We start from the raw sequence: 57,671 nt of genomic DNA on the forward strand, positions 1-57,671 counted from the left end.
AGGTATAAGGCCTTAAGCCTTATACCTTTTTTAGTTTTAAGTCCGATGCAATCGCTGAAGCGAGGGTTGATCTCAAAGAAATATCTTCGAAAGACAAACCTAGCTGAACCGCGGTTTGCGCAATTTCCGGACGGATTCCCGACAAAGTTGATGAAACGCCGATTAAGCGCAGCGCCTCAATCAGACTGAACAGCTGGTGGGCAACCATTGTATCAATAACAGCTACCCCCGATAAATCAATATACAGCTGCGTCACCTTTTTCTCCGCACATTGATGCAGGGTGTTTTCCATAATCAGTTTTGCGCGGACAGTATCAATATCTCCGATTAAAGGCAGGAGCCCGACGCTGTGAAACAGCACGATGACCGGCGCGCTCAATTCAGTAATCATGTCTTTTTGAGCCTGAAGCTGGAGGCTTGTGTTTTTGTACATTTCTTCTATAAAAATATGAATGACAAGATCGAACGCTTTTATTAGGGAGTGATACAGTTCTTCGGCCTCTTCGCCTTTCACAGTGTCCTGATTGATATGGACAAATTCTTTCACATAGGAAACATATAAATCTCTCACTCTGACAAACTCTCGGATAATATAGTGGATAGGAGTCTTTAAATGCTCTTGATCCTGTGTTACTTCAAAAGCCCATTCTTTCAGTATAGGCAGGTACACCTCTTCATCATCTACAAAAATACGGTTTATCTTATAGTTGAAGGCAAGATTCTGGCTCTTTAATTTCTGAATGACATCAGGGTCTGCTGATGCATATATGGAGTTTGGATCAGTCTCCTCAATGGTTTCATACCACATTGAACTGATGGTTTCCGCATGCTGAGAAAGATATTCGTATAATTTCATGTTTTTTGCCATGTATGATCACCTCTTTTAAATGTAATGTTTTTGCGAATAACGTTTTTGCAGGTTAACCAGCCTGAAAAACAGTCCAACTGCTCCGGCGGCGAGTCCTGCAATTAACCCGATCCAATAGCCGAATGCACCAAGGCTTGTAAATGTACCGATAGTATAACCGACAGGTAGGCCAATGACCCAGTAAGAAACAAAAGCGGCCGCAAGCGTATAATTCACATCTTTATACCCTCTGAGCGCCCCCTGGATCGGTGCGGCCACAGCATCGGAAAGCTGAAAAAACAGCGCATAAATTAAAAAGTGCTGTGTCAGCCGGAGTACATCGGGGTCAGACGTGTACAAGCCGGCAATTTGCTCTCTGAATAAAAGGATACAGGCTGCAGTCAATAAAGAAAAGCCGATCGCCATCATGATGCCGATCAAGCTATATGAGCGTGCATCCTTAAAACGGGTTGCGCCGGCTTCAAAGCCGACAACAATCGTTAAAGCCATGGACACGCTGAGCGGCAGCATATATAAAAGCGAAGCAAAGTTCATGGCTGCCTGGTGGGACGCGATGGTCACTGTATGGAAATGGCTCATCAGAAGCGTGACAGCTGCGAAGATGCTTGTTTCAAAAAACACGGCGAATCCAATAGGCAGACCGATTTTGAGCAGATTTTTGCATGCTTTCCAAGAGAATGTATACATAGTAAGGAAAACTCCATATTCGGAAAACGGCGCGGTTTTATGAATAATGAAGAAGCTGATGATGCAGATACACCAATATGTAAGCGCGGACGCTAGTCCGGCGCCGGCGCCCCCAAGTGCCGGCAGCCCGAATTTCCCGAAGATGAATATGTAATTCAATACAAAATTGATCGGAAGAGAACTGAGTGTAATCATCATTGTGACTCTTGTTTTCCCTAATGAGTCAATGAATGATCTCAAAACGGTGTAAACAAATAAAGGGAGAATCCCCAGCGATAAAAAGCCTAAAAAATGTTTGGCAACCTCATGCACTTGAGCCTCAAGGTGTAATCGGCCAAGAATAAGGTCAACTGCAGCATACCCAATCGCTAAAACGGCGATGCTAAGAAGCGCAGCCACATATACAGCCTGTAAAACAGTAAAAGGAATCTTCTGTTTTTTTTCAGCGCCTAATAACTGAGCGACAATCGGAGTGACCGCCATTAAAATACCTGCAAGTCCTGTATAAACAGGGGTCCAAAAACTTGAGCCAATGGCGACGCCGGCTAAATCAGCGGGGCTGACTTTCCCTGACATCACCGTATCTAAAAAAGTCATAAGAGAAAGCCCCGCCTGGGTAATGAATATCGGAATGAAAATGTGCAAAAGCTGTTTGGTCTTTTGCCGGGCGTTTAGAGTTTCTTTCATACATTGATCTCCGTTTCTTTTTCATAACGAGAGAAATTATAACATTTTATGTATAAAAAGCAATGAACGCCGGACCTATTCTTTTTTTGTCGGCTTCGTTTTTCTAAACATTTGGGCATAAATAAAAGAAAGCGAAATCACGCCTAAAAAGGTGCAAATATACTGAATGATTCTTTCGATTTCCATTCTTTACATCCCTCCTTTACCAATAGAATGTGCATCAATAAGATAAGCATGCGTGAAATGGTGGAAATTTGAAAAGGAGATGAAGGTCTATGCGTTATGAACACATGCCGGAAAATGCATTTAAGGGAAAAATACAAGTATACTTAGAGGAAATATTAGTTGAAGCGTCGCTCATTTTGAAAACACTTCACGAAAAAGATCAGTGCCTTCTTTGTGAATTGGATGAATTGGGACACATTTTTCAGGATATGCAGGGCATCGCATCATCCTTTTATTTGCAATCATACATTGAGCAATTTACGCCGGCATTTATCGAGCTGGCCAAGGCGATTAAAGCCTTATCGGAACATAAGCATGGTGCTTTAATTGTCATTGAAAGAGCGGACCCGGTTGAACATTTTATTCAAAAAGGAACTTCCCTTTATGCAGAGATCAGCGCTTCCTTAATTGAGAGTATCTTTTATCCCGGAAATCCTCTTCATGACGGCGCTTTATTAGTGAGGGAAAACAAACTTGTGTCAGCAGCTAATGTGCTCCCGCTGACAACAAAGGAAGTGGATGTCCATCTGGGAACCAGGCACCGCGCGGCTCTTGGAATGTCGGGGTATACGGATGCGCTTGTGCTCGTTGTTTCAGAAGAGACAGGGAAGATGTCGTTTGCCAAAGACGGTGTATTATATCCGTTAATTTCGCCAAGAACGTAAAATAAATAAAAGGGCCTGATGATGCATCGTATCGTGAGTCAATAGGACTGAATTCGGACCTTTTTTAAAGCATTCACTTCAAGCTGAATGCTTTTTTCTTGAAGGTAGAAAATATAAACTGGTAGAAAAGTTATATATGATTAATATTAATCAGGTTAAACACTTTACCTGATTTTGTATTTGTAGTAACGTATAAAAAATATGATACACATTTTAAAGGAAGGGTGTTGCCGCATGGCTAATGTATTAATGATCGGTTTTCCCGGTGAAGGGCATATAAATCCGTCTATCGGTGTAATGAAGGAGCTGAAATCCCGGGGAGAACATATCACTTACTATGCAGTGAATGAATACAAAGAAAAAATTGCGGCGCTTGATGTTGAGTTTCGTGAGTACCATGATTTTCGGGAAGATTACTTCGGAAAAAACGCAACCGGAGATGAAGGAAGAGATTTCACAGAAATGAGCTGCGCCTTTTTGAAAGGCAGTATTGATATCGTCACTCATATTTATAATGAAGTCAAACATGAATCGTATGACTATGTCATATATGATCACCATCTTCTCGCCGGTAAAATCATTGCCAACCTGCTGAAGCTGCCAAAATTTTCATTGTGTACAACCTTTGCAATGAATGAGGAATTTGCTAAGCAAATGATGGGAGCGTACATGAAAGAGCCACTTGAAGATTCTCCTCATTATGAATCTTATCAGCAGCTTGCAGAAACATTAAATGCTGATTTTCAAGCAGAGATCAAGAAGCCATTTGACGTTTTTTTAGCAGATGGGGACTTGACAATTGTCTTCACATCAACGGAATTTCAGCCACTGGCTGAGCAATTTGGCGATCGTTATGAATTTGTCGGTCCTTCAATTACGGAAAGAGCCGGAAACAATGATTTCCCATTTTATCAGATTGACAATGAAAACGTGCTGTTAATTTCAATGGGAACCATTTTTAACAACCAAAAGCAGTTTTTTAATCAATGCCTTGAGGTATGTAAAGACTTTGACGGTAAAGTCGTGCTTTCCATCGGCAAGCATATTAAAACAAGTGAGTTAAACGACATTCCGAAGAATTTCATTGTACGCCCGTATGTCCCTCAGCTTGAGGTCCTGAAAAGAGCCAGTTTATTTGTGACTCACGGCGGAATGAACAGCACAAGTGAAGGTTTGTATTTTGAAACCCCGCTCGTTGTTATTCCGATGGGAGGAGACCAGCCTGTCGTCGCAAATCAAGTGGAAAAAGTCGGCGCAGGAAAAGTGCTGAAAAAAGAACAATTATCTGAAAACCTTCTGAAAGAAACGATTCAAGAAGTGATGAATAATCCTGTGTTTGCTGAAAAGGCAAAAGAAATTGGACAATCACTCAAAGCGGCAGGCGGTTCTAAAAAAGCGGCCGACAGTATTCTGGAATTTGTGAAACACAAAACGCAATCAGCTAACGCATAGTATAAAAAATCTGTTCTTATTAAAAGAACAGGCTTTTTATTTTTTCCTGAGAATGCAGAGGAAGGGATTTGACAAGCCGATAGAGAATTGATAGGAAAAACAGACAAGAAAGGAGGAAAATCTGCTCCATTCACCAATAGAAAACCATCATTTATACCCCTCGCTTAAATAGTTCCTTAGACTTTCGAAAAGCAGATGCAACTAAAGTAAAATATTAGGTGTTTGTTTGAAAGTGTAAAGGTCGAACGATGCTGAAATTGCTACCAATTGTTTGAAAAGGGTTTAACTTGTTTAACTTGCTGAAAAAGTGACGATAAAACTGATGTATGCCATTTTTGGAAAGAAAATACTAGCTGTTTTTTGCGCATAAACAGTTTAGGAGGTTGAATGAATGAAAAAGAAGATTGTAGCCGGCTTGGCTGTTTCCGCAGTTGTTGGGTCATCGATGGCCGCAGCACCCGCGGAAGCAAAAACGATTAAAGTGAAAAACGGTGACTCTCTTTGGAAACTTTCCCGCCAGTACGATACGACAATATCAGCTCTGAAATCCGAAAACAAATTGAAATCAACGGTGATTTATGCCGGACAAAGCCTTAAGATTCCTAAGAGCAGCAAGAAAAGCGCGACATCCCCATCAAACTCAAGCAAAACGTCAACATACACAGTTGCATATGGTGATTCGTTATGGATGATTGCTAAAAATCATAAAATGAGTGTTTCTGAGCTTAAAAGTGTAAACAGCCTGACAAGTGACCTGATTCGTCCCGGAGAAAAGCTTAAGATCAGAGGGACAAGCAGTTCAAGCGGCTCAAATGGATCGAAAAAAAACAGCGGTTCCAATTCTTCAGGCTCGTCAAAAAGTACATATACAGTTAAGCTTGGTGACTCACTGTGGAAAATCGCTAACAGCTTACATATGACAGTAGCTGAATTGAAAACATTAAATGGCTTAACATCAGATACGCTGTACCCTAAACAGGTACTCAAAATAAAAGGGAGCAGCTCGCCCAAGAGCGGAAACAGCGGTTCCAAGAAACCGTCAAATTCCAATTCTTCAAAAACAGCTACATACAAGGTGAAAGCAGGCGATTCGCTGTGGAAAATCGCGAATCAGCTCGGAGTTACGGTGCAAAGCATCCGTGAAAAAAACCATTTATCATCTGATGTCTTGCAAATCGGACAGGTTCTGACGATTTCGGGAACATCAAAATCTAACAATTCAAATCATACAGCGCCAAAAGACAACTCGGGATCAAACATTCAAATAGGGTCGAAGATTGACAGAATGATAACAGAAGCGAAAAAATATGTCGGGGTGCCATACCGATGGGGCGGAAACACGCCTGCCGGTTTTGATTGCAGCGGTTATATTTATTACCTCATTAATAAAGTATCATCGGTATCAAGATTAAGTACGGCAGGGTATTGGAATGTGATGCAACAAGTCAGCCAGCCGTCAGTAGGGGATTTTGTCTTCTTTACCACATATAAATCCGGTCCTTCTCATATGGGGATTTATCTGGGCGGCGGAGACTTTATTCATGCAAGCTCATCGGGCGTCGACATTTCCAATCTCAGCAATTCATATTGGAAACAGCGCTACTTGGGCGCAAGAAGCTATTTTTAAAAATGAGTATGACAAAAAGCCTTTTTATAGGCTTTTTTGTTTAGATCAGACAATGATTGACCACACTGTTAGAAAAAACAAGGGGGAGACAGTATGCACCGTCTCTTGCTGTTTATGATGCTGACGGCACTGGGAGTTGCGGGATGCGGACAAAAAAATCCTCAGGACCCTCCTAAGCGGGTGCCGGAAAAAGAAGTGATTGAAACGTCAGCGTTTGGTCATCATGTCCAGCTGGTTAATCGAGAAGGCAAAGCAGTCGGTTTTATAGAAATCAAAGAATCAGATGACGAAGGACTCGATATTCACATTTCCGCAAACAGCCTGCGCCCCGGCGCTTCACTCGGTTTTCATATTCATGAGAAAGGTTCATGTGTCAGGCCAGATTTTGAATCAGCGGGAGGCCACTTTAATCCGCTGAACAAAGAACACGGCTTCAACAATCCGATGGGGTATCATGCCGGAGATCTGCCGAACCTTGAAGTCGGTGCCGATGGAAAAGTAGATGTCATTATGAATGCGCCGGACACCTCACTGAAAAATGGAAGTAAGCTAAATATTCTCGATCATGATGGGAGTGCATTTATTATTCATGAACATGCCGACGATTATTTGACGAATCCAAGCGGAAATTCAGGTGCGCGTATCGTCTGCGGAGCCCTTTCCGGCCATAACGAGAAACAGTAAAATCATCCAAGCCCTTTTGTATTGAGCATACAGGGGCTTTTTTAGTATACTCGTTAATGGAATATGAATAGGAAAGGGAACCTGACTATGACAACTCAATTACAGCACTTAACATTGCCGGAAGAGATACAAAAAAAGCTTTTACTATATAAAGACCAGCCGATTTCTCCAGAGTTTCAGTCGCTCATCGGGACGTCAGGCTATGAGGCGGAGGATGAAGCCATTTTATTCGACGCCATCATTGCATTAGCCATGGGGAAAAATGTCTTGCTGAAAGGGCCTACAGGCTCAGGGAAAACAAAGCTGGCAGAAACATTGTCCAGCTATTTTCAAAAACCGATGCACAGTGTCAACTGTTCAGTGGACTTGGACGCTGAAGCCTTAGTCGGGTATAAAACGATTGAAAATCAATCTGGCCAGGCAACGATCGAGTTTGTTTCTGGGCCTGTCACAAAAGCCATGAAAGAAGGCCATTTTCTGTATATAGATGAAATCAATATGGCAAAGCCCGAAACACTGCCCATATTAAACGGTGTATTAGATTACAGAAAAATGATGACAAATCCGTTTACGGGCGAGGTCATACGGGCTAAAGGCGGCTTCGGAGTCATTGCAGCCATCAATGAAGGCTATGTTGGAACTGTTCCGCTGAATGAAGCTTTGAAAAACCGTTTTGTCATCATTGACGTTCCTTATATTAAAGGCGACCTGCTGAAACAAGTGCTCACGTCTCAGTCAGCCCTGAAAGATGAGAAGTTGATTGACCGGTTTATCACGCTTTCCTCTGACCTGATCGTCCAGGCCAATAACGGACAGGTATCTGAAGAAGCTGCATCCATCAGAGCGTTAATTGATACATGTGATTTAGCCGCTTATATTCCGCCGCGTCGCGCCATTGAACGGGGAATTGTAGAGAAGCTTGATGATGACCGGGAAAAGGCGGCCGTCCGAAATATCGCAGAAACTCTGTTTGAATGAGGGAGCTGCGATGAAATTTATCAAATTTAACGACAGCACAATTGATTCGTTTTTATTTATGATGCTCACTGATTTGGCCAAAACACTCACCAAGAGTGAAGCGGTAGAAGTGGAGTATGGCGTCCAGTCGTATTACAATCCATTTGAAAAGAAAATTTATATGAGTCATTTTTGGAAAGACAGGGCAGCTGAGGACATGGAAGCGGGTCTGAAAAGCGACGTCTACCTGCGTTCGGTCGGAACGAGATATAGCTCGCTGCAAGAGTTTGCGAATTTTTTGGATGATATTCATCGGCATCTGACGTTCAAAAGCTTTGCTAAGCAGCTGTTTATGCTGCTTGAGGACATCAGAATTGAAGAATGCATCAAACACGAGCGTCCGGGTACGAAACATGTATTTGCAAAGCGAAAAGATATGTACAGAAAACACTTCTCCACCCAGCTGACCTTGAATTTGGAACGAAGCATTTTTACGGATGCCCTCTTTTGCGCGATCTATGTCAAGCTAACGGCGGAATCACCGCTCGAAACCCTTCCGTTCATGCGTGAAGATATCGATCTGATGCGCCCGTTTATTGAACAGCAGCTCCTGCGCGTGTATGAAGCAGATTCGACACGGCAGGTTATGAAAATTGTTGAAAACCTCATGGACGGGCTTGAAGAGGTGCTCGATAAAGACATGTTGAACACCTACTTCTTTTTGCCTGAGCTTGATTACGCAATAGCTGCAGAACAACCGTTATTTGCGGAAGAGAAAAAAGCGCCTAAGCTGAGTGATGACATCACGCTTCCGAAAAAGTCAAACGGTGATGAGGATATTCATGAAGAAGAAATGCCGACGTGGCACCGGGAAACAGAAGCCCCATCTAAAAGCTTCCTTCAATTTGATATTGAACATGGCGCTAAATCAGATTTAGGAAAAGATGCTTCAAGAGAAGGCGACGATGGAGATCAAGCCCTTGGATCTGTCCAAGGATCAGCCAGACAAACAAAACGGAAAGACTATTCCCAGCTGGAAGCGCTGGAGTCCCAGCAAGACCAGCCGAACGGAGCGGGCATGGCTGACGGCAAAGAAAATAAATACGCATTTCCGATTTACAAAGAACCGCTGCCGGCAACCAGTGAAGAAGGGATTTCTTATAAACAGCAGGCAAAAACGATTGAATCGTATCAAAAGCGTTTGAAACAAATGATTCAAAAAACGCTGGAGCATAAAAAAACATTGCCGAGAACAGACCTTCATGCCGGAAGGCTAAATAATAAGCTTCTCCGTTACTTTACTGAGCGAAATCCGCGTCTTTTCTACAAAAAGCAAGAACCTTCTTCAGAAATTGACGCAGTTTTCACGTTGTTGGTCGACTGTTCAGCCAGCATGTTCGACAAAATGGACGAGACAAAGCGGGGAATCGTGCTGTTTCACGAAGCGTTAAAATCCGTAGCGGTTCCGCATCAGATTGTCGGTTTTTGGGAGGACACAAATGATGCGTCTGAAACAAGCCAGCCAAACTATTTCAATACGGTTATTCCGTTTCAAACATCATTAAGACAAGAGGCAGGGCCGGCAATTTTGCAGCTTGAGCCTGAGGAAGATAACCGTGACGGCTATGCGATCCGGCAGATGACGAAAAAAATGCTGCAGCGCAGCGAGTCTCAAAAGTTCTTGATTGTTTTCTCAGATGGAGAGCCGGCCGCGTTTGGCTATGAACAAAACGGAATTGTCGATACTAGTGAAGCGGTGATTGAAGCGCGAAAAAGAGGGATAGAAGTCATAAATGTTTTTCTCTCCAACACAGAAATAGAAGAATCACAAATGAAGACCATTCAGGATATGTACGGAAAATTCAGTATATTTGTCCCCGATGTCGACCAGCTCCCGGATGTTCTGTATCCGCTGCTGAAAAAACTGCTCCATAAAAGCATAGGATAGCTCTTGATCCTATGCTTTTTGGTGTTTCTTTTTTTAAATGATTAAATTTTTGGTTTTTTATAAAGGATTTTTACTATTTTGTGAACAATCAAGGTAGAATCAAATTGCAAACAGTGGTAAAATATCGTTGGAAGCGTTTTTATTACATAATTTTGGACACAGCGTTCGAAAGTTATTTTAAGATAGTGAATCAATCACTTGATTATCTAAGTTGGGGGTAATATTCAAATGTTTCAAAATAGTATGAAACAACGAATGAATTGGGAAGATTTTTACGGTCCGAACCTCGGCTATGCGCTGGAGCTTTACGATCAGTATACCCAGGATCCGAACAGCATTGATCCGGATCTAAAGGAAATGTTCGACGAGCTTGGTGCTCCGCCAAACGATATAAAAGAGGCCTCGGGAACAGAAGAAAAGGGACGTGTTACAGCCGATCTGATTCAAAAGATCGCAGCCGCAGTCAGACTTGCAGAAGATATCCGAACCTATGGCCATTTAAACGCTTCCGTCAATCCGCTCAGAAAGGATGGGAAAAAGAGTGAACTCTTTCCATTATCTGATTACGGGCTAACAGAAGAGGAAATAAAAGCAATACCTGCGTTAGTGATTTGCAAAGACGCTCCTAAAAACATTACGAACGGTTTAGAAGCCATTCAATATTTACGAAATACGTATAAAAGAACCATCTCATTTGAATTTGACCATGTGCATGCCTTCAAAGAGCGCGAGTGGCTGACAAAGATGATTGAATCCGGTGAGCTGTTCCAGAAGAACTCAGCTGAAAAGCTGTCGGCTGTGCTGGAAAGACTGACAGAAGTAGAGGGTTTCGAGCAGTTTTTGCACCGCACATTCGTCGGACAGAAGCGCTTTTCCATTGAGGGTTTGGACGCTCTTGTTCCAGTGCTGGATGACATTATTGCACAATCTGTCAAATCAGGAACGACGAGTGTCAACATCGGGATGGCGCACAGGGGGCGCCTGAATGTCTTGGCACATGTGCTCGGTAAACCGTATGAAATCATTTTCTCCGAATTCCAGCATGCGCCGAACAAAGATCTTGTCCCGTCTGAGGGGTCAATCGGAATCAGCTACGGATGGACAGGCGATGTCAAATACCATCTGGGGGCGAATCGGGAGCTTCAAGACGCTGCAACAAAATCAGCGCGCATTACGTTAGCAAACAACCCGAGCCACTTGGAATTTATCAATCCGATTGTTGAAGGCAGCACAAGAGCGGCACAGGAAACGAGAACACAAAGCGGATACCCGGTGCAGGACGAAACAAAATCGCTTGCCATTTTAATTCATGGAGACGCAGCATTCCCTGGGGAAGGAATTGTCGCTGAAACATTGAATTTAAGCTCTTTAAAAGGGTATCAAGTAGGCGGTGCGATTCATATTATCGCCAATAACATGATCGGATTCACGACAGAAAGCGCTGAATCAAGATCAACAAAATATGCCAGTGACCTGGCGAAGGGCTATGAAATCCCAATTGTCCACGTTAATGCGGACGATCCTGAAGCCTGTCTTTCAGCTGTTAAGTTTGCGGTGGAATACCGAAAAACATTCAACAAGGACTTTCTGATTGACTTGATCGGGTACAGACGTTATGGGCACAACGAAATGGATGAGCCATCAACTACTCAGCCGATGCTGTATGATGCTGTCAGAAAACACCCGACTGTCAAACAAATTTTCGCCGAAAAGCTTGTGAATGAAGGCGTGCTTGACAATGATGTTGTACAAAACATCGAAAAATCAGTAACGAAGCGTATTGAGGATGCTTATCAGAAAGTGCCGGCTAAAAAGGAACAAACCGCCTGTGAGATTGAACTTCCAGAGCCTGTTTCAAACGGTTTTCCTGATGTGGACACATCCATTGATTTTGATGTGCTTCGCAAGCTGAATGGCGAATTGGTCAACTGGCCGGAGTCATTTAACGTTTTCGGCAAGCTTAAGCGCATTTTAGAAAGACGCGCCAAGGCGTTCGATGATGACAGAAAAGTGGAATGGTCTTTGGCTGAATCACTCGCGTTTGCTTCAATTTTGAAAGACGGAACACCGATTCGTTTAACAGGGCAGGATTCCGAGCGAGGAACGTTTGCCCAAAGAAACCTAGTGCTTCATGACAGTGAGACGGGTGAAGAGTTTGTGCCGCTTCATAACTTATCAGACTGTGGTACATCTTTTGCAGTTCATAACAGCCCGCTGTCTGAAGGATCGGTTCTCGGCTTTGAATACGGCTATAACGTGCATTCACCGGAGACGCTTGTATTATGGGAAGCGCAGTATGGAGATTTTGCCAACGCTGCTCAAGTGTATTTTGACCAATTCATTTCGGCCGGCCGCGCGAAATGGGGTCAAAAATCCGGATTAGTCATGCTGCTTCCGCACGGTTACGAAGGACAGGGGCCTGAGCACTCAAGCGGAAGAATCGAACGGTTCCTGCAGCTTGCCGCGGAAAACAACTGGACGGTTGCCAACCTGACAAGCGCCGGACAATATTTCCATATACTTAGAAGACAGGCTAAAATGCTGCTTCGTGAAGAAATCAGACCGCTCGTTATTATGACGCCGAAAAGCCTTCTTCGTAATCCGAATACAGTTTCCGAAGTGCAGGAGCTCAGCGAAAGCCGCTTCCAGCCTGTTTACGAACAGTCCGGACTTTCTCATGACTATGAAAAAGTAACCAGACTTGTATTATCCAGCGGTAAAGTGTCCATAGACATCAGCGACCATTTTAATAAGTTAGAAGACGGTAAAGAATGGCTTCACATTGCGAGAATTGAACAGCTGTATCCATTCCCGGCAAAAGGAGTCAAAGAATTACTTGCAAAACTTCCGAACCTGAAAGAAATCGTTTGGGTGCAGGAAGAACCGCAGAACATGGGGGCTTGGAGTTATATCAGCCCGTATTTGACAGAAATTGCACCAAAGGGAGTAAGCGTTCAATATATTGGACGAAGAAGACGATCCAGCCCTGCAGAGGGAGATCCGACAGTTCATAAAAAAGAACAGGAACGTATTGTATCTGATAGCTTGACTCGCAAAAACTAAGGGGGAAATGAAAAAATGGCGGAAATTAAGGTACCTGAATTAGCAGAATCAATCTCAGAAGGAACAATAGCCCAATGGTTAAAGCAGCCTGGTGATTATGTAGAACAGGGTGAATATCTGCTTGAACTAGAAACGGATAAAGTAAATGTTGAATTGACAGCAGAAGAATCGGGTGTACTTCAAGAGGTATTGAAAGATTCGGGTGATACCGTCCAGGTCGGAGAAATTATCGGTACGATTTCAGAAGGTGCGGGTGAAAGTTCTGCCCCTGCTCCTTCAGAGAAAGCTGAAAGCAAGGAAGAAGAGAAGCAGGCTGAACCGGCGGCGCAAGAGGTGAGCGAGGAAGCACAAACCGAAGCAAAGTCAAGAACGATCGCTTCTCCTTCAGCCCGTAAGCTGGCAAGAGAAAAAGGCATTGACCTGTCTCAGGTTCCAACGGGAGATCCGCTTGGAAGAGTGCGCAAGCAGGATGTCGAAGCGTACGAAAAACCGGCATCAAAACCGACTTCTCAGCAAAAACAGCAGCCTCAGGCTCAAAAAGCACAGCAAAGTTTTGACAAACCTGTCGATGTGCAAAAAATGTCACGCCGCAGACAAACGATTGCAAAACGCCTTGTAGAGGTACAGCAAACATCAGCAATGCTGACTACATTTAATGAAGTAGACATGACGGCTGTCATGAATCTCAGAAAACGCCGCAAAGATCAATTCTTTGAGCAAAATGAAGTGAAACTCGGCTTTATGTCTTTCTTCACCAAAGCGGTTGTCGCTGCGCTGAAAAAATATCCGCTGCTGAACGCGGAAATTCAAGGCGATGAGCTGCTCGTTAAGAAGTTCTATGATATCGGGATTGCTGTTGCGGCTAATGAAGGCCTTGTCGTTCCGGTTGTACGGGATGCGGACCGCCTGACATTTGCAGGAATCGAGAAAGAAATCGGCGAGCTTGCGAAAAAAGCAAGAAATAATAAATTGACCCTTAGCGAGCTTCAGGGCGGTTCCTTCACTATTACAAACGGTGGTACTTTCGGTTCACTGATGTCGACTCCGATTTTAAACAGCCCTCAAGTCGGTATACTGGGCATGCATAAGATTCAGCTGCGACCTGTCGCAATTGATGAAGAGCGTTTCGAAAACCGTCCGATGATGTATATCGCTTTATCTTACGATCACCGGATTGTAGACGGTAAAGAAGCGGTTGGTTTCCTAGTGACAATTAAAAATCTACTGGAAGATCCTGAACAGCTTTTATTAGAGGGATAATAAAAGAAGGTACATCACTTCATCGTGATGTACCTTTTTTGATCTGTATTTAAAGAGACAGATTGCTGCTAGATGCTGTTTGTTTCTTTTTCGCTTTTTTTGACCAGTACGTTGCAAGCATGGAACCTGAAAGGTTATGCCACACACTGAACATCGCGCTAGGTACGGCTGATAGCGGTGCGAAATGAGCCGTGGCAAGTGCCGCCCCAAGTCCTGAATTTTGCATGCCGACTTCGATTGCAATCGCTTTTTGAGATGGATAATCCATTTTTAACAGCTTTGCGCAAAGAAATCCAAGCGCATAACCGATACCGTTATGCAGAATGACAACTGAAAAAATGAGCAGCCCTGATTGAAGCAGATTTTCCCGGTTGCCGCTGACGACAGCTGAGACAATCGCAACGATGCCAATGACAGAAACAAGTGGAAGGGCATGTATGGTTTTTGCCACTTGTTTTCTGAAAAACATTTTGACGATCACGCCTGCAATGATCGGAAATAAAACAGCCTGCAAGATTGAAATAAACAAAGACCCCGGTGAGACAGGAAGCCACTCCTTGGCAAACAGCATAATCAAAACCGGTGTTAAAACAGGTGCCAACAAGGTGGAAATTGTTGTAACAGCAACAGAAAGGGCCGTATTTCCTTTTGCTAAAAAAGTCATGACATTAGAGGCTGTGCCGCCAGGACAGCAGCCGACAAGAATAACACCCACTGCGATTTCTGCTGGAAGATGCAGTCCAACTGCCAGGCCGAAAGCAATAAGTGGCATGATGGTATACTGTATAATCACCCCCACCATGACATGCCAAGGTTTTCTGAGCAGCTCTTTGAAATCATCGGCTTGCAGAGTAAGCCCCATTCCAAACATGATAATGCCAAGAAGAATCGTAATATAAGAACTGATCCATGTAAAAAAAGACGGGAAAGAAAATCCCAGCACGGCAAAAACAATGACCCATATGCCGAAGGTTTGTCCCGCGAAATGACTTACTTTTCTAATAATACCCATAAAAACACTCCTTACATATTGATCAAGAACTTCAGCAAAAATTCCGGACGGATTTTTAAGCATCCTCTAATTATAATTACTTTTCTGAATAATTCAATATCAGTAGTTAAAATGTCATTTTATAGATGACTATAAATATATTATGTAAACTAATGAAAATGTTCTTGACTATATAGGAAGATATTCTTACAATGAATCTTTATAATGGTTTGATAAAATTAGGAGTGATAGGGTGAAGGAAGCGAATCAATGGTCTTCGAAGCTCGGCTTTATTTTGGCCGCGGCAGGATCAGCTATCGGGCTTGGCGCGATATGGAAATTTCCATATGTAGCGGGAACCGGCGGAGGAGGCGCATTTTTACTTATTTTTATTTTATTTACGGTTTTAATCGGACTGCCTTTATTGTTTGGTGAATTCATCATAGGCAGAAAAACACAGAAAGATGCCGTTCAATCCTATAAAACACTTGCTCCGGGAACGAAGTGGCATTGGATCGGTTATTTAGGCATGGCGACGTGTTTTATTCTTTTATCTTTCTACAGCGTCGTCGGCGGGTGGATTTTAATTTATATTACAAAAGGCTTCACTGGCGGATTATCGCAAACATCTGGTTTTGATACGATATTTGCAAGTACAATTTCAAATCCTTATTTAGCTGTAGGAGGCCAGCTGCTCTTTATGGTGATCACCATTTTAGTTGTTGCCAAAGGGGTAAGCAGCGGAATTGAAAAAGCCAGCCAAGTGTTAATGCCGGCGCTTTTTATATTATTTGTCATATTAATGGTGCGTTCCGTTACACTTGATGGCGCCATGGAAGGGCTCAAGTTTTTCCTGATGCCCGACATAACAGCAATTGACGCTAATACGATTTTATATGCGATGGGCCAATCCTTTTTCTTATTAAGTGTCGGCGTATCTGTCATGGTAACGTATAGCTCTTATTTAGAGAAACAGGAAAATCTTGTGCAATCTGCTGTATCAGTAACGGTATTGAACATGCTTGTTGCTGTAATGGCCGGAATTGCGATTTTTCCAGCTGTATTTTCATTCGGCCTCAAACCAGACCAAGGGCCGGTTTTGTTATTTAACGTGCTGCCGACTGTGTTTAATCAAATGCCGTTCGGAATTATCTTTTTATTAGCATTTTTAATTCTATTTTTATTCGCGGCACTGACATCCGCTTTTTCAATGCTGGAAATTTTGGTCGCAGTGCTTTCTAAAGGCGATGTCAATAAGAGAAAACGATTCGCTTGGTTAGGCGGAATTGCTATTTTTATTGTCGGTGTGCCGTCTGCACTATCATACGGTGTATTAAGTGACGTTACTATTTTTAACTTGTCCATTTTTGATGCGGCCGACTATCTTGTGAGCAATATTTTAATGCCGTTAGGCGCGTTATTGATTTCTATATTTGTCCCGTTGAAAATACCGAAACAGGATTTGTTTGACGAGCTGAAAAGCGGTTCCAACCTTAAACGAAAGTGGTTTGCGGTTTGGCTGCTGCTCATTCGTTATCTATCTCCTGTTGCCATCATCATCGTATTTTTGCATGTGTTAGGCATTTTTTAAAACACGAAGCCCCCGGGAAAAAGGGGGCTTTTTTTAATAGAGTTTCCAAACGACTTCTTTTGCCTGTTCAAAACGTTTTTCTGCCTCACGCCAATCCACGACATTCCACCAGTGGTCGACATAGCTCGCGCGGTCATTTTTATATTGCAAATAGTAGGCATGTTCCCATACGTCAAGCGCTAAAAGAGGAATCACATCCCATTGGCTGAAGAGCTGGTGCTTTTCTGCCGTTAAAATCTCCAGCCGTCCCGATCGAGGCGCCCAGACCAGGATGGCCCAGCCAACACCCTCCACTTTTTTTGCGGCCTGAGTAAAATGTTCTTTAAAAGCGGAATAGCTTCCAAATGAAAGATCAATCATTTGGAACAATGCTCCTGTAGGACGCCGTTTTCCGTTTGGATGCATCGAAAACCAAAAAATACTGTGTAAATAATGGCCTGCTCCATGGAATGCAAGCTCTCTTTCCCAATGAGTGATCAAGTCATAATTCTTTGACGCTCTTGCTTTTTTAAGTTCTGTTTCTGCTTTATTCAGACCGTCAACATAGCTTTGGTGATGCTTCGTATGATGAAGGAACATAATGTCGCGTGAAATATAAGGTTCTAAGGCGGAATATTTGTACGGAAGCTTTGGAAGCACATGTTTCCCTATAGGGACATATGCGCGTCTTTCACTTGCATCCGCTGATTCTGTAATATCCCGATAAAGAGCAGCAGCCTGCTTATACCAATCTTCTTCTGTTGTTTGGTCATCTTCCAGTGCTGCTATCATCTTGTCGATTTGATCTTCAAACTGATCAAGCTCTCCTCGCTTTTGAATCTGGTCCTTAAGGGCTTCACACCAATTGAACATCTCTGTTTGATAAGATTCACGTTTCATTTATTGTCTCCTTTTCAATAGAATTCAAATATTTCCCGACAGCCAGCAAAGAGAATACATATGGATAACTGTGATAGCGGATATAAAATTGGTTTGGTAATCCGATCCCTGTTGGATACACCAGGTTATCGGCGCCATGAGAACTGCTGTCAGTAAGATATTGCATACCTTTCACCACAGATGGGTGTTCGGGGTTTTCGGATGTGAGCAAAGCGTCTAAAGCCCAGGCTGTCTGTACAATGGTTCCTCTATTATGCGGGACGTACGTTTTGACTTCGGCGCTTTTGCAGGATTCTCCCCAGCTGCCGTCATCTAGCTGTATGGATGTGAGCCAGCGCAGGGCCTTTTGTATAGCAGGGTGCTTCCGGTCAACCCCGCAGGCATGCAGACCTGTAAGAGCAGCCCATGTGCCGTATATGTAGCAAACACCCCATCTCCCGTACCATGACCCATTTTGTTCTTGGTGTTCGAAAAGCCAGTTCACTGCGCGCTGAATATGTTGATGTTTTTCTGTGAAGCCTGCTTTCTCGCCTAAAAAGTGCAACACACGTCCGGTAAGGTCGGCTGTTGAAGGGTCAACTGCCGCGTCCTCGGCGGATTCAAGCGGGAGAAGGCGGATCAGAGGATGGTTCACATTTTTCTCAAAAGCTGAAAATCCGCCGTCATTGTTTTGCATCGATAAAAGCCAAGACACTCCTCGCTCCCAAGCTGAAGGAGAATAACTGCGGGGAATCGCTTTTAATGCGGCTGCAGTGTCGTCACAGTCAGGATTGTTTGTATTGATGTTTGAAAATCCCCATCCGCCGGGATTTGCATCCGGATTTTTGACAGACCAATCCGCTACTTTGGTATGCTGGCGTTCTAGCAAAAAGGCAGCTGCTTTTATAATAGGGCCGTCTGTTTCGGCCACGCCGTTTTTTTGAAGGGCATAGCTGATCAGAGCAGTGTCCCAAACAGTGGAAGTAGAGTTTTCCAGATAAGGAATCCCGCTGCACTCTGTCACTAGCGATTTAAGGCCTTTCAATGCCTTTCTGATGACATAAGAGTGGCGCGACACACCAAGCGACAGAAGGCTGTAAACCATAAATATGGTTGCGCTCGCATAGCTGTATAATGTTCCGTCTTTTTCGATCCGGTCCAGCATGTATGTTTTAGCCGTCTGTAAGCCTAGCTGTTGAAAAGCAAAGGGTGCATGAAAAATACGTTTCCAATGTGACGAAATAGATGTGAGATCTCTTTCTTCAAAAGCATCAGATCGAAGCCAAGTGAAAGGGTTTTTTGTCATGTGCGGATCGAGATGGCGAAGAGATGGGATATTGCGGTTTTTAAGAACAAATCGCTGATTAAGTGTTACAGCCATAGGAGCAAAATGAATTCGGGCATAGGCGCTGAACTGATAGAAATGAACCGGTAATGTTGGGGGAAGTGCCATGAGCGATAATGGTAAATACAATACAGGCCAAGGATAGAGCCCGTTGGCGGCAAGCATCCATTTTGTCATGAAATGAACCTGCCTCAGTCCGCCATGGGCGATGATAAATTGTTCTGCTTTTCTCATGTGCGGGTCAGATCTGTGAAAACATCCTGAAGCCAGCATTCCGACATATCCTTGTACGGTAGCTGTTATATTTCCGTTCGTTTCATCGGGATAATTGATGAATGTGCCGTCGGGTTGCTGTTTTTCACGAATGCCGGCTGCAAGCGCTGATATCAGTTCTTTTTCATGGTCACCATCATCAAGTGAGGTGAGGAGCAAAATAAAAAAGGAATTTGTCATGATTGGTCCTTCAAAGCAAAATGTCCACGAACCGTCAGCATTTTGCCTGTCTTTTAACTCTGAAACGGTTTTCTTTTGAAAACGCCTCACTTTCTTCTGAAGTGTGCTCATCACGCTCAACTCCTTCAGAAGCATATATATTCAGCGTCTTTTGCCGCCATTACAGAAAGAAAAAAAACCGCTGGCTGGCAGCAGTTTTTTTGACATGCATGTTAGTCTTCGAGATTAATCCATACGCTTTTGACTTCTGTGTAGTTATCTAAGGCATATGATCCCATTTCTCGTCCGAGCCCTGACTGTTTATAACCGCCAAACGGAGACGCCGCGTCAAACACATTATAGCAGTTCACCCAGATGGTTCCGGCTTGAAGACGGTCCGCGATATAGTGGGCATGCTTGACGTTCTCTGTCCATAGTCCGGCCGCAAGTCCATATTCTGAATGATTCGCTCGGTCAATGACTTCATCGACTGTTTCATACGGAATCGCAGTCAGCACCGGTCCGAAAATTTCTTCTTTTGCGATCGTCATCTCGTCTTCAACATTCGCAAACACTGTCGGTGCGACAAAATACCCTTCTTCAAAAGGACAGCTTCCGCCAGTCACTGCTTTTGCTCCTTCGTCTTTTCCTTTTTGAATGTAGGAAAGAACCCGTTCGTGCTGTTCCTTGCTCACGAGAGGCCCGATTTGTGTATCCTTATGAAGTCCCGCTCCTTGGCGGAGTGATTCAGCATAGGACACCATCTCATCAATAACTTCATCATATTGGTCTTTATGAATGAAAACACGCGAGCCCGCACAGCAGACTTGGCCTTGGTTAAACATCACACCGTTTAAAGCGCCTGGGATGGCTTTTTTCAAATTGGCATCCGGCAGAAGAATATTAGGAGATTTTCCGCCCAGCTCCAATGTAACCCGCTTAATGCTTTTCGCGGCGGTGGCCATGATTTTCTTTCCGATTTCAGTGGAACCGGTAAAGGCAATTTTATCAACCGCCTCATGGTTCGTCAGCGTTTCTCCCGCATCTTCACCGAATCCCGGAATGATATTAATGACACCGTCCGGGAAGCCGGCTTGGTCAATTAATTCTGCCAAATAAAGAGCTGAAAGCGGTGTCTGTTCAGCCGGTTTGAGCACGATTGTACAGCCTGTCGCAAGAGCCGCACCCATTTTCCACATCGCCATCAGGAGCGGGAAATTCCATGGAATGATCTGGCCGACGACGCCGACAGGCTCATGGCGCGTATAATTAAAATAGGCGCCGGAAACCGGGATCGTCTGTCCTGTTATTTTTGTACACCAGCCTGCGTAATAGCGCATATGCTCAATAGCCAGCGGAATATCTCCATTCGTCGTTTCATTTATCGGTTTCCCGTTATCAAGCGTTTCAAGCTGAGCAAGCTCAGTTTTATGCTCTTCCATTAAGTCTGCCAGCTTATACATCAGTCTGCTTCTTGAAGCTGGAGACATGGTTCTCCATTCGCCTTGGTCAAAGGCTTTGCGGGCAGCTTTAACCGCTTTGTCTACATCCGCAGCCTGGGCTTCATACAGCGTCATCAAGGTTTCGCCGGTCGCCGGGTTGGGAGTGTCAAAGGTTGCCCCTGAGGCACTCGGAACAAACTTTCCGTCAATATAAAGCTTCTTTGTTCCCTGCAAAAATGTCTCCAGCCTTTTCGTCACTTGCATCGTTAAAGAACTCATTCGTAACAAACCTCCAGTCATTTTTTATGGTCTGTTTTGAGATTCTTGGTGATAGCACATGGATTCCTTGATTCAATAGCAGAAAGAAGATATGACATTTGCTGTAAGAGTAAGCGTATACAAACATTCTATAATAGAAAACAAGTCAAAATCAATGTATAACCGATATTGCAATTTACAAAAGAAAAAAGCTACAATAAGCTTATAGATCAGTAAAGGAGATTTCATTTATGATTCATAACAATTGGCTTGAAAAAGAAACAATCAAAAAGGTGAAATGTGTGCAGACAAACGCAAAAAAATATATCGTGAACCGCGTTTTAACTCCGGGAAAAGAATATGAAGTGAAAAATGAAACAGAGGAGTTTCTGTTTGTGATCGACAATACGAATAAAGTCGGCGGCTATTATAAAGAATACTTCGGAGAGGTTTAATGCCTGAATCCTTAAAATATGAGCAGAAAATTTTATGAAATATAAAACCGCAGTTGGGCTGCGGTTTTTTCTATGGTTAAAACAGGAAAAATAAAACAAATCCATGAAAACGTAAAAAACCAATTTTTCAAAAAATACTGCTGAATATTGAAACTTTTTTCTTTGTACGTGCGTATTACTTGATGTCAACAGCATAAAAGACGGAAAACAAATCAAAAATTTGAAAAATGTAATCTGTTCGTAATGGTTTAAACGTCTTCTATGTCGTATTCTTATATAGGGATAAAGGACTTATTTTTATGTAATGAATGTTAAAACAATTAGATAAATGCAGAAAGAGGGGTTCTTCATTGGGTATTTTTTCTGTTAGCAGATCAACAGACGCAAAGAAGCTTGAAGCTTTGCTTGTTGAAGGGGAAAGAATAGAATCGATTTATAAGCTCCGAGTTGATCAAATTTGCTTTACAAATAAACGGATCATTTTCTTTGACAATAAGATGTTTTCTAAAAAGAAGGTTCGTGTATTTCTCCCATATAAAACAATTGAAAGCTTTGCGATCCAAGAAGCGGGCATGTTTGACCCCGACACTGGATTATTGTTGATGACAAGAAGCAAAACCTTTGAATTAGAATTTGCAAAAGACACCGATTTAAGCGAAGTTCAAGCGGTGCTGACAAAGCACTTGTGCAGCTGAATATTTGATGAGCCAGCCGTTCAAAAATGGTTAGGCTTTTTTTATATAAAAACAGAGCAGAGTGCACATACTGTGTACCGCAAAAAGAGAATACCTGAAATATCATTACCGCCGGCGATTACGATTCATTCAAAAAAGCAGCAGCTCAACTTTCTATCAAAGTTCCCATGTTTGACAGGCGGCAAAACGGGAATCAGGATAGAAAGGAGAGGATACACATGGCACTCACAAAAGAACAAACACAGCATCTCTACCATAAATTGCTCGATATGCAAAAAGAATTGTCTGGCGAAAAAAAGGAAACAAAATCAATGACGGAAGAAGTGGGGGAGCTTTCCAATGGAATTGACAACCATATGGGAGATCACGGCACGCTCGTCACAGACCGGATGACAGACCAAACGGTGAGAGAAATTGACCGGGAGCTGTTGGAAGAGGTCAACCATGCGTTACAAAAAATGAAAGACGGAACGTACGGAGTTTGTGAAAAAACTGGCCAAGACATTCCTTATGAAAGGCTTGAAGCTGTTCCCTATGCAAGAATGACAGTTGAAGCTCAAGCTGATGCGGAGGATGATTTGGAGACTGATGCTACGTCATTTGAAAGAGAGTTTCACGAACAGATAAAAGATCTATCCAATGAAGAAACAGTTGATCAAAAAAGTTCTCAGACGTATGAAATTTTGGATCGGGAACAAGATTCGAAGTGAAAATGGCAAGCAAGTACACCGATAGTAGATGTACTTGCTTTTTTTTGGGGAAAAATCTCATATTTAAAATAAAGTGATTGACTTCTAGTGAAAAAGAAAGTAACATACTATTAGTAAGTAAATATAAAAAGTTTACCGGGAGGAATACAAATGTCTACAGTATTATTTGTAAAAACAAGCGACCGTACAGCTGAAGAAGGCGTTTCAACTAAACTTTACGAAGCTTTCTTAGCTGCTTATAAAGAAAACAACCCTGCGGATGAAGTGGTTGAATTAGATCTTCATAAAGAAAACCTTCCTTACCTTGGGAGAGATATGATTAACGGAACATTTAAAGCAGGTCAAGGAATAGAAATGACAGAAGAAGAGAAAAAACAAGCAGCAATTGCTGACAAATATCTGAATCAGTTTGTAAAAGCTGACAAAGTTGTTTTCGCATTCCCGCTTTGGAACTTCACAGTGCCGGCAGTGCTTCATACTTATGTTGATTACCTATCTCGTGCAGGCGTTACATTCAAATACACACAAGAAGGGCCAGTTGGTTTAATGGGCGGCAAAAAAGTTGCGCTTCTTAACGCGCGCGGCGGTGTGTACTCTGAAGGACCAATGGCTGCACTTGAAATGTCATTAAACTTCATGAAAACAGTTCTTGGTTTCTGGGGTGTTCAAGACTTGCACACAGTTGTCATCGAAGGACATAACGCAGCGCCTGATCAAGCACAAGAAATCGTTGAAAAAGGTTTACAAGAAGCAAAAGATCTTGCTGCAAAATTCTAATTATGCCAAAACTCCTATCGTTGCGATAGGAGTTTTTTGTTTATATATATATAGAAGAAAGTAATCATTCCTCTTAGCGAAAAAGGCTGTTTTTTTTATTGTAATATATTTTGTGTTTGTCAAATCGTCATATATAATAGCTAAAAAGCAGTTTTAATCGCTGGAAAAAGTTTTTCTGAACAATTGTTCTGGCCCCTTGATAAAAATCAGCTGATGGTGTACTATATAAAAGAAGCTACTTTGTGCGTATTGTTAATTAAGTTTTAACCTTTAAGCTGTAATAGGGAGTTTTATATCGAAGCCGGAATGTCACGCCTCCATTGTAGAGGACGACAGGAACGCTTCTGCAAACACCCACTTTGAGGAGTGGTGGTTTAAAACTTTCTTACTTGCATACGGCAAGACGTAGCGAAAGCCATTTCCTTTTTGGAAATGGCTTTTTATTTTTATCTAAAAAAGCTTGATATCGTGAAAATTCAGTTTCTGTTTGAAAGAAATGAAGAGCGCTTTTTTATGATATGATGGGAGAAATTCAAGAAAAAGCGAGGTTTACACGTTATGTTACATAGAGCCCAATCCCTTCTGGCCCATTATTTTGGCTATGAAAAGCTTCGCAGCGGCCAAGAGGAAGCGATCCGCTCGGTGACGGAAGCGAGGCAAAACACGGCCTGCATTATGCCGACGGGAGGAGGCAAATCGATTTGCTATCAAATTCCGGCCCTGATGTTTGAAGGGACAACGATCGTCATTTCGCCGTTGATTTCCTTGATGAAGGATCAAGTCGATGCGTTAGAAGAAGCGGGAATTAATGCTGCCTACATTAACAGCACACAATCCAATCAGGAAATATATGAGAGGCTGAACGGGCTCAAAGAAGGGGCTTATAAGCTTTTTTACATTACACCGGAGCGATTAACATCTACAGAGTTTATTCGGATTTTGCAGGGCATTGATGTTCCTTTAGTCGCAATAGATGAGGCTCACTGTATTTCTCAATGGGGACACGATTTCAGGCCAAGCTACAGAAATATTGAAATATTATTCAGAGAATTACATGACAAACCTGTCATCATAGCATTAACAGCAACGGCAACACCCGAAGTTCATGAGGATATCTGCAAACAGCTGCATATTCAAAAAGATCATACGGTATATACTGGATTTTCCCGAGACAATTTAACGTTTAAAGTAGCAAAAGGAGAAAATAAAGATCGTTTTATTGATGAATATGTGCAAAACAACAAACATGAAGCAGGCATTGTCTATACAGCGACCAGAAAAGAAGCTGATCGGATTTATGAGAAACTGAAACGAAATCAGATCAGTGCAGGACGGTATCACGGGGGCTTGGCTGACGATGTGAGAAAAGAGCAGCAGGAAAGTTTTCTTAATGATGAGCTGCAGGTTATGGTGGCAACCTCTGCTTTTGGAATGGGCATTGATAAATCCAATATTAGATTTGTTCTGCACGCCCAAATTCCGAAAGATATGGAAAGCTATTATCAAGAGGCTGGACGAGCTGGGCGGGACGGTCTTGAAAGTGAATGTGTTCTCCTGTTTTCACCGCAGGATATTATGGTACAGCGTTTTTTAATTGAACAATCAGAGCATGAAGAGAAACAAAAGCAGGATTTGAAAAAGCTGAGACAAATGGTCGACTATTGTCACACGGAAGATTGTCTGCAGCGTTTTATCCTTATGTATTTCGGAGAAAAGGAACCTGATGCGTGCGGACAGTGCGGAAACTGTACTGATACTAGGACGGCCCATGACGTGACACGAGAGGCGCAAATGGTCTTATCGTGTATCATTCGCATGAAAGAACGGTTTGGCAAAACGATGGTTGCACAGGTGCTGGCCGGATCTAGAAATAAAAAAGTTCTTGAAAACGGCTTTACCGATCTCTCAACATACGGGATATTAAAACACCAATCAGTAGGGGAAATCAGTGACTTTATCGAGTTTCTTATTTCTGACGATTTCATTAGGATGTCAGACGGAACGTTTCCAACTCTTTTAGTCAGCAGTAAAGGAAGGAATGTACTGAGAGGGGAATTATCAGTCACAAGAAAAGAAGCATTAAAAGCGGCAGCGATTACTGAAAATGATGAGCTGTTTGAGCGTCTGCGCATGGTTCGCAAAGATATTGCGGCAGAGCAGGGTGTTCCGCCTTTTGTTGTTTTCTCTGACCAAACGTTAAAAGAAATGTCGGGCAAACAGCCCGTAAATGACGAGGAACTTTTGTCTATAAAAGGAGTCGGAGAACAAAAAAGAGCAAAATACGGCCGGCTTTTTTTACAAGAAATACAAGCTTATGCAAGGGTGACAGACTAAAAAAACAGAAATTTAATCTTTTTTTCTATAAAAAACTCATTTTATTTTCTCTTTTTTGCCTCAGATTAAAAAGACTTGCGAAGCCTATTATATCAGGGGTTCAGCAAGTCTTTCCAGTCGAGAGAAATCCTTCATGTAAAGGAACTGTAATCTAAATCATATCTTTTTGTTATTGATTTGACATTTACGTGTGTTACGATAGCACCTGTTAGCCGCCAATAAAAAGCTAACAAGGGAGGATTTACTTATGAAGAAGACGATTATGTCCTTTGTAGCAGTTGCTGCACTTTCATCAACTGCATTCGGAGCTCACGCTTCTGCAAAAGAAATCACGGTGCAAAAGGGTGATACGCTCTGGGGAATCTCTCAGAAAAACGGAGTGAACCTAAAGGACTTAAAAGAATGGAACAAGTTAACTTCTGATAAAATCATTGCAGGAGAAAAACTGACCATTTCTTCAGAAGAAACAACCACTACTGGGCAATATACAATTAAAGCGGGAGATACGCTTTCTAAGATTGCTCAACAATTCGGTACGACAGTCAATAACCTGAAAGTTTGGAATAACCTAAGCTCTGACATGATCTATGCTGGATCTACGCTTTCAGTGAAAGGTCAGGCAACAGCAGCAAACACAGTTACTGAGAATACGCAAACAAGCGCACCTCAAACTGAAACAAAACAAGAAGCTGTGCAAAAAGAGCAACCTAAACAAGAAACAGTTCAACAACAACCAAAACAAGAAACAAAGGCTGCAGCAGAAACTTCTGTTCCAACAGAAGAAAAGGCTGTTCAATCAAATACAAATCATCAAGAAGCTTCAAAAGAACTAACAGTTACTGCTACTGCTTACACTGCTAACGACGGCGGCATTTCCGGCGTTACAGCAACAGGCATTGACTTAAATAAGAACCCGAACGCGAAAGTTATCGCGGTTGATCCTAATGTGATTCCTCTAGGTTCTAAAGTCTATGTTGAAGGCTACGGTGAAGCAACAGCAGGAGATACTGGCGGCGCTATTAAAGGTAACAAAATCGATGTATTTGTACCAAATAAAAGTGATGCATCCAATTGGGGCGTCAAAACTGTAAGTGTAAAAATCTTAAACTAATCATATAGATTGTGATAAAAGACGCGAGCTTTTGGCTTGTGTCTTTTTTTCGTTGTGTAAAGATGTTTCTATCTTATGCTGAAAAAAGAAAAGCGGTCCTGATGTTTTTCACGTGTGAAAAATGGGTAGATGGTATATGTCCCTATCATCTAACTATTTTGCAGAAGGAGTTGCTGACTGTTGCTTTGGATTATTGTATCTTTTCTGGTTATCAATATCGGGATATTTCTATTTTCATGGCGGAGAACAAAGGAGGTTAACTTACAATCGTCCGATGGATATTTTCTCGGAGGAAGAAGTCTGACTGCGTTATATATCGGAAGCTCGCTGCTGTTAACCAATTTATCAACAGAGCAGATGGTTGGGTTAAATGGACAAAGTTATGCAGGATCTATGACAGCGATGTCATGGGAAGCGAGTGCGCCGCTTGCGTTAATTTTTCTGGCGCTTGTCTTTTTGCCTCGTTATTTAAAAACAGGAATTACTACCATACCTGATTTTCTAGAGAAGCGGTTTGATCAAAGAACAAGACAGATCGTTTCTGTGCTGCTTATCATCGGCTACGCTGTTTCATTCCTGCCGACAGTATTGTATTCAGGCGCTCTCGTGTTAAATCAGGTCTTCCGCATTACAGATACATTTGGCATCAGCACATTTATGGCTGTTTTGCTGATATCCTTAATCATTGGCGTAACGAGCTGCTGTTATATCTTTTTTGGCGGATTGAAAGCTGCTGCATCAGCAGATGCCATATACGGAATCGGATTAATTTTAGGCGGTTTTTTTATTGTGATATTAGGAGTTCTTGCAGTCGGACAAGGCAGCTTTGGGGACGGAGTTGCACAACTGACGGCTTTACATACAGACAAACTCAATTCAATTGATATCAGCAATTCGGCAGATGTGCCTTGGCCGACGATTTTAACAGGACTATTAGTGAATAATCTCTTTTATTGGGCTGTTAACCAAGCGATTGTTCAGCGGACATTAGGAGCGAAAAATCTAGCTGAAGGACAAAAGGGTGCTCTTTTAGCAGGTTTCTTTAAACTTATTGGCGTGTTTTATTTAGTCGTCCCCGGAGTGATTGCCTTTCATTTATATGGAGGCGGCATTAAAAATGCTGACAGTGTATATCCCCGGCTGATCGTCGATTTATTGCCGGCATCGCTTACCGGTGTATTCGCCGCTATTTTATTCGGAGCGATTTTAAGCTCGTTTAACGGCTCTCTGAACAGTACCATTACGTTGTTTACTCTGGACATATACAAACCGGTCTTTAAGCCTCATGCAAATGAAGCTGATCTCGTCAAAACAGGGCGGATTTTTGTCGCGGTTCTTGGGCTGGTATCGATTGTCATATCACCCTTTATTTTATATGCGCCATCAGGGCTGTACAACTATCTTCAAGAGATGTTCGGATTTTTTAATGTTCCGATATTAGCAGCGATCGTCATTGGCTTCTTCACAAAAAAAGTGCCGGCTTTAGCTGTGAAAATAGCAATACCAGCCCATATTGTTTTATACGGTTTATCAAAAATCTATTTAGGACACATTCATTTTCTATACATCCTTGCCGTACTCTTTCCATTTTCAGTGGCTGTGATGCTTCTGACAGGAAAGCTGTATCCGAGGGAAACGGACTATAAGCTCGATCACAACCCGCAAGTGGATATAACACCTTGGAAGCACGTAAAGCTGGTGTCCTGTATCATTCTGATTTTAGTTGCGGCGACGTACCTTGTGTTTTCTCCATGGGGAATTGCGGGTTAACAAAAAGGATCTTGGCACCTGCCAAGATCCTTTTTATTTAAACCAGCCTTTTTCCTTTGACCGGGTAATGGCTTCTATTCGGTTTTTCACTTCAAGTTTATCAAGAATCATTGAAATATAATTTCGCACTGTCCCGCTTTTGATGCTGAGTTCCTGAGCGATTTCTTTTGTGTTTTTACCGTCAGCCACAAGTTCGAGCACTTCTTTTTCTCTGTCTGTAAGAGGATTAGTCTCGCTGTATATGTCTTCCATCAGCTCAGGTGCATAGATGCGTTTTCCGTTCATGACGCTTCGAATGGCGCTCGCGAGCTCTTCGCTCGGACTGTCTTTTAACAAATAGCCCTTAACGCCAGCTTTAATGGCTCTCTGAAAGTAGCCGGGTCTGGTAAAAGTGGTGAGGATAATAATGTTACAGCCTGTATCCTTTAACTCCTCAGCAGCTTCAAGCCCCGTTTTTCCGGGCATTTCAATGTCCATAATGCATACATCAGGCTGATGTTTTTTGACAAAATCAACAGCATCTTGACCGTTTGTACCTTTGCCGACAACTTCCATATCGTCTTCTAAATTCAGAAGTGATCCTAAAGCGCCCAAGAGCATTTGCTGATCTTCCGCAATAAATATACTAATCATGTAAGCCATCCTTTTTTGTTTATTTTGAGTTATTAGGAATTGACATGGTAAGCTTGGTGCCGTTTTTTGTATCAATGTGTAGGCTCCCGTTTGCAAATTCAAGCCGTTCTCTCATGCCAAGCAGGCCATGTCCTTTTGAAAAGTATTTCTCTTCACCTTGAAACGTTCCATCGTCAGTCACTGTAATGACAACTTCCTTCCAGAGCTGTTGAATGTCGACTCGGCAGGTCTTAGCCTGACTGTGTTTGACGACATTAGTGACCGCTTCCTTTAAGCACATGCTTAATATGTTTTCATTAAGCAATGAGATATTATCCGGCAATTGATCTTCCTCGTAGATAAACGTAATGCCGGCTGCTTCAAGAATTTGTTTGATGTTTATGATTTCATCCTTGAGCCGGATGCCTTTCATGGAAGATACGATTTTTCTGACTTCATTTAAAGAAGTTCTCGCAGTTTGCTGAACGCTTTTTAGTTCACGTGTTGCTTGTTCAGGGTCTTTGTATATCAATTTTCTCGCCAAATCGCTTTTTAAACCGATTAGAGAAAGCTTTTGCCCAAGTGTATCGTGGAGGTCACGGGCAATTCGCTGCCGCTCTTCTAATTTCACCAGATCAGCAATCCGTTCATTTGCATTCTCGAGTTTTTCTTCCAGTCGTTCGCGTTCCTTGCGGCTTCTAATACTGAACGGCAATAAAATCGCGCTGATGAGGGTAATGACGACAAAAGGAATCTGAGTCAAAAAGAATTCTTTTTTTAATACGAGGCTGAAATTGGCTGCGACGGCGGCGCTTATTAAATGAACGTAATATAAAATATGAAAAGGGACACGTTCTTTTATGTTTCCAATAAAATACGCGATAAAAAAAGCAAAATAAATATAACTGAACAGCGTAATGGAAGCGGTTGAAATGCCGATTAATAAAAACGCCCACAAATAAATGGCCCAGCCTTTTGAGACAAAAGCAAATCTATATAACGAAAAAAATAAAAGCGTCAAAATGATGCCGATGATGATAACAAATGTAGATGATGATTGCCATATAAAGTAGAAGGGAAGGATGAAAAATATCGTCCATATATAAGGCGTAATCCCGCTTAGTTTTTGAAATGTAAAATGTTTTTTAATCATGATATTCCCTCATTTTCAGCTTTTCATCTTATATGTAACTTTATCATTGCGAAAGCCAGAATGCACCCTTGAACAATAAAAAGGAAGCCTTCTTGTGTATAAGAGAAGACCTCCTTCATCATCAGGCGTTCCGCAGCTTCTGTTTTTCTGTTGAATCAGTCGGAAGGCTGGAAGGGATATGTTTGATATCCCGAAATGATACAAATTGTTTTTTATCTTCATCCCAAAGGCGGAATGCAAGTGACTGCAGACTTGTTTTTAAGGTAATTGTCGGTACGTTTTTCAATGGTTCGTGATGTTTATGAGCAACTTCAAGCTTATAGTTAGGCACCTTTGGACTCAAATGGTGAACATGGTGGTACCCGATATTGCCTGTGAGCCATTGAAGCAGTTTCGGGAGTTGATAAAATGAACTGCCTTCCACAGCTGCCTGGACATAGCTCCAGTTTTCATCTGCTTCAAAATAAGAATCTTCAAAGGTATGCTGCACATAAAACAGCCAAACCCCGATTGAACCTGAAATCAGAAAAATAGGGCCCTGCACCAGTAAAAACGATTGCCAGCCAAAGATCAGACAGCAAGCAGCAGCCAACGCCACAATTGCCAGATTCGTAAGATATGTGTTTACACGTTCTTTACGTCTTGCGCCTTTTTTGTTAAAACGGTTAGTAATCAGAAAAACATAAATCGGTCCGAGAATAAACATGATAAACGGATTTCTATAAAGTCTGTATGCAAGCTTTGTTCGTCTGGATGCTGCTTTATATTCGTTTACTGTTAACATCCAGATGTCTCCTGTCCCGCGTTTATCCAGATTGCTGCTTGTCGCATGATGAATCGAATGGCTATGCTGCCATTGAAGGTAAGGGAATAAAGTCAGGACACCTGTCACAAAACCGAGAATATGGTTATAGCGCTTTTGTTTGAAAAATGATTGATGGCAGCAGTCATGAAAGATGATAAAAATTCTCGTCAAAAATCCTGCGGCAATTACTGTTAATGCTATCGTAAGGAGATAGGAGACATTGAGGCTAAAATAAGCAAGAAACCACAGTCCGAAGAAAGGGATAAACGTGTTCAAAAGCTGAATCAGGCTGTTTTTTGTTTCGGGTTTAGCAAAAGCAGCGACTTGCTTTGTCAGCTGTTTTTGTTTATGTGCAATGGTTTGTTCAGTCATAGTAAGTATCCTCTCATTGTGTGTCTCGGTTAAGTATACGCTAATCAGAGAAGTCCTTTGTAGTAGCACACATCATACATCATATATGACATTTGTCATGGCGGTCGTGCGTCTTGCATAACTGTTTGCACTAAAAAAGCTTGTAAAAAAATTTACAAGCTGATTAATGTTTGTCGATCCATATTCGTGATGTACCCGCAACAGCTTCAACCCTGCATGTTCCCCCTATAGGAAACGTGGCAATTGGTGAGGTGTGTCCGGCATTTATATTTGCGATGATTGGGAGGCCGGATAATTCTTTTTTTGTTTTAATCATGGCTGTTACCTGCTCTATTGATACATTTGATGCTTTTTGAAATCTGCCGATCAAAACCGCCTTCACATGAGAAAAAGCGGGGAGGTGGATGAGGGATTGCAAATCGCGGTCAAACATGTGGATGTCTGACATATAATCGTCTTCAATCAATAATATAGTATTTTCTGTTTCAGGAAAATACTCCGTTCCCTGCAGCAAATTAAGCGTGCAAAGGTTTCCGCCAATCAAGGTGCCTTCCGCAGATCCCTCATGGATGACAATAGGGCCGTTATGAGGGTAAAAGTGCCTGTGTTCTTGATCCAAATACCACCGGTCATCGCTCCATTCGCTAGAAGGGTGAATCTCAAATGGGTCGTCCGAAACGCAGCATGAAAGAAAATACTCTTTTGTATAATCAAGCCCTCTTTTCATTGCAAATGTTGAAAAGTGGGGGCCTGAATACGTAACAAGGCCCGTTTTTTGATAAATGGCGTTGCAAAGAGCTGTTATATCGGAATATCCGCACAGAATTTTAGGATGCTGTTTGATTTTCTCGTAATCAAGATAACGCAGCAGCTGATTTGAATTGAAACCGCCGAGTGTCGTTAAAATTGCTTTGACTCCGGGGTCAAAAAAAGCAGTGTGCAGGTCATGGACTCTTGACTCGATAGAGGATGAATCAAATTCGTTACATTCATTGGCATGTTCAGCGATGGTTACCCGATAACCTAAGCGTTCTAACGCCGTTTTTGCTTGCATTTTTGCTTCATTCGATAATATAGACATGCTGGTCGCGGGAGACACGATCCGGATTTCGTCTCCCTTTTTCAGTTTTGAGGCGTGCATAGAGCCCTCCATCAATAGTTTTACACCATTACAGCACATCTTGGCTCGTTCTTCCAGGTCTTTTTACAAATCAACCCACTTAATGCTGCCTGATTGTGTATCATGATCGACACATACTTTGAATTGATGTTTTTCATAAAAATGAATCAGCCGGTCTACATGATTCCAGTCCCGCTTGGCAATGTCGCCGGTGACTTTCGGGATATTGTGGTCTCTGGCGATATCTTTTAAATATTTCATGCAAATGGAACCAAAGCCGTGATTCGGAGGGCCTTTTATGTCGCCGATATGAATGGCATCGTCCTTGTAAGACGCTACAAGTGAAAAGCAGCCTTTTCCTCTATAAGCCGTTTTACAATCGGTAAGCATAATTTTGCATGTTTGGCCATCATCAATCGAGGAAACGATCATCCACTCTTCATGTTTCGATTGATCAATACCAAGCACTTTGGCATCTTTAGATAGGTCCTTCATATTCTCTTGCATGCGGTAAATTTGAAATTCTAAATCAAGTAGTTCTTCCTCAAGTTCTTCGCGATTTTTTTCTTTAACAGTAAACAAGATCAAACTCCTTTCAAAGAAACAGTTTTAGAAACACAGTTACCAATTGTATTAGATAAGAGGGGCATCTGTAAATAACAAATCCATTATTACTAGAAATTGCGAAAAGTAAGGTTTGATCGTTTTTAAGAGAGGAAAAAGGAAACTAACCTGTGAAAAAGGAGGAATCGGAATGGCGATTGATTCATTGATTAACAAATTACAGTATGTCCAATTGGAACCGCCGGATAAAATTCTCTCCCTATATCTTAATACAGACATGAGAGATCCAGAGCAGCAGGGGGGAGAATGGAAAATTGCGCTAAAATCAGGCTTCGGCCGATTAAAGGAGTATTTGGCAGCAAGTGATCCAGGGGAAGAGAAGTGTCTTGATGGAATCAGAACGAAAATTGATCAATACCTTAATGAAATGGGAAAAGACATGCCCCGCAGTCTCGTATTTTTTGTTTCCGACAGCGGTATATGGGAACCAATTAAGCTTCAAATCCCTGTAGAAACAAGATTTTACTGGGAAGAAACAGCCGTTCTGGATCAGTTGAAGGATTTGCGCCAAACGTACCCAAGTACGGCGTTTATTTTAACTCAGCAGCATGAAGTGAAAATTATTGAAACCGTTTTAGGAAAGATTGAGGCGGTTGAGCATTATGAGTACAATATCATCAATGAGTCTTGGGAGAATTACCATTCCTCTGCAAAAAAAACGGTGCCATTGGAAGAGAACCGAATGAGGGAACATGTGACGGAGAACCAAACGAGACTGTATAAGCGGCTGGCTGCCAATCTAGATCAAAAAGCGGCGGCGAAAAGATGGGAACGAATGGTCATCGCCGGTGATAAAGAAACGGCGGATATCTTGGATCAGCATATGAATAAACCCATTCATTCGAAAATCCAAAAGAACCTGCTGAATGAAAATGAACATAAGGCCGTTGAGCATTTGATCAAAGAGGCGTAAATCTAACAGGGCCGGGGCTACAAGCCGCCGGCCTTTGAAGTGTGTCTAATTTCTGACGAAGCATACGAAAACGTTGACAACCTCTTCGAATTTGCATACGATTTGGATAGCCAGTACAAATAGGAGAGGTCATCAAATGAATCAAACAGAAAATAAACCGAAAAATTATATGGGGATTGTCCTTACGCTGACAGTTCTGATTAACGGTTTAATCGCAGTGCTGTTTTTTATGCCTAAATTAGATCAGTTCAGCCATGCGAATATTCACATTTTGCCTATGCTGAATGCGATATTCAACAGCTTTACGTTTATCTTCTTATTGGCCGCGCTGATTATGATTAAACAGAAAAATATTAAAGCTCATAAACGCTTTATTTTAGCCGCTTTCACAACAACATTACTATTTTTGATTTGTTATGTTGTTTACCATTCGATTGCAGAGAATACGTTGTATGGCGGAGAAGGTATTATGCGTTCGATTTACTTCTTTATCTTAATTACGCATATCTTCCTTTCTGCAATCATTGTGCCGCTTGCGCTATTTACACTGATCAGAGGCTTCAGCATGCAGGTGGAGCGCCATAAAAAAATTGCCAGATGGACAATGCCTCTGTGGCTGTATGTAAGCCTTACAGGCGTTGTAGTATATCTGATGATATCACCGTATTATTAAAAGCCATACTGAGTATGGCTTTTTTTGCGCTTGTAAATATGGCAAAAGCCCAAATCAGTTGGGCTTTTGCCAATAAATTGATAGACTCCTATTCATGAGCCTTTGATTCCATAGTTTCAAGTGTTGCTACCTGTAAAGATTCTTCAACAGTTTTTGTTTTTTCTTTTACTTTTTCTGCATACGTGTAATCACCGTAGCAATACGGATAGCGGAAATTATTCACATTTCCCCCGCAAGTATACAGATCGGGATTTTTTTTGACTTGCTGCTCGGAGTATTGTTTTGCCAATTCCTCAGTATGCGCGCCTCCATGATCAGCTACAAAATCAATGTAACCTGCCCCCATGTTATAGCTTTGAATAATGGTATCCAAATCCACATCTTTTTCTTTACCGGTCTTGTACATGAGGGTAAATTGCTTGATGCCTTGTTTAACACTGAGTTGAGGGTCTGTTATCTCATTGCGTTTTAACCCCAGAGATTCAGAGGACTGCATGGGATCATTGCCTTTTCCTTTTGACTCCTGATACATCATGCCAAGTATGAGTGATGTATAATGAGAGAGTCCTTGATTTTCAAGCTCGTCTTCCACCAGCGGTTTATAATCGGTTAAACGTTCCAAAACAATCGTTTTTGTATCGATCGGAAGTTTTTTGATTAAATCCCGGTTGAAAAAAAGCAATACCAATAAAAAAGAGGCGGTGACAAAGACAAAAATCATTATAAAACCCGCAGCAGCGAAACAGCCTTTTCTCTTTTTCTTCACTGTGTTTCACCCTTCATGTTTGAAGCAATATGACCTTTTTATTATGACACAGAACGGTATATCAGACCAAGTAAAAACCTGATTTGAAACATAAATTTAAACTATGAGATTGAATTGGAATACAAGTGGACTGGTTTGCACCCAAGCACATTTGTTATAAGATAAAACTACGAATAAAGAAAGGTGATACAGATGACTGAATTTAGAGAAACGGACCGGACAGCTGCTGATCTGGACGAGGAAACGCTGTTTCTAGTCGCACAAACATTCAAAGCGCTTTCTGACCCTACCAGAATCAGGATTCTCCATTTATTATCCCAGGGTGAACATGCTGTAAACGGAATTGCGGAAAAGCTGAATTTACTGCAATCTACTGTCTCCCATCAGCTCAGATTCTTAAAAAATCTCCGGCTTGTCAAATCGCGCAGAGAAGGAACATCCATTTACTACTCTCCGGAGGATGAACACGTTTTAGATGTTCTTCAGCAAATGATTCATCATACACAACATGATTAAAAAAGACATCCTTGCTTAATCGCTGCTAGCGGGCAAGGATGTCTTTTTCTTTATTGCGTCTGTTCTGATCGAGTTCGTTTCTGCTGAGCTTAATGACAAAAGAGGAAAACCCGATATAATAAACAGCTATCAGAAAAAAGACGCCAATTGTCAGAGGATCTGTTCCGATTGACTGACTGTACGATTCAAGGCTGTTTAGATCAGGCGAGGTAAGATAGAGCTCTGTCACTCGATAAAGAAATCTTGATAAAAATAAGGTTAAAAGAATCATTTCTACCCAAATATGAGTGCGAAAATAGATTTTTCCTCTGCGTTTTTCAAAGGAGATGTTTTTCTTGGCGAAAAAGACAAGGAGCCAGCCGCCAAGAATGCCGAAAATGAGATATCCATATAAAAAAGGGTGAATGACGCTGAAGATCGAAAGACCAAAAGCAAACAGCGAGAAAAGAATCATACGGGTAAACAGCCAGCGAGGCTTCAGCGGCTGATATCCAATGGACCTTTTAATTTTTTTATACAGAAAAAAGATAATAATCATGGCAGGATAAATGCTCTGAAGTGTAAGATGCATGATGTGAAATCCCCTCCGTTGAGAAGTGTATGCTTATCCGGTTCAAAATAGTAGCTGAAAACAATACTGAACATAAAAAAGAAGGGGAAACCCCTGTTTTCATAACATATGCGGAGGTTCTTTGGGCCGCATAATAGATATGCCCAAGCGTTATAAAAATGTTATGATTAATTTCTTTGGAAAACAATAGAAGAAAAGGTGCACAAAATGAAACTGGAACGTTTGTTAGCAATTGTTGTGTTATTAATCAGCAAAAAACAAGTGCAGGCCGCTGAACTTGCTGAGATGTTTGAAGTATCCGTCAGAACAATTTACCGTGATATTGATACGATCAATAGAGCTGGTATTCCGATTGTAACCTCACAGGGCTCCGGGGGCGGGATTGGCATTATGGAGACATATCGGCTTGAGAGAGAATGGCTGAAAGAGGAAGAGCTGTTTGCGATCGCTTCCGCTTTGCAGAGTGTCTCATCTATGTATGAACCTGTTTCTCACAGCACAGCTTATCAAAAAATCAAGCACCTCATACCGGAGCAGTCTGCTGAAGCATTTAAGCACCAAACTGAAAAATGGTTTATTGACATGACGGCTTGGGGCCAGACTGAGGATCAAAAGGCGCTTCGTGAGAAAATCAGCGCCGCCATCGATCGATTGTCAACGATATTATTTACATATACAAACGCAAGCGGGAAAACACTTCAACGGGAAACGGAACCTTACACATTGGTTTGCAAGGCGGGGCACTGGTATTTATATGCCTATTGTCTAGTTAGAAACGATTTTCGCTTTTTTAAACTGAACCGAATGAAAGATCTGACCATCTCACATCAGTCCTTTATCAGAAAAGACATTCAGCTTGAGACCTTGCCGTGGGATAAGAACTGGTACCAAAAGGACCGTTTAACTGAGCTGGTCATTCTTGTTCAGCCGTCAGCTCGTCAGCGCATACGTGAATGGTTCGGATATGATGTTCTTCATTGTGATGAAGATGAGAACTGCCGGGCCGTGATTTCTCTTCCTGAAGATCAATGGCTGATCGGTTTTTTGCTGCAGTTTGGAAAGGATATTGAGATTCTGGAACCTCTTCATATACGGGATAAAATAAAAGATACCATTCACCAGATGCAAAAAGTATATGAAACCTGACATACTGCTGTCAGGTTTCTTTTTTTATAATCTAAGTAAAAAGGAGGGATCGTATGAGTTTTTCACATATGACACACTTAAAACAGAAACGGTTTGCCGGACTTTCACGGCGGACAAGCAACGCATTGGAAATGACGGAAGAAAGGCGGATCCCGGCACTGTGGGATCAATTCTGGCAGCAGGATATGAGCATTCTTTTCTCACAGGCTGAAAAAGATCAAAGCATTATCGCCTTATATTCCAATTACGAGCAGGAGACGAATGGGTTTTACACGTTTTCAGTCGGAACGTTTCAGGAGGACAGCCGCACTCTTCCAGAACCATATGAAAACATTGATCTGCCGGCTTCCGCTTATGCTGTATTCACTTCCAGAATCGGCCCTATTGAAGAGGTTGTGCTTGAAACGTGGAAGGAGATTTGGGCTTGGGAAAAGCGTTATCTGCGTACATTTACAGGTGACTTTGAGGTGTATGATCAAAGTGCAGCAGTACCTCACCGGGCGCAAGTTAACATATATATCGCCATAAAACATTCATAATACTCTTGAAAAACTAATGGTGTTAGTTAATAATGAAACTAACACCATTAGTTTTTTGTTAGGGGGGAATAAATAAATGAGAGTTACTCAGCATCAAACCGTTTGGCAGCTGACTTTTTTTCCAACATTATTTCCGGTCAATTGCTATTTAGTAGAGGAAGAAAACGAAGTCACCCTTATTGATGCCGCACTTCCGGGCAGCTATAAAGGAATTATTCAAGCTGTAAATCAGTTGGGAAAACCGCTTCAGCATATTTTACTGACCCATGCACATGGGGATCATGTCGGATCACTGGATGCATTGACACAAGCATTTCCTCATGCAAAGGTGATGATCTCAGAACGGGATTCTTTCCTGCTGCAAGGTGACATGTCCTTGCGTCAGGATGAACCGCACACACCTATAAAAGGAGGGATTCCGAAACACGTACAAACAAAGCCTCACCATCTGCTGACGGGCGGTGAAACAATTGGTTCTCTGTTTGCAATTTCTACACCGGGCCATACACCGGGCAGCATGTCATTTCTTGACACCAGAAACGGCACTATCATAGCTGGAGATGCGTTCCAATTGCGCGGAGGAATCGCTGTATCAGGCCAGATGAAATGGGCGTTTCCTTTTCCCGCTTTCGCCACATGGAATAAGGATGAAGCCATCAAAAGCGCACAATTGCTCGTCGACAAGTCACCTTCCTGTCTCGCTGTCGGACATGGGAATTTCCTTAGGTCACCCGCAGAACGGATGCGCCAGGCGATCCAAAAAGCAAAGAAAGGATGATGAACATGTCACCGAGAATTGGATTGAGCCGAAAAATGATTGTAGACGCCGCAGCGGAGATTGCCGATCAGGAGGGCTTGAATAGTGTCACACTTGCCGCACTGTCTAAAAAAATGAATGTACGCCCTCCGTCGCTGTATAATCATATCAACGGGCTGCAAGCGATCAGAACAGAGCTCGCTGTCAGCGGGCTGACAAAGCTTTTAGATCATATGGCAGACTCCGTAACAGAACAAAAGGGTGATTCCGCTATGCTTTCTTTAGCTCATGCATATGTGGATTTTGCAGTTGAAAATCCCGGATATTATGAAGCAGCTTTGCTCAAAGTTCAGGACAAAAGGATAGAAATTGTCTCAGATCATATTGTCCAGCTTGTCTCGAAGCTGCTCATTGAAAATGGCTATGCAAACGAAAAGACTGCGATTCACGCGACAAGGGGGCTAAGAAGCCTGTTGCATGGCTTTACGGCTTTGATCGCAAAAGAAGCATTTGAACGTGAAGAGGATATTTCAGAAAGCCTGTCATTTTCAATTCGGACGTTTTTGTCAGGATTATTAATGAACAATAAAAATGTTATGTAAACTATTTAATAGATGTCTTATATTTCTGAATATTTTATAATATCATGGGAGTATACATAGGGGAGAGACAATAGGCTATGAAGGACATTCACAAAAATTGAGCAGTTAGCGGCGGCAGCATCATGGCCGTCTTAAATTCAGAAAAGCATAGGACAATGGCTCCTCAGAGCGAACTTTGGCGTACCAAAAGGGCGAACAGCATGTGGACATCAGCGGAAATGCCTGAAGGAGATTTCCGGCAAGCAGCCGAGCATTTTTATCTTGCCCGTTTGTTTTCAAATCAGCCATGCATCTCCGAAAGGGCTTGATGATGCGTTGGCAGACAGCGGGTATGAAAAGGCAGAAGAGTGCTTTCAAATGACAGCATTGTGCCGGGACATCATGAGCCATACAGATGAAAACAGCCGATTTACATACAAGTGGGAACAGGAGTCGTCGCCCGTTTGGATTGATACATTTATTCAATTAGAAGAATTTTCGCCGGAGCGGCACCAAGGCTACACACATATTTTCGAGCGCATGCCGCGGAAGTAAAACCTTTTTCACGATGTATGACCAAGGGAACCTGACAGCGCTTGGAACGGCTTCTGTTATTGATGGCTACGGGGGACTCAGTAACATCGTTGTAGCCAAGGAGCATAGAGGAAAAGGGGCAGGAATTCAAGTGATCAGGGCATTGACTGAATGGGCAATCAATAACGGAGCGAAGCACATCTATTTGCAAGTGCTGAAAGAAAATCTGGCGGTAGTTTCTTTATATGAAAAAATCGGATTTTTTCATATATCGGAACACCATTACCGGATCAAAAGTTGACCAAAGGAGGGGATTGCTGATGGACTTGCTTCAAGACATAATTTGCGAAAAACGGACATATACACGCCTTTATCATTCACATCAGCATAAATACAGCCAATTTCTTTTTCCGCTTGAAGGGTGTATTGATCTTGAGACAGAGGGACGCGAGGTGAAATTAAAGCCGGATCATTTTTTATATATTCCGCCTGAGTGCGAGCATCGTTTCCGGTCAATCGGCAGAAATGAATGTCTTGTACTGGATGTTCCTCTTCATACGATGAAAATTAACGAGTATCGTGCAACATCGGGAATTGAAGCTGCGCTCGATCCATTCTGGTCTTCGATCAGGTACTTGCTGACTGAGGAAGAAAAGGCCGGCACCGCGAACTCACTGCATATGCTTGTTCAATACATAAAAGAAAAGCTGCAATCTCATACATACGCCTCAATTGCCTACATTCACAGCCATTTATCTGAGCGGCTGACGATTAAGAAGCTGGCAGAAATCGAGCATTACCACCCAGCTTACTATTCAAGCTGGTTCAAGAAGCAGACGGGGCAGTCTCCGCAGAACTATATTGCCAATCTTCGCCTCGAGGAAGCGAAACGAATGCTGATGGAGAAAAAGGAAACCCTTACTGTCGTGAGCGAGGCGCTGGGCTTTCTAAATCTCTCTTCATTCACTAGGTGGTTTACAAAAAGTACAGGCATGCCGCCACGGCTGTATCGAAGCACCTTATATATGGATAAAAAATGATGGCTCTATGGTTAAACGAACCTTACATATCTCTTTTATAATAGGAGAAAAAGGAGTTATTAATATGGCAGTCATTGAGGACTTTGACAAATTGGATATCAGAACAGGCACTATTGTAAAAGCGGAAGAATTTCCTGAAGCAAGAGTCCCGGCGATTAAGCTTGTGATTGATTTTGGAGCAGAAATCGGCATGAAACAATCGAGCGCGCAAATTACGAAGCGTTACCACCCGGAAGATCTCATCAACAAGCAAATCATAGCAGTCATCAACTTTCCGCCGCGCCGGATTGCCGGATTTAAATCGGAAGTGCTAGTCCTTGGCGGGATTCCTGGCCAGGGTGACGTCGTCCTGCTGAAGCCGGATCAGCCTGTCCCAAACGGCACAAAAATCGGATAACATAAAAAAGACGTTTGCCTAAGGCAAACGTCTTTGCGTATTGAGGCGATGCACCACACGCCACATTCGTGTGCGCCGCAAAGGGCATGTACATCGACTTACACAATTCAGCTCATCGCTATATGAATATAGCATGGCGGGTGAAGGAATGCAAGGGTTACTTTGTAATTTTTTATTCGTATCTTATTTTGCTATATTTACTGTCATTGTAGATGTACATATTCATATTAGTATTGAGTAATAACCAGTTGGTTTTTTGTGATAGGATGTTCCAAAAACAGCTTGAGCGAATATACCAGCCCAGGAGTATTTAAGACCAGGTAAACCTATAGCTTGCTCATAATTCAGCTGCAGTGTCTATGTTCTTAGGGTTCCCTCTAAAACGATCTACAACCTTTCATTTTGTTGATGGTGGCACAGCTTGAATTGAAATTTCTCCATTCTCTTGAATGACTGGAATTGATGATGTTATAACTAATTCTTGAAGTGGTGTTGAATTAACCTAAGTGATATCACTTGGTGTAGGTTCTGAGGTGGATTCTGCGGAGCCGCTGTGAAGAATAGGAGTCCGAGTGATAGGGTAGATAGAACTGTTTTTTTCTCTTCACGATCAATACAGCTTTTGAGACTTGTTGAATTTCTTTTCTGTGCGTACTTTTTCAGCATCATTTGAGCTACAAGCTGCCAACGATAGACTCAAAGTGAATGCGGTTATTGTGAATTTAATTTTTCCTTAATATCATTGCATTTCTCTTTAAGACTTTCTGGCGTATGTTAAAATTTTACTGAATTCATAGTTAAAAGGGGAATGTTTTATGCTGGGAATCAACGTTGAAAAATCAAATGAAAACTTAATTATCAATTGGCAGCTATCCAAAATTGAAATTCCAATCAAAGAAATTAACGATGTATTCCTTGACCCAAACTATGGGGGAGAGGAGAAAAGCGCAGTCAGGATTGGGTTTCCTTATGGCTCTACTGATAGGGTAGTAATTAAAACAGCAAATAACACTTACATTTTGTTCACCACAAATGCTGCTTCTATTATGAATAAAATCATTAATGCTTAAAGTATTTAAGTTTCATTATCAAATGAGGTGATTTATTTGACTAACTTTATTCATAAGACTGTAAACGGTTTGAAAAGTCTCTTAGATGAAAAAGGAGCCATTAAATTGTTTTGTTCTGAAGGATATATCATGGAGTTCCTTGTTACATTTTCACAGGACAAAGCAACCATGAATCACATTCAAAGCTTTGAGGCTAAACACCAGCTTACTCTACCGGAGGATTATCAGAAGTTTATTACACTACATAATGGTGCGAAAATTTTTCAGATCCTTGCTGATGGGGAGAATATAGGTGGAGGGCTTTATTTATTTAGCCTTGAAGAGATTGAAGAAGAATTAAAATATGAGGATTTGTTTGAAGGCATCAATGGCATCCCAATTGGTCACTTATTAGAAGGTTGTCATTTGATGATTGACAAAGATAAATTGGATAAAGGGGATCCCAACTATCTTTTTATATTAGAAATAGGGGAGTATACACCATTAAATTTAAATTTTGAGCTATTTCTAGATCGGTATATACAATCCAATGGGGCAACTTTTTGGGAATGGCGCTACTATACCGCAGAAAATTATTATAGAACACGATAGCAATATGTATAAGGCAGTCATTTTTCGGCTGTCTTTTTCTGTTATTCAAATAGATGGTTGTTGTAAAATTTACATAGAGCAAGCATGGGAGAAGAATAATATGAAGGTATTTGAAGCTGAATCATTACTCTCTGAAGCAGATAAAAGAACTAAAGAGTACAAGGAACTAAGGTCGCAAATGGTGAAGCTAAGAAAAGCGTTCAAAGACGCAGCTGACCTAGATGAAAGCGAGTTTTTAGGCAAGGGCGCTAACAATATCAAAGCATTTTATCATGATCATGTAGGTGTTACAGACCAATGGATTGATCTTATCGATATGAAGGTTGCTTTCTTAAGCAGCGTTTCTGCAAAACTTGAAGATGCAAAGATGTCAGATGCATACATAGAAGAATCCTTTTTAGAACATGAGCTGCTAACGCCTACACAAAATCAAAATGAATTATGTCTGAACAGAAGAAATCGATGAAAGACATTCTGAATGACATCAATGATATTCTTCCTCTTGAAATATTCTCAACAGAAGACTTCAAAGACAAACTTTCTACTGCAGATGACAAACGTGAAAAAACAATCGATAAGTTAACAAGCTTGATGAGGATTTAAAAACGGAGTACGCTGAGACTGAGCCAAACGAACAATTTATTCAGCAAGACTTTAAAAAGCTGCAGGAATCAACAGGTAAAGGGAAGAACGCTACACCAATTCACTACAACGCCAAAGCGTATAGAGAAAGTGACATACATAAGAAAAAAGGCGATATTGAGAAGCATTCTGAAGCTTACTTGAGCGTGAAAAAAGAAGAAGCAGAAAAACGTGAAATTAAGGAATTGAAAAAGAAACTTAATGATGGTGTGTCTGATCCTGATGAGTATTTAGAGATTGCTAAGAAAGTAGGCTACGAGAATCTGGAGCCGGCTCAAGTACAGCTTGCAATGCAAATTGAACAAGCAAAGCAGCTAGAAGAAGCAGGAGAGATCACTTGGGATATCGTAAAAGGTGTAGGAGTTGGTTTATACGATGTTGGGAAAGACACTGTAACCGGCATATGGGACTTTATCACCGATCCAGGAGAAACACTCTCAGCGCTGGGCAATGCAGTTATTCATCCAGTTAAAACATATGATGCCATTTCAGCAGCAATAGAAGAATCGTATCAAAAAGATATAGTGAATGGAGATGCCTATTCTAGATCAAGATGGGTCACCTATGCTGTTGGTTCAGTGGCTGTAGCTGTTGTTGGAACAAAAGGTGCAGGAGCTATAAACAAAGCAGATGCAGCGGGGAAAGTCGCCTCTAAAGTCAGCAAAGCCAGCCAAAAGCTAAAAGATGTCTCAATTGCTGATTTATTGCCTTATAATCCACGTTACGGTGTTGTTCCAGCTGGAGGAGTTCCTTATAATGTAGTTAACAGCCGAGGATTAAAAGAAAGTATATTAAACTTTGCCAAAAAACAAAGTAGTGTCTATGGCACTTCCTCAACTGGAAGAAGGCTTCCGGCACCTAAAGTACCTCCTGTAACTGTTAAATACGGTGAACATTATGCAAAATGGTCGAGAAGAAAGAGACTAAAGCCTAATGTTATTTATAAAACAAAAGAGGGCTATTCTTATAAAACCGACAACTATGGAAGAATTACAAATGTTGATGCTGATTTACAATTAGGCGAGGGGAAACGAAATCAATATGCTCAGTCTAATGTTGGTAAACCGCAAGATCGTTTACCAGATGATGATGGAGGCCATTTGATCGGTAGCCAATTTAAAGGATCGGGCGAAATTGATAATCTAATAGCCCAAAACAGCCAAGTTAACCGTTCTGGTGGAGAATGGTACAAAATGGAGACTGAATGGGCAAATGCATTAAAAGAAGAACCTCCAAGAAAAGTTAAAGTGAAAATTTCACCTGTTTATAAAGGTGATTCACTAAGACCAGATTCTTTTGAGATAATGTATCACATTGAAGGAAAAGGGTTATATGAAAAGATTATAAAAAATAGACCTGGAGGTTGAGCAACGTTGGAGACAACACTAAACAATCTATATAAAGAGATCGCAGAAACAGTAAATGAAATGATCCCCGAGCAATGGGAAAAGTTTTGGTTTTATGCGCAAGTTTCGGAAACAGGACGAGGAACTTATTTTTATTACAATACTCCTGACGAGCCAAAAAGTTATAAGTATAGCTTAGAAGTACCTTTTATTTTTACAATTGATGAAGACGACTTTACTGAGAAAAAGAGAAAGTTGTTTGACCTGAGCGAGAAGCTGCGAGAGGTGTTCAAGGAGAACGATCAAGAATTATGGTATTCGTTTACGTTAAGCCTTGAAAGAACAGGCAAGTTAAACATTAGTTTTGATTACACTGATTGGTTCAGCACTGATTACAGCTTCAGTGATCAACAAATCATATGGAAACATAAATATCTAGGTGAGGAACCATCTGATACTTCTCTTAAAGGGATAATTGAGAAATATAAAGTTGATTACCCTGAAAATCCGATCTGAGTGAGGTAAGAGAGTGATCTACCGTGAAATTATTGAAAAAATGAACAAATTTGATTTGAAGTATTACACTTCAAGCAATGAACAAGAAAGCAAAAGAAAAATCAAGGCATTTGAAAACGAATTAAACATAAACCTTGAGGTGTACAAAGAATTTGTTATCAGATATGGTGGAAGCACGATACAAGCTGATAATGTTTTATTTCCAAGCTTAGAAGAGAATCCATTGGCTAGTAATAATCATTTAAGATTAGGGCTATTTTATGGATTTGGGATAGATGATAATGATTTTAATGTTAAATCAATGACAGTTACTTATGAAGAACAAATACCAGACTGGATTATTCCGATTGCTAGGTGATGGGGGAGACCAAGTTTGTCTGGGTGTGAAAGGAGAAGCTACAGGGAAAGTTTATTTTTGGGATCATGAATTGACAAATGGAGTAAAAGACACATTTTTGGTCGCAAATTCTTTCTCTGACTTCATTCAAAGTCTGTTTATTGAAGAGGCATCAGATGATGAAGATGATGGTATTCTATCTATTGAATTAGAAGACGACTTACTAAACAGTTAGAGCAAGAGTATTACAATTGACAGTTAAAGACCGGTACTTATTGAATCTGAACTCATATCATATATATTGGTATCAAGGACATTAATGGCAAAATGATACTGAAAAGGAGTGAGATTCATGGGAGGATTTTATTTCTTTGGTGGTTTGATTTTAGCTATTCTACTAGGTGTTGGTTTATTATCTTTTGGTGCTTATACGCTTTGGAAACTCATAAAGATGCGCTAGGAGTGTAGAAGCTCCCATTTGATTTAAATCTCTGTTTGCTTAATCTCACTTTTTGTTTGTGGAAATTTCTTATAACTGAGTATCTGTACTGTGTGCTTTAGCTGAAGATAGGGCTGCTGATCGATTAACACAATATCAAAGTATTGGTGCTATCCGAACCTGCATCCTCAATCTAAATAAAATAATGGTTTTATCTATAAAACAAAAGTTTTGCAAATTACTTCAATGGTTTCACTTAATGTGTTATAATCAGAACTGTAAGACATTTGATTGGTTACAGCGTATTTCTTTCTTAAGAAATGCATAAAATAAAAAGAAGATCAGGGGTGCGCCAACACCCACAGGTCATTATTTGTACTAAAGCTGCCCACTAAAGGGCTTGCTCAGATCTACCGAATAGACCATCCCTTAAACTTTTCCAGGGCTCAAGGGGGTCTATTTTTTTATATAGGTCAACAATGCAATTATAAATGACCCAAATCCAAGCATGAGCACTAATACTTGAAATGTTGACATTGGCCCCACCTCCTCTGTTTGAGACATGGAGGTGAGCAAGACTCCCTTGAGTGAGCAAACTTTATGTACAGGAAATATTATACTATACATAAATGTCCTTGTCGTTAAAAATTCACAATAAATTGACAATAACAAAAGAACTTGCTTTAATGCAGGTTCTTTTTTTTATTTCAAATATTAAACAATTTTCTTCAATTGACGATATTTAACATGTAAACTTGTACCAAGGAGGATTTAGGAAATGAAGAAGAGAATTACATATGTACTGCTTGCTCTTCTAGCAGTTGTTGCTTTCGCTTTCACTGATTCATCAAAAGCAAAAGCGGCAGAAGCATTACCACTATACTATCTACAAATTACAGGGATTACATCAGACGGAAACGATTTTGCTTGGGATAACATCACTTTTAGTCAAACCAAAGCGCCAAACGTTTTGAAGGGAAATAAACTATATGTGAAAGCTCGGTTTATGGGTTATACCAAGTTAACAGTTATCACAGGCAAAGATGGTAAAAATCTGTTGTATGACGGCACAGCTAAAATGTTTAAATCTGATGCTATCCTTGGTCAAAATAAGGTGGTAATAGGCTGGGATAAATATTTTGAGATTCCTATGGACGCACTTCAAGATAACTCAATTCAGATAAGAGCACTAAGCTCAGGTACTACTTTTCTTTATAGCCAAAAAATTGATTTTGAAAGAGAGTGAACCAGGTGATTAGTACTTCTAATTATGATGTAACTAAAGATCCAAAATTCTTAGCTTTTTGTAGCTTAGCTACAGAAGGGTACGGTCAGAACAATACTCAGCAATCTTCAATAGGTTTTAACGAGTTTTGCGAAAAACTTGAGAAAAATGAGATTGTTAAACCCGAGAATAAAAAAAGCACACTTGATTTGAATAAGTCTTTAGAAGACTGGAAATTAAGATTTACTGCAGGTGGAAACCTTTCTATAATGGATTCACAGGTATTAGATGTTATCAAAAAAGCTTATAACTTAGGCATGGTTAATAAAGATAATATGCTGTTACGAAATGAAGCAATTAATGCTTATAGAAATTCTATTTAAATAATGAAAACAACGCCCAGCTTAATAAAAGTGCTGGGCGTTTTACTTATTAGGGTTATTTGCTTTCAAATACTCTCGATGTTCTTTCTCCAACTTATCAATATCATCTTTGAATATATAAATCTTATATTTTTCTTTTGCTTCTCTAGACAGATTATCTTCTAAATATTCACGGAGCTTTGCTTCACTTTTGGTTTGATCCATGCCAATTGTAATTGCCGGATCTGTTATTCCAATTTGAAAACTAAATAAACCAAATTCATCCCAAGCACTTTCTAAAACTTCTTCAGGTGCCTTTTTGTTTGATTCGGTTAAAGCTATACCTGACATAATCAAAACAGGAACTAAAATCAAAAATCCAATTAACCTCTTCTTCATTCACCATCACACTCTCCTTCGTCGAAAAGAATCTCACTCCTTAATTAATACTACGTATATCATAATTGACCTTTATATTTTATTACCAACATTTACATCGAACTTTTGTTCTTATTTATATTGAATAAAGAACATTTGTTCTGTTAATATTAGATCAATAAAGGAGTGAGTCTATATGCTTAGAGATCGAGGAACAATTAAATATACGTCAATTATGCTCCCAGAACATTTAACGCAACTTAAACAGGATTTGATTGATTTATCAAAAATAGAAAAGCCATCCCTAGATGATCAACAAATTGAAGAGATGGATATTATCGTCTCTGAAGCGCTTGAATTTAATAAAGAGCTGGTATTGAAGCTTTTTAACAACGGGTTCGTTGAAAATGTTACCGGCAGAGTCCATTACATTAATTTTGAACAACAAAAGCTACACGTTAAAGATCAGAACGACAATACAGTCTATATCAACATGAATGACATCATAGGAGTCACATACAATGATTGATTACTCACAATTTCCACGTAAAAATATACTTTGTGTCGATATGAAATCCTTTTATGCTTCTGTATCGGCTGTCACAATGGGTTTGAACCCCTTAACATGCTATCTTGCTGTTGTAGGGAATACGGAGAGACAGGGAAGTGTAGTGTTAGCTGCATCTCCTGCACTTAAAAAAGATTTTGGAATTAAAACAGGGTCGAGACTATTTGAGATACCTGAAGATCCAAGAATACACATTGTAAATCCACAAATGAAGCTTTTCATCAGAGTTTCGACTGAAATTACAAAGCTGTTTTACAGATTTGTTCCTGAGAAATGTGTCCATACGTATTCAATTGATGAATCTTTTTTAGATGCAGGAAAAGAAGATCCTGAAGAAATGGCCAAGGTAATCCAAAGCAGCATGTGGAGAGAATTTGGTTTGATGTGCACAGTAGGTATTGGAGACAATATGTTACTCAGTAAGCTTGCGCTTGACCTGGAGAGTAAGAAAACAAAGAGTGGTATTGCACGTTGGAGATATGAAGATGTGCCAAATAAGCTCTGGAAGGTTCGACCTTTGTCTAAAATGTGGGGAATAGGGGGGAGGATGGAAAGAAACCTGAACCGAATGGGGATATCGACCGTAGGTCAGTTAGCCAAATTTCCATTAGAGCTACTTGAGAAGAAATTTGGAATAATGGGGAACCAGTTGTACTATCATGCACATGGAATTGATTTATCGGAAATTGGTGCTCCGTTGATGCAGGGGCAGATTAGTTTTGGTAAGAGTCAGATTTTACTGAGGGATTATACAAGGAGAGAAGAGATTAAGGCTGTTCTTTTGGAGATTTGTGAGGAAGTCGCAAGAAGGGCACGTACACATAATAAAGTTGGTCGAACAATTAGCCTGGGAATTGGTTACAGTAAAGATGAGCTTGGCGATGGATTTCACCGATCCAAAACAATTGATCTTCCCACAAATATCACCATTGACATTTATAGATGCTGCTTAATGCTCTTTAATAAGTTTTACTCGGGTAAAACAGTGAGAAGTATCTCAGTTACGTTATCAAATATCGAGGATGATGTTAATCAGCAGCTGAGTTTATTTGAAGTGGATAATAATAAAAGAAGGAAACTCGGGTTTGTAATGGATGGGATTAGAAGTAAATATGGCTCTAAAGCGATTCTGAGAGCAGTTTCTTACACACCCGCAGGGACAGCGATTCACAGAGCTGGGCTTACTGGGGGACATAAATCATAGCAAAAAAGAGATATCATACTCATTAAGTTTAGATATTATAAAAAATTCTAAAAAATCAATTAATTGGTATTGAAAAAGAAAGAAGAAATGTTATAAATATGAAAAAGGGGGTGTGGTATTCTACATAAATATGAAAAATAATTTTCTTAAATTTATTTTATCTTTTAGCTTCTCAACTTTATCCGATACTCTGTATATAGTAGTTGCAACAACTTATATTTATTTCTTAACAGATTCATTAACACTTGCATCTTTGCCTGTCGTACTTGCAATGATAGCCTTTAGTGGAGGCAGCTTTTTTGTTGGATGGGTTTTGTCTTTAACATCAAATTTAAAAAAACTATATTTAATAAGCAGTATTATAAAGCTAGTTCTTCTCTTAATGTTTTTTATAGTTCTATATATAAATAACTTAAGTTTATACTTCTTGGTAATTACATTAATTCCATTCACTAGTGGCATCAATCAATCCTTAAATTATTCAATTATCCCGATTGTTGAAGATGATAATGTTAAAGGTAATAGTACTTTAACTATTACAAGGAATCTTATCAATCTAATTGCATGGTCTAGTGGTGGTATGTTAGTTTCCCTATTTAATTATAACTACGTAACAATCATATCTATAATTCTTCTATTACTCTCTATTATAATATTTAGCACCCTTGATAAAAATAAATTATACCTTGCCAATTATCAACAAAAAAAGCAAAAGAAAAATTCAAAAAGTATACTAAAGCTAATTTTGAAAAATAAAAAGTTGAAGATGCTTTTTATTTCTGAAGTGTTTTTTCTTTTAGGAGGGGGAATTTGGACAAGCTCTTTCATACTTGCATATGTAATCAATGTTTTACATCGAAATGAGGTTTGGTGGGGTTATTTAACAGCAACGTTTTTATGCGGATCAATCATTGGCGGATTAGTTGTATTAAGGTTAAATAACTTCTTGAAAAAAAGGTTGCTTTTTTCCTTATTAATAGCTTCTATATTCTATTCAGTTGTGGTTTTAGGCTATATTTTGAATACTAGCTTTTTTATTGCTGCACTTCTGTTTCTTCTGTTTGGTGTACCAACCAATTTAAAAGAAGTGGCACAAGTTACTATTATACAAAATAATGCTGGGAATACTGAGAATAAGGTAAAATTATTTTCTTTGTATAATGTAATGGATAGTGTTATACATGCCGGATCCATTGTAATACTGGGAAGAATTGCTGATTTGTATGGTATAGTTTCATCGTTTGGACTTTCATTTGTTTTATGTTCAGTAGGTTTGTTGATTATGTTAATTTACTTTCCGAAAATTAATTTAGATGACCACGAAAAACCAACTACAAATTATACAATTTAGGAGTGATTTAATTGAGAAGTAGAACAAGTGAAATCATAAAATCATCATATCCAACTGTGAATGATATTAATGAAATGTCGTATGTCGAGTTTTTAGCATTTTTAAACCAACCTAATATTCCACCAGGCGGCTTTCCTTCTATTAAAAAAGCAGTTGAACAATGTAATTTTGAACCAGGTTCACTCCTTCTAGATGCTGGTTGCAATACTGGTTTTGTTACACACGAATTGGCTCGTTTAACAGGGAGCAAAGTGATTGGTTTAGATATTAGTCATGAAATGATCAGCACTGCTAAAGAATATGCAAAGTTAAAAGATATCTCTTACCCAGGACTCACGACTTTTATGCAAGGTGATGCTACGAATTTAGTTTTCCCTGATGATTTATTTGATGGAGTTTTATGTGGAGGATCAACTGCTTTTATGGAAAATCCTAAACAAGCAATTAAAGAATATGCTCGAGTAGTTAGACCATGGGGATACATAGTTGAAATAGAATTTTATTATAAAGAAAAACCGCAGCCAGAGCTTTTAAACAGGGTTAACAGTACCCTAGGTACAAATATGAAGGCCTTCAGCAAAGCAGATTGGATTCAAGCGTTTGAAGATCAGGATAACCTTCAACAAGTATATTTCTATGATGGTGAGTTACAACATGCCGACGAATTAACAATTGAACAATATGTAGTACAAGAAGTAGAGAGTTTTGAAATACCACAAGAATTAAAGGGTGTGGTTAAAGATAAGTGGCTTGAGTTATATCAGGTACTATTTGAAAATCGGAAACTTTTAAATTATTGTATTTTGATATATAGAAAAGTTACTAAAGGTGCTTGGTGGTAATAATATGACAAATTGCAAAAAACCTGTAATTGATTACAAGAAAATATATATTCTTAAAGAGAGTACCATGATAACTAAAATTACTGAGAACTCTTTATGTATTTGCAATAGAGGAAGTGAGGAAGTTGAAATTGAAGGAGATCCAGATTTAATATTAGACTTTTTTGATTTCTTGAAAAAATCAATTCCGCTTAATATTATTTGTGCATTTATGAATCGAGATCATAATATAGATCAAGAGGATTGTCTAGAGGTTGCGAAAATCTTATATGAAAATAGTTTGCTTGAAAAAAAAGAAATTTCGGAAGAAAATTATCAACATAAAAAAATAAAAAAACGATACAGTAGACAACAAAGCTATTTTTCATTGTTTAATAATGATTATGATCAAAGTTTTATACAAATGAAGAATTTAATGAAAGCTCATGTAACATTAATCGGAATGGGAGGGATTGGATCTCCAGTTGCAGATTTACTAGTTAGAGCGGGTATTAAAAATATACGTTGTGTAGATGGAGATATTGTCGAGTTAAGTAATTTAAACAGACAAACTCTCTATAGTGAAAAAGACATCGGTAGATTAAAGGTTGAGGTCGCAAAGGAAAGACTCCAATCAATTGATAATGAAGTAAAAGTTGAATGTGTAAACGAAACAATTCATTCGGTAGAGCAAGCAAAACAAGTAATTAATAATTCTGATTTTGTTGTTGTGTCTGCTGACAGTCCTGTAGGTAAACTGCCAATGTGGATTAATGAAGCATGTGTATCAGAAAATGTCCCTGTTATCTTTACTGGTTACTCAGGCGATATCGGCGTAGTTGGACCATTGATTATTCCAAGAAAAACTCTATGCTTAAATTGTGATGAGCACTTTAACACAAGAGTTGACTCCTCAATTTCAAACAACGTTAGAGAAAAAGTAAATTACTTTGATAATAAAATAACTCCTCCATCAATTGGTCCCATTTGTTTCTTAGTCTCTTCAATTGTTGCACATGAAATAATTAAAGCGCTTGCGCAATTAACTATAACACCTATCACTATTAATAAAGTTTTAAATATCGATACTCGTAGCCTTAAGATTGATTTCCATGAGATTGAAAATGCTAAAAATCAGTGCACTTGTTACAAAATAACTGCAAATAATTAACATGAAAGGGGGTGAATGTTAATGAAAGTTAAGAAAATTAAAAAGAAGAAACCTATTAAAATTGGATTTGATGGTCCCGTAATGAATTAATTTTAAGGGCGAGTCTTTTTAAGGCTCGCTCTCATTATTATTTAAAGGATGTATAAAAACAACATTTTAGGAAGTGGTTAATATGTCAATTGAAATTGAAGATATTAATTATTTATATAATATATTATATGAAATAATGCCACGGAGAACATCTAATGAAGTTTTGTCTATGGATTATTTAACTTTCTCAGCGTACATTGGGGATCCTAACGTAGCGCCCGGAGGATGGAATACTATAAAAAAATTAGTCGATAATTCAAACATTAATTCTAAATCAAATATTTTAGATATAGGTTCAAATACTGGACATTCAAGTTTTTTGTTGAAAATGCTCACAGATGCAAAAGTGACAGGGATTGATATCAGAAATGATCTTGTTGATATAAGCAAGAAAATCTGTGATTATGTGGATCTAAATGTGGATTTTATTTGTGGTGATATTAAGGATATGTCATTTGAAAATAAAGAATTTACTCATATAATAACTACTGGTACATTGGCATTTTTGTCGAACGGGCATCAAAAGGCGTTAGAAGAAATGCATAGAGTACTGGTCAATAATGGGGTCGTTATTGACACATGTTTATATTATAAAATTAAACCGCCTAAGGATGTTATTAAGAGAGCATCTCAAAAACTTGAATCTGAACTATTGAATTATGACTTAAATCAATACAAAGAATTATATGAAAGATGCGGATTCAAATTATTTAATCAGGTTTCAATGTCAGAAGACTATAGTGATGTAGATATTAACAAAGTTATTGACCACATACTTTATAGGGAAGAATTATTATGCAAAGAAGAAAATATGCCAATTGGGGAAGATTATAAACTAGCCTTGAAAAACAGATTAACAGAAACATTAACAGTATTTAAAGAAAATGAAAATTATTTATCTGGAGAAATACTATTTTTCCAAAAAAATGACTAAGCGAGCTGTTTGCTCGCTTGATTTATGTTGTTTTTATCATACTAAATACAACTAAATCTTGTGACTTTCCGTTTGAATATTCTGAATTCCGAAGTACTCCTTCTTTTTCAAAGCCTAGCGCAATAGGTATTTGAATACTTTTTGTGTTTTCTGGATTACACCTTATTTCTATTCTGTTCAACTTTAATTTGCTAAAAGCGTAGTCAATTAAGAATTCAAGGCAGTTGGTAACTATTCCCTTTCCCTGGCTTTGTTCTTCTATCCAATACCCTATACTTGTTTTCCTATTGTCAAAATCAATTTCATGTAAACTTATCATCCCAACAATTTTCTCATTGTATAAAATCCCTAAGTTCAAACTTTCTTTCTCAATATATTCCTTTGCCCAAGATCTAATAATGCCATCATAAACAGTTTTCGTTTGAACAGAATCTACCCAAGGTAGCCATTTCTTCAAATAGTTTCTGTTATTATCAACTAATCTAAATAAAGCATCTCTATCATCTAAATCTAACAACTTTAATTTTACTTTATTATTAACATTAACAGTAAACATCCTATCACCTCTGATCCAGTGTTGAATTACATAGGGAAAGTTCATATAAATTTAAATTTTGTTGGAAAGTAAAAGGTTCTTATAGAAACACAAAGTTAGTGAACACACTCACAAGACGTTTTTACTGAGCATGAAGAGTGAATTTTTTGATCTCACTCTTCATGCTATTACACTTAAGTTTCGGCTCTTTCAGCAACCTTGAACGTATCGTTTTGTTGTTGGAGAAAGGAAGCACCCACTGTTCCGGCAACACCGAATAATAAAACTGCGCAGATAATTAGTTTTGTTTTCATATTGCTTCTCCCCTTTTAATTTGTCTTCTCGCTTCATTTGCCAAACGATAAAATTCAATTGCACCCCAAGCTTCTTTTTTTGCTGTGAGAAAATCAGCAATAACAACTCCATAGCTTTCCATATCAGGGTACATACCTCTTTCTCTGAAGAACTGGAACGCTTCTCTTACTAAATTTAAATCCGAGTCCAAGAAAAGACCTTTAACCATTTTCAGCTTTTCAATAACTACTTCATTGTTGTACTGTTCTGCTATTTGCTTTGATTGTTCATAAAACGCTTGAGCATTTTTAGTATCGTTTTGCCTTCCTTTTAAGAAGGAGATAACAAACAATGTTTTAGCTGCATAATCATGGTTTTCTGGCTCAATGATTTGGAGCGACTTATTAAAGTGAAAAAATGCTTTATCAAGTTCTTCCATTTGATTATAACATAATCCAATATTAAACAGTGCTGAACGTATCAAATGTCCACGATTCTTCTCATTTTTATTCAGCTCTTCTGCTTCTTGGTAAGCTTTATATGCTCTTTTTAACGCCTCACCAAACTTCATGCTGTCCAGTAAATTTCCAAATATGACGAATTGACAACGTACTTTTTGTACCCCGTATGTAGAGTTTCCATCAACATCAGGTTGCTTTTTAAAAATATTATAAGCTCTCATGGCATAATTCATTGAAAAATAAGTTTGTTTCATGTGGTAATACACTTCTGATAATTTAAAATAAAATTCAGCTTTTTCAACTTCAATATCTTCGCTATCGATGGAGTCCAAATGTTTCTCTGCTTGTCTATAGTGATTAAGGGAGAACGTCAACTCTTTTTGTCTAAAATAGAACATGCCCATGAAAAAATAATAGTAATATTCAAGCATTCCTGTTAAGTTTTCATGACCTGCATATTCTTTTAACTCACCATAATTTTCCTCAATGTCCTTTATGGCGTTAGGGTACATATACGCTAACATTAATTTATGTCTAAATTCGAGTAGAGAGTAGTATAGCAAGACATCTTGATTCTCTTCCATAACCTTTATTTCTTGCATAACTTCTTTTCGCATTTCCTCTGCTCTACCGACCCAATTCTTTTTAATTGCCACATACCAATGATTCATTTTTGTCGCTACTAAGTCATAAGGAATGACTTTTTCAGTCTTCAAGTTTCAAACCCCTTTCATGTCCTTTTTATTATATAGTTGCACTGGAGGAAAGAAATGTAAAGATATTTGTATGAAAATTACAAATAAATTGATTATAAGCTCAAAATTTGAAAAAACGAAAAAAATACCCTCCTCAATTAAGAGAAGGGTAGGGGGTTTATCTCGGTGAATCATAATCCATTGCTTGTTCACTATCAGAAACACCTTGAGTTGTTGGGTCAACAATGATACCTATTGCAGTTAAAAAAGTTAGAAGTGCATTAAATTTCTCTGTCAAATTGTCACCGAATAAAGTTAAGTCGTATAGTACATCCTGTAACATGCGTATCGTAAAAATTTATAAAGAACTAAAAAAGTCAGTAAACATAAGGGTTTTGACACTTTAATTAGTGAATAGGGGACAAACGATCGTAAAACATAAGCGGGAGTAAGGGAAAGGGGGTATTTTAAGCAAATATTGATGAATAAGAAGAGATTTGAAGAGGGAAAAACATTGATATTATAGGCTTTTACGATAACGATTACGATGTGAAAAAGGACGATTTTATGTGAAATTGGGAAAATGTAAATTTGGAAAGGGTGTGGAAATGGAAGTGCTACGGGCACGTT

At 40.0% G+C, this 57,671-nt stretch carries 56 protein-coding genes, 1 other RNA gene and 3 pseudogenes; 41 read left to right on the forward strand and 19 right to left on the reverse strand.

Annotated elements, in window-relative coordinates; all coding sequences use genetic code 11:
* Positions 1–19 precede the first annotated feature (19 nt).
* Entirely contained in the window at positions 20–868 is an 849-nt protein-coding gene (gene rsbRC / locus V6D41_RS19420; protein ID WP_148961583.1) for an RsbT co-antagonist RsbRC, read from the reverse strand.
* A 15-nt stretch (positions 869–883) separates the two neighbouring features.
* On the reverse strand, positions 884–2,242 hold the full coding sequence (locus V6D41_RS19425) for an MATE family efflux transporter (protein WP_333519363.1): 1,359 nt from the start codon (positions 2,240–2,242) through the stop codon (positions 884–886).
* A gap of 275 nt (positions 2,243–2,517) precedes the next feature.
* Between V6D41_RS19425 and cdaS the strand changes: the two genes are divergently transcribed.
* From cdaS to odhB, 8 genes are all read left to right on the forward strand, one after another.
* Entirely contained in the window at positions 2,518–3,132 is a 615-nt protein-coding gene (gene cdaS / locus V6D41_RS19430; RefSeq protein ID WP_148961585.1) for a sporulation-specific diadenylate cyclase CdaS, read from the forward strand.
* Positions 3,133–3,366: 234 nt separating this feature from the next.
* Complete coding sequence (locus V6D41_RS19435) at positions 3,367–4,584, forward strand: macrolide family glycosyltransferase (protein WP_333519364.1); 1,218 nt, start codon at positions 3,367–3,369, stop codon at positions 4,582–4,584.
* A 391-nt stretch (positions 4,585–4,975) separates the two neighbouring features.
* On the forward strand, positions 4,976–6,211 hold the full coding sequence (locus V6D41_RS19440) for a C40 family peptidase (RefSeq protein ID WP_333519365.1): 1,236 nt from the start codon (positions 4,976–4,978) through the stop codon (positions 6,209–6,211).
* A 93-nt stretch (positions 6,212–6,304) separates the two neighbouring features.
* The gene (locus tag V6D41_RS19445) at positions 6,305–6,895 is read left to right on the forward strand and encodes a superoxide dismutase family protein (RefSeq protein WP_333519366.1); all 591 of its coding nucleotides are present in this window, start codon (positions 6,305–6,307) and stop codon (positions 6,893–6,895) included.
* A 63-nt stretch (positions 6,896–6,958) separates the two neighbouring features.
* Positions 6,959–7,873, forward strand: coding sequence for a MoxR family ATPase (locus V6D41_RS19450; RefSeq protein WP_333519367.1), 915 nt, complete (start codon positions 6,959–6,961; stop codon positions 7,871–7,873).
* Between the two features lie 10 nt (positions 7,874–7,883).
* Positions 7,884–9,800, forward strand: a complete 1,917-nt coding sequence (locus V6D41_RS19455) for a vWA domain-containing protein (protein ID WP_333519368.1) — start codon at positions 7,884–7,886, stop codon at positions 9,798–9,800.
* Positions 9,801–10,028: 228 nt separating this feature from the next.
* The gene (gene sucA / locus V6D41_RS19460; protein WP_333519369.1) at positions 10,029–12,863 is read left to right on the forward strand and encodes a 2-oxoglutarate dehydrogenase E1 component; all 2,835 of its coding nucleotides are present in this window, start codon (positions 10,029–10,031) and stop codon (positions 12,861–12,863) included.
* Positions 12,864–12,878: 15 nt separating this feature from the next.
* Positions 12,879–14,123, forward strand: a complete 1,245-nt coding sequence (gene odhB, locus V6D41_RS19465) for a 2-oxoglutarate dehydrogenase complex dihydrolipoyllysine-residue succinyltransferase (RefSeq protein WP_333519370.1) — start codon at positions 12,879–12,881, stop codon at positions 14,121–14,123.
* A gap of 49 nt (positions 14,124–14,172) precedes the next feature.
* On the opposite strand, the gene V6D41_RS19470 is transcribed toward odhB, so the two are convergent.
* Positions 14,173–15,135, reverse strand: coding sequence for a bile acid:sodium symporter family protein (locus V6D41_RS19470; protein WP_333519371.1), 963 nt, complete (start codon positions 15,133–15,135; stop codon positions 14,173–14,175).
* Between the two features lie 232 nt (positions 15,136–15,367).
* On the opposite strand from V6D41_RS19470, the gene V6D41_RS19475 reads away from it, so the two are divergent.
* Entirely contained in the window at positions 15,368–16,705 is a 1,338-nt protein-coding gene (locus V6D41_RS19475; RefSeq protein WP_333519372.1) for a sodium-dependent transporter, read from the forward strand.
* A 33-nt stretch (positions 16,706–16,738) separates the two neighbouring features.
* Here the strand turns inward: V6D41_RS19475 and V6D41_RS19480 are convergent, their stop codons facing one another.
* The 3 genes from V6D41_RS19480 to dhaS form a co-directional block, all read right to left on the reverse strand.
* Positions 16,739–17,584, reverse strand: a complete 846-nt coding sequence (locus V6D41_RS19480; protein ID WP_333519373.1) for a superoxide dismutase — start codon at positions 17,582–17,584, stop codon at positions 16,739–16,741.
* Positions 17,574–19,472: a terpene cyclase/mutase family protein gene (locus tag V6D41_RS19485; RefSeq protein ID WP_333519374.1), complete on the reverse strand. Its 1,899-nt coding sequence runs from the start codon at positions 19,470–19,472 to the stop codon at positions 17,574–17,576. Before V6D41_RS19485 ends, V6D41_RS19480 begins: the two co-directional genes overlap by 11 nt.
* A 101-nt stretch (positions 19,473–19,573) precedes the next feature.
* Positions 19,574–21,061 carry an aldehyde dehydrogenase DhaS gene (gene dhaS / locus V6D41_RS19490; RefSeq protein ID WP_333519375.1) on the reverse strand — a complete coding sequence of 496 codons (1,488 nt, stop codon included), beginning with the start codon at positions 21,059–21,061 and terminating at the stop codon, positions 19,574–19,576.
* A gap of 230 nt (positions 21,062–21,291) precedes the next feature.
* Here dhaS and V6D41_RS19495 point away from each other — a divergent pair, with 230 nt between their 5' ends.
* The 8 genes from V6D41_RS19495 (at position 21,292) to V6D41_RS19530 (ending at position 28,892) form a co-directional block, all read left to right on the forward strand.
* Entirely contained in the window at positions 21,292–21,495 is a 204-nt protein-coding gene (locus V6D41_RS19495) for a DUF6501 family protein (protein ID WP_333519376.1), read from the forward strand.
* Between the two features lie 350 nt (positions 21,496–21,845).
* The gene (locus tag V6D41_RS19500) at positions 21,846–22,190 is read left to right on the forward strand and encodes a PH domain-containing protein (protein WP_003220141.1); all 345 of its coding nucleotides are present in this window, start codon (positions 21,846–21,848) and stop codon (positions 22,188–22,190) included.
* A gap of 218 nt (positions 22,191–22,408) precedes the next feature.
* Positions 22,409–22,900: a TraR/DksA family transcriptional regulator gene (locus V6D41_RS19505; RefSeq protein WP_333519377.1), complete on the forward strand. Its 492-nt coding sequence runs from the start codon at positions 22,409–22,411 to the stop codon at positions 22,898–22,900.
* Between the two features lie 150 nt (positions 22,901–23,050).
* Positions 23,051–23,677, forward strand: coding sequence for an FMN-dependent NADH-azoreductase AzoJ (gene azoJ / locus V6D41_RS19510; protein ID WP_333519378.1), 627 nt, complete (start codon positions 23,051–23,053; stop codon positions 23,675–23,677).
* 229 nt (positions 23,678–23,906) lie between these two features.
* A non-coding RNA gene (gene ssrS / locus V6D41_RS19515) (6S RNA) lies at positions 23,907–24,093 on the forward strand.
* A gap of 142 nt (positions 24,094–24,235) precedes the next feature.
* Positions 24,236–26,011, forward strand: coding sequence for a DNA helicase RecQ (gene recQ, locus V6D41_RS19520; RefSeq protein ID WP_333519379.1), 1,776 nt, complete (start codon positions 24,236–24,238; stop codon positions 26,009–26,011).
* 247 nt (positions 26,012–26,258) lie between these two features.
* Positions 26,259–27,122, forward strand: a complete 864-nt coding sequence (locus tag V6D41_RS19525; RefSeq protein WP_333519380.1) for a LysM peptidoglycan-binding and 3D domain-containing protein — start codon at positions 26,259–26,261, stop codon at positions 27,120–27,122.
* A gap of 180 nt (positions 27,123–27,302) precedes the next feature.
* On the forward strand, positions 27,303–28,892 hold the full coding sequence (locus V6D41_RS19530) for a solute:sodium symporter family transporter (RefSeq protein ID WP_333519381.1): 1,590 nt from the start codon (positions 27,303–27,305) through the stop codon (positions 28,890–28,892).
* 33 nt (positions 28,893–28,925) lie between these two features.
* On the opposite strand, the gene desR is transcribed toward V6D41_RS19530, so the two are convergent.
* The 5 genes from desR to V6D41_RS19555 form a co-directional block, all read right to left on the reverse strand.
* The gene (gene desR, locus V6D41_RS19535) at positions 28,926–29,525 is read right to left on the reverse strand and encodes a two-component system response regulator DesR (protein ID WP_148961603.1); all 600 of its coding nucleotides are present in this window, start codon (positions 29,523–29,525) and stop codon (positions 28,926–28,928) included.
* A gap of 19 nt (positions 29,526–29,544) precedes the next feature.
* Positions 29,545–30,657: a sensor histidine kinase gene (locus V6D41_RS19540; RefSeq protein ID WP_333519382.1), complete on the reverse strand. Its 1,113-nt coding sequence runs from the start codon at positions 30,655–30,657 to the stop codon at positions 29,545–29,547.
* Positions 30,658–30,778: 121 nt separating this feature from the next.
* On the reverse strand, positions 30,779–31,834 hold the full coding sequence (desE, locus tag V6D41_RS19545) for a fatty acid desaturase DesE (RefSeq protein ID WP_333519383.1): 1,056 nt from the start codon (positions 31,832–31,834) through the stop codon (positions 30,779–30,781).
* A 163-nt stretch (positions 31,835–31,997) separates the two neighbouring features.
* Complete coding sequence (locus V6D41_RS19550) at positions 31,998–32,975, reverse strand: S66 family peptidase (protein ID WP_333519384.1); 978 nt, start codon at positions 32,973–32,975, stop codon at positions 31,998–32,000.
* Positions 32,976–33,038: 63 nt separating this feature from the next.
* Positions 33,039–33,536 carry a hypothetical protein gene (locus tag V6D41_RS19555; RefSeq protein WP_333519385.1) on the reverse strand — a complete coding sequence of 166 codons (498 nt, stop codon included), beginning with the start codon at positions 33,534–33,536 and terminating at the stop codon, positions 33,039–33,041.
* Positions 33,537–33,708: 172 nt separating this feature from the next.
* Here V6D41_RS19555 and V6D41_RS19560 point away from each other — a divergent pair, with 172 nt between their 5' ends.
* Together V6D41_RS19560 and V6D41_RS19565 are read left to right on the forward strand one after the other, a co-directional pair.
* Entirely contained in the window at positions 33,709–34,491 is a 783-nt protein-coding gene (locus V6D41_RS19560; protein ID WP_333519386.1) for a VLRF1 family aeRF1-type release factor, read from the forward strand.
* Positions 34,492–34,627: 136 nt separating this feature from the next.
* Positions 34,628–35,164, forward strand: coding sequence for a DUF420 domain-containing protein (locus V6D41_RS19565; RefSeq protein WP_333519387.1), 537 nt, complete (start codon positions 34,628–34,630; stop codon positions 35,162–35,164).
* Between the two features lie 88 nt (positions 35,165–35,252).
* Here V6D41_RS19565 and V6D41_RS19570 read toward each other — a convergent pair whose 3' ends face one another.
* The gene (locus tag V6D41_RS19570) at positions 35,253–35,930 is read right to left on the reverse strand and encodes a lysozyme family protein (RefSeq protein ID WP_333519388.1); all 678 of its coding nucleotides are present in this window, start codon (positions 35,928–35,930) and stop codon (positions 35,253–35,255) included.
* A gap of 192 nt (positions 35,931–36,122) precedes the next feature.
* Here V6D41_RS19570 and czrA point away from each other — a divergent pair, with 192 nt between their 5' ends.
* The gene (czrA, locus tag V6D41_RS19575; RefSeq protein ID WP_014114065.1) at positions 36,123–36,446 is read left to right on the forward strand and encodes a Zn(II)-responsive metalloregulatory transcriptional repressor CzrA; all 324 of its coding nucleotides are present in this window, start codon (positions 36,123–36,125) and stop codon (positions 36,444–36,446) included.
* 25 nt (positions 36,447–36,471) lie between these two features.
* Here czrA and csk22 read toward each other — a convergent pair whose 3' ends face one another.
* Complete coding sequence (gene csk22 / locus V6D41_RS19580; RefSeq protein WP_087993874.1) at positions 36,472–37,017, reverse strand: mother cell-specific sporulation protein Csk22; 546 nt, start codon at positions 37,015–37,017, stop codon at positions 36,472–36,474.
* A 207-nt stretch (positions 37,018–37,224) separates the two neighbouring features.
* Here csk22 and V6D41_RS19585 point away from each other — a divergent pair, with 207 nt between their 5' ends.
* The 7 genes and pseudogenes from V6D41_RS19585 (at position 37,225) to csaA (ending at position 42,011) form a co-directional block, all read left to right on the forward strand.
* A complete protein-coding gene (locus V6D41_RS19585; protein WP_333519389.1) occupies positions 37,225–38,163 on the forward strand; it encodes a helix-turn-helix transcriptional regulator in 939 nt (312 codons plus the stop codon).
* 53 nt (positions 38,164–38,216) lie between these two features.
* Positions 38,217–38,702, forward strand: coding sequence for a GyrI-like domain-containing protein (locus V6D41_RS19590; RefSeq protein ID WP_333519390.1), 486 nt, complete (start codon positions 38,217–38,219; stop codon positions 38,700–38,702).
* Positions 38,703–38,778: 76 nt separating this feature from the next.
* On the forward strand, positions 38,779–39,480 hold the full coding sequence (locus tag V6D41_RS19595; protein WP_333519391.1) for an MBL fold metallo-hydrolase: 702 nt from the start codon (positions 38,779–38,781) through the stop codon (positions 39,478–39,480).
* 5 nt (positions 39,481–39,485) lie between these two features.
* Positions 39,486–40,061 carry a TetR/AcrR family transcriptional regulator gene (locus tag V6D41_RS19600; RefSeq protein WP_333519392.1) on the forward strand — a complete coding sequence of 192 codons (576 nt, stop codon included), beginning with the start codon at positions 39,486–39,488 and terminating at the stop codon, positions 40,059–40,061.
* Between the two features lie 135 nt (positions 40,062–40,196).
* Positions 40,197–40,875: pseudogene (locus V6D41_RS19605) on the forward strand (GNAT family N-acetyltransferase).
* A gap of 13 nt (positions 40,876–40,888) precedes the next feature.
* The gene (locus V6D41_RS19610) at positions 40,889–41,614 is read left to right on the forward strand and encodes an AraC family transcriptional regulator (RefSeq protein ID WP_333519440.1); all 726 of its coding nucleotides are present in this window, start codon (positions 40,889–40,891) and stop codon (positions 41,612–41,614) included.
* Between the two features lie 64 nt (positions 41,615–41,678).
* Positions 41,679–42,011 carry a chaperone CsaA gene (gene csaA, locus V6D41_RS19615; protein WP_333519393.1) on the forward strand — a complete coding sequence of 111 codons (333 nt, stop codon included), beginning with the start codon at positions 41,679–41,681 and terminating at the stop codon, positions 42,009–42,011.
* 637 nt (positions 42,012–42,648) lie between these two features.
* On the opposite strand, the pseudogene V6D41_RS19620 reads toward csaA, so the two are convergent.
* Positions 42,649–42,738, reverse strand: a pseudogene (locus V6D41_RS19620) (hypothetical protein); the annotation flags it as partial.
* Between the two features lie 88 nt (positions 42,739–42,826).
* Between V6D41_RS19620 and V6D41_RS19625 the strand changes: the two are divergent.
* The 6 genes and pseudogenes from V6D41_RS19625 to V6D41_RS19650 all read left to right on the forward strand — a co-directional run bounded on the left by V6D41_RS19625 (position 42,827) and on the right by V6D41_RS19650 (position 46,748).
* On the forward strand, positions 42,827–43,081 hold the full coding sequence (locus V6D41_RS19625) for a SunI/YnzG family protein (RefSeq protein WP_333519394.1): 255 nt from the start codon (positions 42,827–42,829) through the stop codon (positions 43,079–43,081).
* Between the two features lie 36 nt (positions 43,082–43,117).
* The gene (locus V6D41_RS19630) at positions 43,118–43,672 is read left to right on the forward strand and encodes an SMI1/KNR4 family protein (protein ID WP_333519395.1); all 555 of its coding nucleotides are present in this window, start codon (positions 43,118–43,120) and stop codon (positions 43,670–43,672) included.
* A gap of 100 nt (positions 43,673–43,772) precedes the next feature.
* Positions 43,773–45,681 (forward strand): annotated as a pseudogene (locus V6D41_RS19635) (T7SS effector LXG polymorphic toxin).
* Positions 45,682–45,687: 6 nt separating this feature from the next.
* Positions 45,688–46,176, forward strand: a complete 489-nt coding sequence (locus V6D41_RS19640) for an antitoxin YezG family protein (protein WP_333519396.1) — start codon at positions 45,688–45,690, stop codon at positions 46,174–46,176.
* A gap of 13 nt (positions 46,177–46,189) precedes the next feature.
* Positions 46,190–46,534, forward strand: coding sequence for a hypothetical protein (locus tag V6D41_RS19645; protein ID WP_333519397.1), 345 nt, complete (start codon positions 46,190–46,192; stop codon positions 46,532–46,534).
* Positions 46,524–46,748, forward strand: coding sequence for an SMI1/KNR4 family protein (locus tag V6D41_RS19650; RefSeq protein ID WP_333519398.1), 225 nt, complete (start codon positions 46,524–46,526; stop codon positions 46,746–46,748). Before V6D41_RS19645 ends, V6D41_RS19650 begins: the two co-directional genes overlap by 11 nt.
* 660 nt (positions 46,749–47,408) lie before the next feature.
* Here the strand turns inward: V6D41_RS19650 and V6D41_RS19655 are convergent.
* Positions 47,409–47,489 (reverse strand): putative holin-like toxin, encoded by an 81-nt coding sequence (locus V6D41_RS19655; protein WP_127721184.1) that lies wholly within the window; start codon positions 47,487–47,489, stop codon positions 47,409–47,411.
* 241 nt (positions 47,490–47,730) lie between these two features.
* Here V6D41_RS19655 and V6D41_RS19660 point away from each other — a divergent pair, with 241 nt between their 5' ends.
* Positions 47,731–48,198, forward strand: coding sequence for a DUF4879 domain-containing protein (locus V6D41_RS19660; RefSeq protein ID WP_128992107.1), 468 nt, complete (start codon positions 47,731–47,733; stop codon positions 48,196–48,198).
* Positions 48,199–48,203: 5 nt separating this feature from the next.
* Positions 48,204–48,560, forward strand: coding sequence for a hypothetical protein (locus V6D41_RS19665; protein ID WP_333519399.1), 357 nt, complete (start codon positions 48,204–48,206; stop codon positions 48,558–48,560).
* Between the two features lie 42 nt (positions 48,561–48,602).
* On the opposite strand, the gene V6D41_RS19670 is transcribed toward V6D41_RS19665, so the two are convergent.
* Positions 48,603–48,938, reverse strand: a complete 336-nt coding sequence (locus V6D41_RS19670) for a hypothetical protein (protein WP_268274599.1) — start codon at positions 48,936–48,938, stop codon at positions 48,603–48,605.
* Between the two features lie 175 nt (positions 48,939–49,113).
* Here V6D41_RS19670 and V6D41_RS19675 point away from each other — a divergent pair, with 175 nt between their 5' ends.
* From V6D41_RS19675 to V6D41_RS19700, 6 genes are all read left to right on the forward strand, one after another.
* Positions 49,114–49,446 carry a YolD-like family protein gene (locus V6D41_RS19675; RefSeq protein ID WP_333519400.1) on the forward strand — a complete coding sequence of 111 codons (333 nt, stop codon included), beginning with the start codon at positions 49,114–49,116 and terminating at the stop codon, positions 49,444–49,446.
* Positions 49,439–50,689: a Y-family DNA polymerase gene (locus V6D41_RS19680; protein WP_333519401.1), complete on the forward strand. Its 1,251-nt coding sequence runs from the start codon at positions 49,439–49,441 to the stop codon at positions 50,687–50,689. Before V6D41_RS19675 ends, V6D41_RS19680 begins: the two co-directional genes overlap by 8 nt.
* A gap of 130 nt (positions 50,690–50,819) precedes the next feature.
* Positions 50,820–52,040, forward strand: coding sequence for an MFS transporter (locus tag V6D41_RS19685; protein ID WP_333519402.1), 1,221 nt, complete (start codon positions 50,820–50,822; stop codon positions 52,038–52,040).
* 11 nt (positions 52,041–52,051) lie between these two features.
* The gene (locus V6D41_RS19690) at positions 52,052–52,882 is read left to right on the forward strand and encodes a class I SAM-dependent methyltransferase (protein WP_333519403.1); all 831 of its coding nucleotides are present in this window, start codon (positions 52,052–52,054) and stop codon (positions 52,880–52,882) included.
* 4 nt (positions 52,883–52,886) lie between these two features.
* Positions 52,887–54,032, forward strand: a complete 1,146-nt coding sequence (locus V6D41_RS19695; RefSeq protein WP_333519404.1) for a HesA/MoeB/ThiF family protein — start codon at positions 52,887–52,889, stop codon at positions 54,030–54,032.
* A 172-nt stretch (positions 54,033–54,204) separates the two neighbouring features.
* On the forward strand, positions 54,205–55,056 hold the full coding sequence (locus tag V6D41_RS19700) for a class I SAM-dependent methyltransferase (RefSeq protein ID WP_333519405.1): 852 nt from the start codon (positions 54,205–54,207) through the stop codon (positions 55,054–55,056).
* Positions 55,057–55,078: 22 nt separating this feature from the next.
* Here V6D41_RS19700 and V6D41_RS19705 read toward each other — a convergent pair whose 3' ends face one another.
* The 3 genes from V6D41_RS19705 to V6D41_RS19715 all read right to left on the reverse strand — a co-directional run bounded on the left by V6D41_RS19705 (position 55,079) and on the right by V6D41_RS19715 (position 57,384).
* Positions 55,079–55,612: a GNAT family N-acetyltransferase gene (locus tag V6D41_RS19705; protein WP_333519406.1), complete on the reverse strand. Its 534-nt coding sequence runs from the start codon at positions 55,610–55,612 to the stop codon at positions 55,079–55,081.
* A gap of 289 nt (positions 55,613–55,901) precedes the next feature.
* On the reverse strand, positions 55,902–57,062 hold the full coding sequence (locus tag V6D41_RS19710; protein WP_333519407.1) for a Rap family tetratricopeptide repeat protein: 1,161 nt from the start codon (positions 57,060–57,062) through the stop codon (positions 55,902–55,904).
* Positions 57,063–57,219: 157 nt separating this feature from the next.
* Positions 57,220–57,384, reverse strand: coding sequence for a phage holin (locus tag V6D41_RS19715; protein ID WP_333519408.1), 165 nt, complete (start codon positions 57,382–57,384; stop codon positions 57,220–57,222).
* Between the last annotated feature and the right edge of the window lie 287 nt (positions 57,385–57,671).

This window comes from Bacillus sp. 0102A (genome assembly GCF_036765155.1).
In the GTDB taxonomy this organism is placed as follows: domain Bacteria; phylum Bacillota; class Bacilli; order Bacillales; family Bacillaceae; genus Bacillus; species Bacillus subtilis_G.

Excerpts from the sequence above, each read along its gene's own strand:
- rsbRC (WP_148961583.1), bottom strand. The coding sequence starts at position 868 with ATGGCAAAAAACATGAAATTATACGAATATCTTTCTCAGCATGCGGAA.
- V6D41_RS19425 (WP_333519363.1), bottom strand. The coding sequence starts at position 2,242 with ATGAAAGAAACTCTAAACGCCCGGCAAAAGACCAAACAGCTTTTGCAC.
- cdaS (WP_148961585.1), top strand. The coding sequence starts at position 2,518 with ATGCGTTATGAACACATGCCGGAAAATGCATTTAAGGGAAAAATACAA.
- V6D41_RS19435 (WP_333519364.1), top strand. The coding sequence starts at position 3,367 with ATGGCTAATGTATTAATGATCGGTTTTCCCGGTGAAGGGCATATAAAT.
- V6D41_RS19440 (WP_333519365.1), top strand. The coding sequence starts at position 4,976 with ATGAAAAAGAAGATTGTAGCCGGCTTGGCTGTTTCCGCAGTTGTTGGG.
- V6D41_RS19445 (WP_333519366.1), top strand. The coding sequence starts at position 6,305 with ATGCACCGTCTCTTGCTGTTTATGATGCTGACGGCACTGGGAGTTGCG.
- V6D41_RS19450 (WP_333519367.1), top strand. The coding sequence starts at position 6,959 with ATGAATAGGAAAGGGAACCTGACTATGACAACTCAATTACAGCACTTA.
- V6D41_RS19455 (WP_333519368.1), top strand. The coding sequence starts at position 7,884 with ATGAAATTTATCAAATTTAACGACAGCACAATTGATTCGTTTTTATTT.
- sucA (WP_333519369.1), top strand. The coding sequence starts at position 10,029 with ATGTTTCAAAATAGTATGAAACAACGAATGAATTGGGAAGATTTTTAC.
- odhB (WP_333519370.1), top strand. The coding sequence starts at position 12,879 with ATGGCGGAAATTAAGGTACCTGAATTAGCAGAATCAATCTCAGAAGGA.
- V6D41_RS19470 (WP_333519371.1), bottom strand. The coding sequence starts at position 15,135 with ATGGGTATTATTAGAAAAGTAAGTCATTTCGCGGGACAAACCTTCGGC.
- V6D41_RS19480 (WP_333519373.1), bottom strand. The coding sequence starts at position 17,584 with ATGAAACGTGAATCTTATCAAACAGAGATGTTCAATTGGTGTGAAGCC.
- V6D41_RS19485 (WP_333519374.1), bottom strand. The coding sequence starts at position 19,472 with ATGAGCACACTTCAGAAGAAAGTGAGGCGTTTTCAAAAGAAAACCGTT.
- dhaS (WP_333519375.1), bottom strand. The coding sequence starts at position 21,061 with ATGAGTTCTTTAACGATGCAAGTGACGAAAAGGCTGGAGACATTTTTG.
- V6D41_RS19495 (WP_333519376.1), top strand. The coding sequence starts at position 21,292 with ATGATTCATAACAATTGGCTTGAAAAAGAAACAATCAAAAAGGTGAAA.
- V6D41_RS19505 (WP_333519377.1), top strand. The coding sequence starts at position 22,409 with ATGGCACTCACAAAAGAACAAACACAGCATCTCTACCATAAATTGCTC.
- azoJ (WP_333519378.1), top strand. The coding sequence starts at position 23,051 with ATGTCTACAGTATTATTTGTAAAAACAAGCGACCGTACAGCTGAAGAA.
- recQ (WP_333519379.1), top strand. The coding sequence starts at position 24,236 with ATGTTACATAGAGCCCAATCCCTTCTGGCCCATTATTTTGGCTATGAA.
- V6D41_RS19525 (WP_333519380.1), top strand. The coding sequence starts at position 26,259 with ATGAAGAAGACGATTATGTCCTTTGTAGCAGTTGCTGCACTTTCATCA.
- desR (WP_148961603.1), bottom strand. The coding sequence starts at position 29,525 with ATGATTAGTATATTTATTGCGGAAGATCAGCAAATGCTCTTGGGCGCT.
- V6D41_RS19540 (WP_333519382.1), bottom strand. The coding sequence starts at position 30,657 with ATGATTAAAAAACATTTTACATTTCAAAAACTAAGCGGGATTACGCCT.
- desE (WP_333519383.1), bottom strand. The coding sequence starts at position 31,834 with ATGACTGAACAAACCATTGCACATAAACAAAAACAGCTGACAAAGCAA.
- V6D41_RS19550 (WP_333519384.1), bottom strand. The coding sequence starts at position 32,975 with ATGCACGCCTCAAAACTGAAAAAGGGAGACGAAATCCGGATCGTGTCT.
- V6D41_RS19560 (WP_333519386.1), top strand. The coding sequence starts at position 33,709 with ATGGCGATTGATTCATTGATTAACAAATTACAGTATGTCCAATTGGAA.
- V6D41_RS19565 (WP_333519387.1), top strand. The coding sequence starts at position 34,628 with ATGAATCAAACAGAAAATAAACCGAAAAATTATATGGGGATTGTCCTT.
- czrA (WP_014114065.1), top strand. The coding sequence starts at position 36,123 with ATGACTGAATTTAGAGAAACGGACCGGACAGCTGCTGATCTGGACGAG.
- csk22 (WP_087993874.1), bottom strand. The coding sequence starts at position 37,017 with ATGCATCTTACACTTCAGAGCATTTATCCTGCCATGATTATTATCTTT.
- V6D41_RS19585 (WP_333519389.1), top strand. The coding sequence starts at position 37,225 with ATGAAACTGGAACGTTTGTTAGCAATTGTTGTGTTATTAATCAGCAAA.
- V6D41_RS19590 (WP_333519390.1), top strand. The coding sequence starts at position 38,217 with ATGAGTTTTTCACATATGACACACTTAAAACAGAAACGGTTTGCCGGA.
- V6D41_RS19595 (WP_333519391.1), top strand. The coding sequence starts at position 38,779 with ATGAGAGTTACTCAGCATCAAACCGTTTGGCAGCTGACTTTTTTTCCA.
- V6D41_RS19600 (WP_333519392.1), top strand. The coding sequence starts at position 39,486 with ATGTCACCGAGAATTGGATTGAGCCGAAAAATGATTGTAGACGCCGCA.
- csaA (WP_333519393.1), top strand. The coding sequence starts at position 41,679 with ATGGCAGTCATTGAGGACTTTGACAAATTGGATATCAGAACAGGCACT.
- V6D41_RS19625 (WP_333519394.1), top strand. The coding sequence starts at position 42,827 with ATGCTGGGAATCAACGTTGAAAAATCAAATGAAAACTTAATTATCAAT.
- V6D41_RS19655 (WP_127721184.1), bottom strand. The coding sequence starts at position 47,489 with ATGTCAACATTTCAAGTATTAGTGCTCATGCTTGGATTTGGGTCATTT.
- V6D41_RS19660 (WP_128992107.1), top strand. The coding sequence starts at position 47,731 with ATGAAGAAGAGAATTACATATGTACTGCTTGCTCTTCTAGCAGTTGTT.
- V6D41_RS19670 (WP_268274599.1), bottom strand. The coding sequence starts at position 48,938 with ATGAAGAAGAGGTTAATTGGATTTTTGATTTTAGTTCCTGTTTTGATT.
- V6D41_RS19675 (WP_333519400.1), top strand. The coding sequence starts at position 49,114 with ATGCTTAGAGATCGAGGAACAATTAAATATACGTCAATTATGCTCCCA.
- V6D41_RS19680 (WP_333519401.1), top strand. The coding sequence starts at position 49,439 with ATGATTGATTACTCACAATTTCCACGTAAAAATATACTTTGTGTCGAT.
- V6D41_RS19685 (WP_333519402.1), top strand. The coding sequence starts at position 50,820 with ATGAAAAATAATTTTCTTAAATTTATTTTATCTTTTAGCTTCTCAACT.
- V6D41_RS19695 (WP_333519404.1), top strand. The coding sequence starts at position 52,887 with ATGACAAATTGCAAAAAACCTGTAATTGATTACAAGAAAATATATATT.
- V6D41_RS19700 (WP_333519405.1), top strand. The coding sequence starts at position 54,205 with ATGTCAATTGAAATTGAAGATATTAATTATTTATATAATATATTATAT.
- V6D41_RS19705 (WP_333519406.1), bottom strand. The coding sequence starts at position 55,612 with ATGTTTACTGTTAATGTTAATAATAAAGTAAAATTAAAGTTGTTAGAT.
- V6D41_RS19715 (WP_333519408.1), bottom strand. The coding sequence starts at position 57,384 with ATGTTACAGGATGTACTATACGACTTAACTTTATTCGGTGACAATTTG.